The sequence below is a fragment of the uncultured Sphingomonas sp. genome (genome assembly GCF_934560975.1).
GTDB lineage: Bacteria > Pseudomonadota > Alphaproteobacteria > Sphingomonadales > Sphingomonadaceae > Sphingomonas_I.
On the sequence record NZ_CAKTFO010000003.1, the window covers coordinates 110,092 to 166,588 of the forward strand.

General features: G+C 67.5%; 54 protein-coding genes (2 of these 54 running past the window's edge). 28 read left to right on the forward strand and 26 right to left on the reverse strand.

The window, feature by feature from the left end; all coding sequences use genetic code 11:
• The 3 genes in view from Q0D93_RS03635 to Q0D93_RS03645 are tightly spaced (each overlapping or abutting the next) and all read right to left on the reverse strand, a layout consistent with a single transcriptional unit that may run on beyond the window.
• Window positions 1-1,006, reverse strand: partial view of an error-prone DNA polymerase gene (locus Q0D93_RS03635; RefSeq protein ID WP_294391527.1) — the start only. It extends 2,528 nt beyond the left edge of the window; the window shows 1,006 of its 3,534 coding nt (coding positions 1-1,006); it begins with the start codon at window positions 1,004-1,006; its stop codon lies off the left edge, out of view.
• Complete coding sequence (locus Q0D93_RS03640; protein WP_366510242.1) at window positions 1,003-2,517, reverse strand: DNA polymerase Y family protein; 1,515 nt, start codon at window positions 2,515-2,517, stop codon at window positions 1,003-1,005. The genes Q0D93_RS03635 and Q0D93_RS03640 overlap by 4 nt, the downstream gene beginning before the upstream one ends.
• Entirely contained in the window at window positions 2,441-3,184 is a 744-nt protein-coding gene (locus Q0D93_RS03645; RefSeq protein ID WP_294391529.1) for a hypothetical protein, read from the reverse strand. The genes Q0D93_RS03640 and Q0D93_RS03645 overlap by 77 nt, the downstream gene beginning before the upstream one ends.
• A 105-nt stretch (window positions 3,185-3,289) precedes the next feature.
• On the opposite strand from Q0D93_RS03645, the gene Q0D93_RS03650 reads away from it, so the two are divergent.
• Window positions 3,290-3,700, forward strand: a complete 411-nt coding sequence (locus tag Q0D93_RS03650; protein WP_294391532.1) for a TIGR01244 family sulfur transferase — start codon at window positions 3,290-3,292, stop codon at window positions 3,698-3,700.
• A 91-nt stretch (window positions 3,701-3,791) separates the two neighbouring features.
• Here the strand turns inward: Q0D93_RS03650 and Q0D93_RS03655 are convergent, their stop codons facing one another.
• From Q0D93_RS03655 to Q0D93_RS03675, 5 genes are all read right to left on the reverse strand, one after another.
• The gene (locus tag Q0D93_RS03655; RefSeq protein ID WP_294391534.1) at window positions 3,792-5,159 is read right to left on the reverse strand and encodes an ammonium transporter; all 1,368 of its coding nucleotides are present in this window, start codon (window positions 5,157-5,159) and stop codon (window positions 3,792-3,794) included.
• A gap of 29 nt (window positions 5,160-5,188) precedes the next feature.
• Entirely contained in the window at window positions 5,189-5,527 is a 339-nt protein-coding gene (locus tag Q0D93_RS03660; protein ID WP_294391536.1) for a P-II family nitrogen regulator, read from the reverse strand.
• A 111-nt stretch (window positions 5,528-5,638) separates the two neighbouring features.
• Complete coding sequence (locus Q0D93_RS03665) at window positions 5,639-6,454, reverse strand: patatin-like phospholipase family protein (RefSeq protein ID WP_294391537.1); 816 nt, start codon at window positions 6,452-6,454, stop codon at window positions 5,639-5,641.
• A 58-nt stretch (window positions 6,455-6,512) separates the two neighbouring features.
• Entirely contained in the window at window positions 6,513-7,937 is a 1,425-nt protein-coding gene (gene tldD / locus Q0D93_RS03670; RefSeq protein WP_294391540.1) for a metalloprotease TldD, read from the reverse strand.
• 165 nt (window positions 7,938-8,102) lie between these two features.
• Window positions 8,103-8,318, reverse strand: coding sequence for a hypothetical protein (locus Q0D93_RS03675; RefSeq protein WP_294391542.1), 216 nt, complete (start codon window positions 8,316-8,318; stop codon window positions 8,103-8,105).
• Window positions 8,319-8,490: 172 nt separating this feature from the next.
• Here Q0D93_RS03675 and Q0D93_RS03680 point away from each other — a divergent pair, with 172 nt between their 5' ends.
• Window positions 8,491-8,850 carry a glycine zipper 2TM domain-containing protein gene (locus tag Q0D93_RS03680; RefSeq protein ID WP_294391544.1) on the forward strand — a complete coding sequence of 120 codons (360 nt, stop codon included), beginning with the start codon at window positions 8,491-8,493 and terminating at the stop codon, window positions 8,848-8,850.
• A 100-nt stretch (window positions 8,851-8,950) separates the two neighbouring features.
• Here Q0D93_RS03680 and Q0D93_RS03685 read toward each other — a convergent pair whose 3' ends face one another.
• The gene (locus Q0D93_RS03685; protein WP_294391546.1) at window positions 8,951-9,151 is read right to left on the reverse strand and encodes a zinc-finger domain-containing protein; all 201 of its coding nucleotides are present in this window, start codon (window positions 9,149-9,151) and stop codon (window positions 8,951-8,953) included.
• Window positions 9,152-9,253: 102 nt separating this feature from the next.
• Between Q0D93_RS03685 and Q0D93_RS03690 the strand changes: the two genes are divergently transcribed.
• Together Q0D93_RS03690 and Q0D93_RS03695 are read left to right on the forward strand one after the other, a co-directional pair.
• Window positions 9,254-10,249 carry an adenosine kinase gene (locus Q0D93_RS03690; protein ID WP_294391548.1) on the forward strand — a complete coding sequence of 332 codons (996 nt, stop codon included), beginning with the start codon at window positions 9,254-9,256 and terminating at the stop codon, window positions 10,247-10,249.
• A 94-nt stretch (window positions 10,250-10,343) separates the two neighbouring features.
• Window positions 10,344-11,366: an SDR family oxidoreductase gene (locus Q0D93_RS03695; protein WP_294391550.1), complete on the forward strand. Its 1,023-nt coding sequence runs from the start codon at window positions 10,344-10,346 to the stop codon at window positions 11,364-11,366.
• 192 nt (window positions 11,367-11,558) lie between these two features.
• Here Q0D93_RS03695 and Q0D93_RS03700 read toward each other — a convergent pair whose 3' ends face one another.
• From Q0D93_RS03700 to Q0D93_RS03710, 3 genes are all read right to left on the reverse strand, one after another.
• Entirely contained in the window at window positions 11,559-13,163 is a 1,605-nt protein-coding gene (locus Q0D93_RS03700; RefSeq protein WP_294391551.1) for an amino acid permease, read from the reverse strand.
• Window positions 13,164-13,325: 162 nt separating this feature from the next.
• Entirely contained in the window at window positions 13,326-13,703 is a 378-nt protein-coding gene (locus Q0D93_RS03705) for an HIT domain-containing protein (protein ID WP_294391553.1), read from the reverse strand.
• 40 nt (window positions 13,704-13,743) lie between these two features.
• Window positions 13,744-14,061, reverse strand: coding sequence for a phosphoribosyl-ATP diphosphatase (locus Q0D93_RS03710; RefSeq protein WP_294391555.1), 318 nt, complete (start codon window positions 14,059-14,061; stop codon window positions 13,744-13,746).
• Window positions 14,062-14,209: 148 nt separating this feature from the next.
• On the opposite strand from Q0D93_RS03710, the gene zwf reads away from it, so the two are divergent.
• The 12 genes from zwf to Q0D93_RS03770 all read left to right on the forward strand — a co-directional run bounded on the left by zwf (window position 14,210) and on the right by Q0D93_RS03770 (window position 28,829).
• Window positions 14,210-15,661, forward strand: coding sequence for a glucose-6-phosphate dehydrogenase (gene zwf / locus Q0D93_RS03715; RefSeq protein WP_294391557.1), 1,452 nt, complete (start codon window positions 14,210-14,212; stop codon window positions 15,659-15,661).
• Window positions 15,654-16,355 carry a 6-phosphogluconolactonase gene (gene pgl / locus Q0D93_RS03720; protein ID WP_294391558.1) on the forward strand — a complete coding sequence of 234 codons (702 nt, stop codon included), beginning with the start codon at window positions 15,654-15,656 and terminating at the stop codon, window positions 16,353-16,355. Before zwf ends, pgl begins: the two co-directional genes overlap by 8 nt.
• A gap of 97 nt (window positions 16,356-16,452) precedes the next feature.
• Window positions 16,453-18,672, forward strand: coding sequence for a hypothetical protein (locus tag Q0D93_RS03725; protein WP_294391560.1), 2,220 nt, complete (start codon window positions 16,453-16,455; stop codon window positions 18,670-18,672).
• 66 nt (window positions 18,673-18,738) lie between these two features.
• Window positions 18,739-19,245, forward strand: coding sequence for a 2Fe-2S iron-sulfur cluster-binding protein (locus Q0D93_RS03730; protein WP_294391563.1), 507 nt, complete (start codon window positions 18,739-18,741; stop codon window positions 19,243-19,245).
• Complete coding sequence (locus Q0D93_RS03735; RefSeq protein WP_294391565.1) at window positions 19,242-20,228, forward strand: xanthine dehydrogenase family protein subunit M; 987 nt, start codon at window positions 19,242-19,244, stop codon at window positions 20,226-20,228. The genes Q0D93_RS03730 and Q0D93_RS03735 overlap by 4 nt, the downstream gene beginning before the upstream one ends.
• Window positions 20,225-22,555 carry a xanthine dehydrogenase family protein molybdopterin-binding subunit gene (locus Q0D93_RS03740; RefSeq protein ID WP_294391566.1) on the forward strand — a complete coding sequence of 777 codons (2,331 nt, stop codon included), beginning with the start codon at window positions 20,225-20,227 and terminating at the stop codon, window positions 22,553-22,555. Before Q0D93_RS03735 ends, Q0D93_RS03740 begins: the two co-directional genes overlap by 4 nt.
• A gap of 94 nt (window positions 22,556-22,649) precedes the next feature.
• A complete protein-coding gene (locus Q0D93_RS03745) occupies window positions 22,650-24,722 on the forward strand; it encodes an AsmA family protein (RefSeq protein WP_294391568.1) in 2,073 nt (690 codons plus the stop codon).
• Between the two features lie 88 nt (window positions 24,723-24,810).
• Window positions 24,811-24,999 carry a hypothetical protein gene (locus Q0D93_RS03750; protein WP_294391570.1) on the forward strand — a complete coding sequence of 63 codons (189 nt, stop codon included), beginning with the start codon at window positions 24,811-24,813 and terminating at the stop codon, window positions 24,997-24,999.
• A 72-nt stretch (window positions 25,000-25,071) separates the two neighbouring features.
• Window positions 25,072-26,037 (forward strand): class I SAM-dependent methyltransferase, encoded by a 966-nt coding sequence (locus Q0D93_RS03755; protein WP_294391572.1) that lies wholly within the window; start codon window positions 25,072-25,074, stop codon window positions 26,035-26,037.
• A 4-nt stretch (window positions 26,038-26,041) separates the two neighbouring features.
• On the forward strand, window positions 26,042-27,274 hold the full coding sequence (locus Q0D93_RS03760) for a cation:dicarboxylase symporter family transporter (RefSeq protein WP_294391573.1): 1,233 nt from the start codon (window positions 26,042-26,044) through the stop codon (window positions 27,272-27,274).
• Window positions 27,275-27,357: 83 nt separating this feature from the next.
• Entirely contained in the window at window positions 27,358-28,371 is a 1,014-nt protein-coding gene (locus Q0D93_RS03765; RefSeq protein ID WP_294391575.1) for an aldo/keto reductase, read from the forward strand.
• 89 nt (window positions 28,372-28,460) lie between these two features.
• Window positions 28,461-28,829: a hypothetical protein gene (locus tag Q0D93_RS03770; protein ID WP_294391576.1), complete on the forward strand. Its 369-nt coding sequence runs from the start codon at window positions 28,461-28,463 to the stop codon at window positions 28,827-28,829.
• Window positions 28,830-28,844: 15 nt separating this feature from the next.
• Here the strand turns inward: Q0D93_RS03770 and gmd are convergent, their stop codons facing one another.
• Both gmd and Q0D93_RS03780 read right to left on the reverse strand, forming a co-directional pair.
• On the reverse strand, window positions 28,845-29,996 hold the full coding sequence (gene gmd / locus Q0D93_RS03775) for a GDP-mannose 4,6-dehydratase (protein ID WP_294391578.1): 1,152 nt from the start codon (window positions 29,994-29,996) through the stop codon (window positions 28,845-28,847).
• 53 nt (window positions 29,997-30,049) lie between these two features.
• Window positions 30,050-31,330 (reverse strand): glycosyltransferase family 4 protein, encoded by a 1,281-nt coding sequence (locus Q0D93_RS03780; protein WP_294391580.1) that lies wholly within the window; start codon window positions 31,328-31,330, stop codon window positions 30,050-30,052.
• A gap of 451 nt (window positions 31,331-31,781) precedes the next feature.
• On the opposite strand from Q0D93_RS03780, the gene Q0D93_RS03785 reads away from it, so the two are divergent.
• Complete coding sequence (locus Q0D93_RS03785; protein ID WP_294391582.1) at window positions 31,782-32,918, forward strand: glycosyltransferase family 1 protein; 1,137 nt, start codon at window positions 31,782-31,784, stop codon at window positions 32,916-32,918.
• Between the two features lie 19 nt (window positions 32,919-32,937).
• On the opposite strand, the gene Q0D93_RS03790 is transcribed toward Q0D93_RS03785, so the two are convergent.
• Window positions 32,938-33,606 (reverse strand): HAD family hydrolase, encoded by a 669-nt coding sequence (locus Q0D93_RS03790; RefSeq protein ID WP_294391585.1) that lies wholly within the window; start codon window positions 33,604-33,606, stop codon window positions 32,938-32,940.
• Window positions 33,607-33,781: 175 nt separating this feature from the next.
• Between Q0D93_RS03790 and Q0D93_RS03795 the strand changes: the two genes are divergently transcribed.
• The 3 genes from Q0D93_RS03795 (at window position 33,782) to Q0D93_RS03805 (ending at window position 34,867) form a co-directional block, all read left to right on the forward strand.
• Window positions 33,782-34,132, forward strand: a complete 351-nt coding sequence (locus Q0D93_RS03795; RefSeq protein WP_294391586.1) for a response regulator — start codon at window positions 33,782-33,784, stop codon at window positions 34,130-34,132.
• 157 nt (window positions 34,133-34,289) lie between these two features.
• A complete protein-coding gene (locus tag Q0D93_RS03800) occupies window positions 34,290-34,472 on the forward strand; it encodes a CsbD family protein (RefSeq protein WP_294391588.1) in 183 nt (60 codons plus the stop codon).
• Between the two features lie 44 nt (window positions 34,473-34,516).
• Window positions 34,517-34,867, forward strand: a complete 351-nt coding sequence (locus Q0D93_RS03805) for a hypothetical protein (RefSeq protein WP_294391589.1) — start codon at window positions 34,517-34,519, stop codon at window positions 34,865-34,867.
• 337 nt (window positions 34,868-35,204) lie between these two features.
• Here the strand turns inward: Q0D93_RS03805 and Q0D93_RS03810 are convergent, their stop codons facing one another.
• Window positions 35,205-36,191 carry an aldo/keto reductase gene (locus Q0D93_RS03810; protein ID WP_294391590.1) on the reverse strand — a complete coding sequence of 329 codons (987 nt, stop codon included), beginning with the start codon at window positions 36,189-36,191 and terminating at the stop codon, window positions 35,205-35,207.
• A 35-nt stretch (window positions 36,192-36,226) separates the two neighbouring features.
• Window positions 36,227-37,231 carry an aldo/keto reductase gene (locus tag Q0D93_RS03815; protein WP_294391592.1) on the reverse strand — a complete coding sequence of 335 codons (1,005 nt, stop codon included), beginning with the start codon at window positions 37,229-37,231 and terminating at the stop codon, window positions 36,227-36,229.
• 364 nt (window positions 37,232-37,595) lie between these two features.
• On the opposite strand from Q0D93_RS03815, the gene Q0D93_RS03820 reads away from it, so the two are divergent.
• The 3 genes from Q0D93_RS03820 to Q0D93_RS03830 all read left to right on the forward strand — a co-directional run bounded on the left by Q0D93_RS03820 (window position 37,596) and on the right by Q0D93_RS03830 (window position 41,070).
• A complete protein-coding gene (locus tag Q0D93_RS03820) occupies window positions 37,596-37,988 on the forward strand; it encodes a DUF2231 domain-containing protein (RefSeq protein ID WP_294391593.1) in 393 nt (130 codons plus the stop codon).
• Window positions 37,985-39,355, forward strand: coding sequence for a sorbosone dehydrogenase family protein (locus Q0D93_RS03825; RefSeq protein ID WP_294391595.1), 1,371 nt, complete (start codon window positions 37,985-37,987; stop codon window positions 39,353-39,355). The genes Q0D93_RS03820 and Q0D93_RS03825 overlap by 4 nt, the downstream gene beginning before the upstream one ends.
• Window positions 39,356-39,441: 86 nt before the next feature.
• A complete protein-coding gene (locus tag Q0D93_RS03830) occupies window positions 39,442-41,070 on the forward strand; it encodes a porin (RefSeq protein ID WP_294391597.1) in 1,629 nt (542 codons plus the stop codon).
• A 73-nt stretch (window positions 41,071-41,143) separates the two neighbouring features.
• On the opposite strand, the gene Q0D93_RS03835 is transcribed toward Q0D93_RS03830, so the two are convergent.
• The 6 genes from Q0D93_RS03835 to Q0D93_RS03860 form a co-directional block, all read right to left on the reverse strand.
• A complete protein-coding gene (locus Q0D93_RS03835) occupies window positions 41,144-42,007 on the reverse strand; it encodes an outer membrane beta-barrel protein (protein WP_294391598.1) in 864 nt (287 codons plus the stop codon).
• 121 nt (window positions 42,008-42,128) lie between these two features.
• Window positions 42,129-42,644, reverse strand: a complete 516-nt coding sequence (locus Q0D93_RS03840) for a hypothetical protein (protein WP_366510243.1) — start codon at window positions 42,642-42,644, stop codon at window positions 42,129-42,131.
• 91 nt (window positions 42,645-42,735) lie between these two features.
• Window positions 42,736-43,110, reverse strand: coding sequence for a hypothetical protein (locus Q0D93_RS03845; RefSeq protein WP_294391601.1), 375 nt, complete (start codon window positions 43,108-43,110; stop codon window positions 42,736-42,738).
• Window positions 43,095-43,634 carry a pseudouridine synthase gene (locus tag Q0D93_RS03850; protein ID WP_294391604.1) on the reverse strand — a complete coding sequence of 180 codons (540 nt, stop codon included), beginning with the start codon at window positions 43,632-43,634 and terminating at the stop codon, window positions 43,095-43,097. The genes Q0D93_RS03845 and Q0D93_RS03850 overlap by 16 nt, the downstream gene beginning before the upstream one ends.
• Window positions 43,631-45,247, reverse strand: a complete 1,617-nt coding sequence (locus tag Q0D93_RS03855) for an NAD(P)/FAD-dependent oxidoreductase (RefSeq protein ID WP_294391606.1) — start codon at window positions 45,245-45,247, stop codon at window positions 43,631-43,633. The genes Q0D93_RS03850 and Q0D93_RS03855 overlap by 4 nt, the downstream gene beginning before the upstream one ends.
• Before the next feature lie 69 nt (window positions 45,248-45,316).
• Entirely contained in the window at window positions 45,317-46,429 is a 1,113-nt protein-coding gene (locus Q0D93_RS03860; RefSeq protein WP_294391607.1) for an ROK family protein, read from the reverse strand.
• A gap of 151 nt (window positions 46,430-46,580) precedes the next feature.
• Between Q0D93_RS03860 and Q0D93_RS03865 the strand changes: the two genes are divergently transcribed.
• From Q0D93_RS03865 to Q0D93_RS03875, 3 genes are read left to right on the forward strand one after another with little or no spacing between them, the layout of a single operon-like run.
• Window positions 46,581-49,103, forward strand: a complete 2,523-nt coding sequence (locus Q0D93_RS03865; protein WP_294391609.1) for a TonB-dependent receptor — start codon at window positions 46,581-46,583, stop codon at window positions 49,101-49,103.
• Entirely contained in the window at window positions 49,097-50,296 is a 1,200-nt protein-coding gene (locus Q0D93_RS03870; protein WP_294391611.1) for a YdcF family protein, read from the forward strand. The genes Q0D93_RS03865 and Q0D93_RS03870 overlap by 7 nt, the downstream gene beginning before the upstream one ends.
• 22 nt (window positions 50,297-50,318) lie before the next feature.
• Entirely contained in the window at window positions 50,319-51,311 is a 993-nt protein-coding gene (locus Q0D93_RS03875) for a nuclease (RefSeq protein ID WP_294391613.1), read from the forward strand.
• Here the strand turns inward: Q0D93_RS03875 and Q0D93_RS03880 are convergent, their stop codons facing one another.
• Complete coding sequence (locus tag Q0D93_RS03880) at window positions 51,312-52,709, reverse strand: MFS transporter (protein WP_294391615.1); 1,398 nt, start codon at window positions 52,707-52,709, stop codon at window positions 51,312-51,314.
• Between the two features lie 238 nt (window positions 52,710-52,947).
• Between Q0D93_RS03880 and Q0D93_RS03885 the strand changes: the two genes are divergently transcribed.
• On the forward strand, window positions 52,948-54,573 hold the full coding sequence (locus tag Q0D93_RS03885; protein ID WP_294391617.1) for an alpha-L-fucosidase: 1,626 nt from the start codon (window positions 52,948-52,950) through the stop codon (window positions 54,571-54,573).
• A gap of 19 nt (window positions 54,574-54,592) precedes the next feature.
• Here Q0D93_RS03885 and Q0D93_RS03890 read toward each other — a convergent pair whose 3' ends face one another.
• The gene (locus Q0D93_RS03890) at window positions 54,593-55,432 is read right to left on the reverse strand and encodes a GDSL-type esterase/lipase family protein (RefSeq protein WP_294391620.1); all 840 of its coding nucleotides are present in this window, start codon (window positions 55,430-55,432) and stop codon (window positions 54,593-54,595) included.
• 39 nt (window positions 55,433-55,471) lie between these two features.
• A complete protein-coding gene (locus tag Q0D93_RS03895; protein ID WP_294391622.1) occupies window positions 55,472-55,921 on the reverse strand; it encodes a hypothetical protein in 450 nt (149 codons plus the stop codon).
• 240 nt (window positions 55,922-56,161) lie between these two features.
• Here Q0D93_RS03895 and Q0D93_RS03900 point away from each other — a divergent pair, with 240 nt between their 5' ends.
• A protein-coding gene (locus tag Q0D93_RS03900; RefSeq protein ID WP_294391623.1) for a MarR family transcriptional regulator crosses the window boundary here: on the forward strand, window positions 56,162-56,497 show its 5' portion. The gene runs 117 nt beyond the window's last position; 336 of the gene's 453 nt are visible here — the first part of the coding sequence; the start codon lies at window positions 56,162-56,164; its stop codon lies beyond the right edge, outside the window.

A 56,497-nucleotide genomic window follows, 5' to 3' on the forward strand; every position in this document is an offset into this window, starting at 1 on the left:
CCTGCGGATGGCTGCGGAACAGGCGCGCCATTTCGGTCGGTGCCTTCAGGTGGCGCTCGGCATTGGCCTCCAGCGAGGTGCCCGCATCCTGGACGGTGAGGCCGAGGCGGATGCAGGTGAGAATATCCTGCAACGGGCGATCCTCGGCCGTGGCGTAGAGCACGTCGTTGATCGCCAGCAGCGGCACGCCGGCGCGAGCGGCATGGCGGGCGAGGCGCGCGAGGCGGCGCTGGTCCGCGCCCGAACGTCGCATCGCCGCGCCCAGCCAGACGCGATCGGGCGCGACCGCGCGCAGGGCGGCAAGCGTGGCGTCCAGGCCGGTCTCGCGCACGGGTGCCGCCGGGGAGTGGGGTGGTGTCGGGAAGGGGATGATGTCCGCATCCCCCATGGTTTCGTCCGCAGGGGCGGTAGCCGTGCGGGCGGGAATGGCGAGATGGAGCAACCGGCCCGATCCTGCGTCTGCATCCTCGTCGTCGGGGTCGGGCGGCAGCGGCGTCTGGTCTCCTGTCTCGCGGGCGACGCCCTCGCCATCGCGGCGGGTGGTTTCGGGCAGGACGATCAGCAGCAGATTTTGGTGAAAGGCGAGCAGGTCGTCCAGGTGGAGGACGCAATCGCCCTTGTCCGCGCGCAGATTGCCGGTGGAGAGCAGGCGGCACAATCGCCCCCAGCCATGGCGTGTTTCGGGATAGGCGATGATGTCGGGCGTGCCGTCGGCAAAGACCAGACGGGCGCCGGTCACCAGTTTGAAATCGCGCAGGGGTTCGCCTGTATCGTTCAGGCACTTGTGGCGCGCGTCCTTCAATGCCTGCCAGGCGCGAACCACCCCCGCCACCGTGTTGCGATCGGCAATGCCCAGCCCGACATGGCCGAGCGCCAGCGCGCAGGAGACCAGATCGCTGGCGTGGCTGGCCCCATGCAGGAAGGAGAAATTGGTGGCGCAGGCAAGCTCCGCATAAGGGGGCGGGGCATGATCGGGCGGCACAGGGTCAGGCGGGGGCGCGGTCATGCGAACAGGCCGTGGATGTACCAGCCGGTATCCGGCCCTTCGGGATCGTGCAGGCCATGGCGGAACAGCCAGAAGCGGTGGCCGCCATCATCCTCCACCCGGTAATAATCGCGCGGACGCCCGCCCCGGTCGCGACGGCGCCACCATTCGGGGGCAATCCGCTCCGGCCCCTCCCAACGGGTGATGCCGTGCACCCGCCCGCGCCAGGTGAAGCGCATCGGCGGGCCGTCCGGCACTTCGGACATGACGGCGCTGACCGGCTGCGGCGGATCGAGCAGGCGCAGGGGACGCAGCGGCGGCTCGCCGTCGTGCGGTACGTCCCAGCCTGGCAGGATCGAAGGGGCGCAGGCACTGACGGCGCATTCGGGGATATGGCGGTTTTCCGGGCTCAGCCGATGGATGCGGCGCGGCCCCAGTCGCGCGGAGAGGCGGTCGACCAGTTCGGCCAAGTCCTCTTCCTGGTGGGGCGAGGCGGTATAATCCTCCTGTCGGGCGGCCAGCGCCTCCACCTGGCCCACATCCAGCCGGATCAGGTCGAAGCCGAAGCCGGGATCGATCGGATCGGCCAGCGCCTCCACCCGCTCCCGGAACAGGCGGATCAGCAAAGCGGGGTCGCGGGTCGGCTGGCCGGTGGCGACATCCACCGCCGCCACCTTGCCGTCGCTGCGGAACAGGCGCGCGCGGAAGCGCCGCCCGCCCTGATGCCGCTGGAGCAGGGTGTCCGCGGCCTCGCCGGCCAGTTCCTCCAGGCAGGCGAGCGCATCGTCGACCCGGGCGATCGGCTCGGCAAAGCGGCGCACGGCGGAGATGGGGGGCAAAGCACGCTCCGGGCTGATCCGGCGGTCCTGCTCGCCCAGCAAACGGGCCAGGCGCAGCGGCAGGTCTCCGAAGCGGGCGGCGAGCATCCGGCGCGGGCGGGCGGCGAGCGCGCCGATCGTCTTGAGGCCCGCCCGGCGCAGCGCCAGCGTCACGGCCGGATCGGCCTCCAGCGCCTCCACCGACAGATCGTGGAGGCCGGGTCGCGCGGGACTGGCGAAACGGGCCAGGGCGCGCGCCTGTTCGGGCGTATCGCCACGCGCGAGGCGGGCGGTGACCCCGCCATCCTCCAGCCGGGCGGCAAGGTCGTCCGCCAGATCCTCTTCGGACCCATAACGGTGGATGCAGCCGGTAATGTCCAGGATCGCGCCGTCCGGCGGCTCGCCCTGCGCCATCGGCGTATAGCGTCCGGCCAGCATCACCACCCGCGCGACCATCTGCGCTTCGGCGGCATGATCCCGCGCCACCGCCACCAGTTCCGGCACGCGGGCGCGGGCGTCGGCCAAGGTCAGGCCGGGGGAAAGGCCCAACGCCAGCGCCGCGCGCGACAGGGCGGTCAGCCGCACGGCATTCGCCTGCCGTTCCGTGAAGGCGACTGGCGCCGCTGGCGGGTTGGGATCAGCCCAGCGCCAGCAATCCTCCGCCAGCATCGGCAGGTACAGCGCCAGGTAGCGCCGCGAACCGGCCTTGTTCACGATCCCATTCCAGCCGTGTGGCGGGCACCGGCGCGCCGCTGCGTTGGCGTGTCAGGGTGACGGTGAAGGCGGGATAACCGGGCGCGTTGGCGTCCAGGGCGGCGGAGGCGGCCGCCGCCACCTGCCAGCGCGTCGCCGCGGCGGAGGGCTGCAACGGGTCCGCCGGCAGCAGCAGGATCGCGGTGACGCCGGATCGCTCCGCGAACAGGGTCAGGCGCCGGCTGGCGGTGAGGCCGACCGTCGCGGCGGACGAAGGCGCGATCACAACCGTGCCCGCCGCCGGCGAGCGTACCACATCCCCCGCCGCGCGCAGCAGGGCCATGTCGTCGGGCGCGGTCACGAACAGCAAGCGGGCGGGGTCTGCCCCCAGTTCGGCCAGGCCGGGCCCATAAAGCCGCCCACGCCGTCGTTCGCCCGTCTCCTCCGCGATCCAGACGATATTGCCGGCGCCGCTGATCCGCAGCGCCACCATCAATGCAAAGCCCGTTGCGCTGAGACCGTCCTCCGCCGATGCGGGCCAGATGTCGTGCAGCCGCGCACGCGCCAGCCCACCGCCCAGCGCCGCGTCCAGCCGCTCCGCCCCCAACGGGCAGCGGAGCGGCGGAGCGGCCGTTTCCAGGCCGGCGAAGCGCGCCTTGAGCGCGGGAAGGGTGGGCGACTCGATCACGCATGTTCTCTATATGTTCTTTATGGCACATCCCCCCGAACCCGTGTCAAGGCATGGCTGTTCCCGTTCGTCATCTCGGCTAGAATTGCCCCAAAGGAGATATGCATGTTCCGCAGGCTTGATGATCGCGTGTTCGTCTTTGGCCAGGTTTCCGCCGAGGATATTGCCGAGGCGCGGCACCAGGGCTTCACCACCCTGGTCAACAACCGCCCGGACGGCGAGCAGCTGGGCCAGCCCTCCGGCGCGGAGATCGCGGCGGCGGCCAAGGCGCAGGGGCTGGATTATGTCGCCATTCCCGTCGACCATTCCGGTTTTTCGGAAGGCCAGGTGGCCGCCATGGCCGAAGTGCTGGACAAAGCCGAGGGACCGGTGCTGGCTTTCTGTCGATCCGGCACGCGCTCCACCTTCCTGTGGGCGCTTGCCCGTGCGCGGATGGGCGACGAACCCGCCACGCTGACGGCCAAGGCTGCGGCGGCCGGCTATGACATTTCCCCGATCGGTCCCATGCTCGGCTGACAAAAAAAGCCGGCGGATTTCTCCGCCGGCCAGTCGTTCGCAGGAGGAACCCCTGAAGGAGCGGGCCGATCGCCGGCCCGCCCCGATCCGATCAATAATTGTAGGCGCGCTCGCCATGCTCGCCGAGGTCGAGGCCTTCGAGTTCGACCTCTCGGCTGACGCGCAGTCCGGTCACAGCCTTGGCGACGAAGATGGCGATGGCGGTGCCGACACCGGCCCAGACGATGGTGGTCAGCACGGCTTCCACCTGGACGATCAGCTTGGCGCCCATGTCGTAATCGGCGGCACCCGGCCCACCCAGAGCGGGCGAATAGACGATGCCGGTGCCGACAGCGCCGATCATGCCGCCCAGGCCATGGATACCGAATGCGTCCAGCGCATCGTCATAGCCCAGCTTGGGCTTCAGCACGGACACCGCCAGGAAGCAGATAATGCTGGCGATCCCGCCCAGCACGATCGCGCCGAACGGACCGGAATTGCCGGCCGCCGGCGTCACCGCAACCAGGCCGGCGACGATGCCGGAACAGAAACCCAGCGCCGAACCCTTGTGGCCGGAGAAACGCTCCGCCAGCATCCAGAACAGGCCGGCCGATGCCGTCGCGACAAAGGTGTTCAGCATCGCCAGCGCGGCCGAACCGTTGGCTTCCAGCGCGGAGCCGGCGTTGAAGCCGAACCAACCCACCCACAGCAGGCCCGTGCCGATGCCGGTCATGGTCAGCGAGTGCGGCGCCATCCGCTCGGTCGGATAGCCGATGCGCTTGCCGAGGATGACCGAGGCGACCAAGGCCGACACGCCGGCATTGATGTGGACCACCGTGCCGCCCGCGAAATCCAGCGCGCCCGCCTTGAAGAACACGCCGCTGGACGCCCACACCATGTGTGCGATCGGGAAATAGACGATGGTCAGCCACACCACGGCGAACACCATCACGGCGGAGAACTTCATGCGTTCCACCACCGATCCCAGCACCAGCGCGACCGTGATCGCGGCAAAGGTCATCTGGAAGCAGATGAACACATATTCGGGGATCTCGACGCCCGCGGTGAAGGTGGCGGCCTGGGAGGCGGAGGTGACGCCGCGCAGGAACGCCTTGTCGAACGACGCGATGACGTTGCTGAGCGTGGCATTAGCCACGTCGGGCCCGAATGCCAGCGAATAGCCGTACATGACCCACAGCAGCATGGCCAAGCAGGCGACCGCGCCCACCTGCGTCATCACCGACAGCATGTTCTTGGTGCGGGACAGGCCGCCATAGAACAGGGCCAGACCCGGCAGGATCATCATCAGCACCAGGATGGTGGAGGTCATCATCCAGGCGGTGTCGCCCTTGTCCACCGTGGCGGTCGGCGCTGCGGCGGGCGCCTGCAGGGCCGCATCCTGCGCCCAGGCGGGCAAAGCGGCGAACAGGCCAAGGCCCGCCGCCGTCCCGAGACCCGCAATCTTGCTGAACAGCTTCATCTAGTCCCCCCTTGTTGTCAGAGCTGCGATCAGAGCGCGGTCTCGTCGGTTTCGCCGGTGCGGATGCGCACCACCTGGCCGACATCCAGTACGAAGATCTTGCCGTCGCCGATCGCACCGGTGTTGGCGGCCTGCTGCACCGCTTCCACCACCCGTGGCGCAAGGTCGGTGCTGCACGCGACCTCCACCTTGATCTTGGGCACCATGTTGGTGCTGTATTCGGCCCCCCGGTAGATTTCGGTCTGGCCCTTCTGGCGGCCGAACCCCTTGACCTCCGTTACCGTCATGCCCTGCACGCCGAGCGCGGACAGCGCCTCGCGCACGTCGTCGAGCTTGAACGGTTTGATGATCGCGATGACCAATTTCATCCTGCCTCCCCTGCGCTGGCGCTCGCTTCTACCTCGCAAGAAGCGTGCCAGAATGGTTCAGGAGGAGAGGCGAGGCCGCAAGACCCTCTGCCTAGCCGCAAACATGGGCAATCAGGGGCAGCTGCCTGCTTTTTGTGCAGCCACGATGTCGGGCAAAGCGGCAAGCGCCGCCTCCCGCCCGAGCCGGATCAGCTCTTCCGCGCGGGTGAAGGCGCCGGTGCCGAGGTGTAGCACCGGCACGGTGATCAGGACGCGCGGCGGGTGCAAAGCCACCGCCTGACGGGTCTGCTGCACCGTCATCATCAGAAAGCCGGCGCGGATCGTGCCCAGCGCCGATCGCCGTCCGGCCTCGCCGCTCGCCTGGATATAGCCGGCATAGTCGCCCATCACGTCCACCGCGACCACGGGCAGACCGGGGCGGAGCGCGCGCGCCGCGCCGATGGGCACGTTGGCGACCATGCCGCCATCGATCAGCAGCCGCCCGTCGCGCAGGACGGGGCGGAACACGCCGGGCAGGGCAATGGAGGCCTGCACGGCGGAGATGGCCGGTCCTGCGCGCAGCCGCACCTCTTCGGCGCTGTGGAGGTCGGTGGCGACCAGCGCGGTCGGGATCGGCAGGTCCTCCAGCCGCAACCGTCCGAAATGCTGGGTCAGTTCCCGCGCGATCCGCCGTCCGCCGAACCATGCGCCGGTGCCGAGCGCGGGGTCGAGATAGGCCAGCACCCGCCGATGGGTAGCGCCCAACGCGATGTCCTCCAGCACGTCGACGCGGCCGGCCGCGACGCACAAGGCGGCGATCGCGCCGATGGAGGTGCCGGCGACCGCCCCGATCTCGATCCCCTCCTGCTGGAGGACGCGGATCACGCCGATATGCGCCCAGCCGAGCGCCGCCCCGCCACCCAGCGCCAGCGCGACCGGCGTGGTCACCGGTGCCGGCTCTCCGCAAAGGGCGGCATGGGGTGCGTGCCGTCCGCCGCGGCCGCCGTCACGCGGCAGTGCCGCCGACCGTGATCCCTTTCACCAGCAAAGTCGGCTGACCGACGCCCGCCGGCACCGACTGGCCGCCTTTGCCGCAGATGCCGACGCCTTCGTCCAGCGCCATGTCGTTGCCGATCGCGGCCACCTTGGTCAGCACGGTCGGGCCGTCCCCGATCAGGGTCGCGCCCTTGATCGGGGCGCCCAGCCTGCCATTCTCGATCTTGTAGGCCTCGGTGCAGCTGAACACGAACTTGCCGCTGGTGATGTCCACCTGACCGCCGCCGAACGACTTGGCGTAGATGCCGTTCTTGACGCGGCTCAATATCTCGGCCGGATCGTCCTGGCCGCCATACATGAAGGTGTTGGTCATGCGCGGCATCGGTGCATGGGCGAAGCTCTCGCGCCGGCCGTTACCGGTGGGCGCCACGCCCATCAGCCGGGCGTTCAGCCGATCCTGGATATAGCCCTTGAGGATGCCGTCCTCGATCAGCACGTTGGTCTGGGTCGGCGTGCCCTCGTCGTCGATGGTGAGCGAGCCGCGACGTCCTTCGATCGATCCGTCGTCCACTACCGTCACGCCCGGCGCCGCCACCCGCTCGCCGATGCGGCCGGCAAAGGCGGACGTGCCCTTGCGGTTGAAGTCGCCTTCCAGCCCGTGGCCGACCGCCTCATGCAGCAGCACGCCGGGCCAGCCGGGGCCACACACCACCGTCATCTCGCCGGCGGGGGCGGGCACGCTTTCCAGGTTGATCAGCGCCTGCGCCAGCGCCTGGTCGATCGCGCGGTTCCACGTCTCCGGCCCGAACAGGCGATCGTAGAGATAGCGTCCGCCGATCCCGAAGAAGCCGGTCTCGCGCCTGCCATTCTGCTCCGCGACGATCGAGACGTTGAGGCGTACCAGCGGGCGGACGTCATGCGCCACGAAGCCGTCCGGGCGCACGATCTCCACCACGCTCCACGATCCCGACAGGCCGACCGTCACCTGCGCCACGCGCGGATCGCGGGCGCGCGCGGCGGCGTCGATCTTCTGGCACAACGCCACCTTGCGGGCGAAGGGGACGGCCGACAGCGGATCTTCGCCAGTATAAAGCTGCGCGTTGGTGCGGCGCGGCGCGGCGGCGCGGGTGCCCTTGGTCGGATCCAGCAGGGTCATCGTCTCGGCTGCGCGCCTGATCGCGGCTTCGCTGATCTCGTTGGCGTGGGCGAAGGCGGTGGTCTCGCCCGAAATGCCGCGCAGGCCAAAGCCCGCCTGCGTGTTGAAGTCCGCCGTCTTCAGCCGCCCGTCATCGAAGCCGAACGCCTCGCTCGCGATATATTGCAGGTAAAGCTCGCCATCGTCGCAACTGCGCAGCGCATCGCCGGTCAAGCGGGCGGCGGCGTCCGGGTCGAGATCGCGATACAGGAAGCGGCGGGGATCAGCGAGCAGGGTCATGGGACCGATATAGGGGCAGGCGGCGTCGCCGGTAAGCCTTGTCGTGGCGGGAACGACAGGCCTGCCTGGGGCCGTGCAGGGGAGGGGGCTCCAGGCCCTCCCTCCCCATCGGCCGAGGCGCCGGGCACGACGCCGGCAATCGCCGCCCGTGGAGCGAAGAAGCTGTTACGGCTGCCGCGAATCCTCCGGCACGGTCACCCACACGCTGACGGGCGAGATGAACTTGCCGGGGGCGGGCTTGCCCACTTCCACGCGCTGCGCGATCACCTGCTTGCCGGATTCGAGCACAAAGGCTGCGCCATAACGGGGCATGCGGCCGAACTTCATTTTCTGGATGGCGGCGCCGCTGGCGGTGTCGATGATGGTGGCGATGATTGTCATCGGCGCCTGATAGCGGGATCGCGGCGGCTGTCCATGTCACCCGTCGCCAGATGGCGGCGACACGCGGCGAAGGGTCGTTCCGCGCCTGAACCGACGCTGACAGTCCGGTTCAGTATGGCGACACCAGCCCGAGTCTATCCCCTGATCATCGGATCGAAGAGGGAGATGATGTATGTTCCGCAAGTTAGCCGCCGCCGCTTTGCTGACCGCGACCATCGCGACGAGCGTGGCCGCTCCCGTGGAGGCGCGCAGCCATCATTATCGCCACGGCTATGATCGCCACTACGACAATCGCGACTATCGCGGGGACTATCGCCGCAGCGATTACCGGCGCAGCGACTATCGCCGCGGTTATTCCAACCGCTGCCGTGACAAGGGCAATGGCGGCCTGGCGATCGGCGCCATCGCCGGCGGTCTGCTCGGCAACACGGTGGCCGGCAGCGGCGACAAGACGCTGGGCACGGTGCTGGGCGCGGCGGGCGGCGGCCTGCTCGGCCGCTCGGTCGACCGCAGCGACGGACGCCGCTGCTAAGCCAGGGCATATGGGGCAGGCTCTCTCCGGAAGTGGAAGGGGCCTGCCTGACAACGAGGAAGTGGAGCGGGCGGACACAGGTCCGCCCGTCAGCGATGGATCAATGCGCGGCCTGATCGTCCGCCGGGCCGCCGATCAGGAGGAAGCGGCGATCGCAATAGCCGCAATCGACATAGCCCTTCTCGTCAATCTCAAGGTACACGCGCGGATGGCCCAGCGCGGCGCCTCCAGGAATTTCAGTGGCACCATCGCAGGCGACGCGGTGGGTGGCGACTCGGGATGTTTCGGGCGGCGGCAACATGGGGTCGGGCGATAGCAAGCGTGCCCCCCCAAGATCAACGGCAGTTGCGCGGCCGCGCGCTCGCCCCTAGGCGCGATTCATCTTCAGGAGACATCAGCGCTTATGACCGAGCCCACCCTCGACGTTGTCGCGATCGGCAATGCCATCGTCGACGTGATCGCCCAAGCCGACGACGACTTCGTGACATCAGAAGGGGTTGCCAAGGGATCGATGCGGCTGATGGACGAGGCCACCAGCGATAGCCTTTATTCGCGCATGGGGCCCGGGCGGGAGATCAGCGGCGGATCGGCCGCGAACACGGTGGCGGGCATGGCGGCCCTGGGCGCCAAGTGCGGCTTCATCGGCCAGGTCGCGGACGACCAGCTGGGTGCGGTGTTCGCGCATGACATCCGCGCCAACCATGTCGTGTTCGACACTGCCGTCCGCGCGGGCCAGCCGTCCACCGCGCGCTGCCTGATCCTGGTAACGCCGGATGCGCAGCGGACCATGAACACCTTCCTCGGCGCGTCGCAGTTCCTGCCGGAGGCGGCGATCGACCATGAACTGATCGCGTCCGCCAGGATCCTCTACCTCGAAGGCTATCTGTGGGATCCGGAGGAGCCGCGCGCCGCGATGCGCGCCGCGATCGAGATTGCGCGCGCCGCCGGGCGCAAGGTCGCCTTCACGCTCAGCGACACCTTCTGCATATCGCGCCATCGCGCGGACTTCCTGAACCTGATCGACAGCGGCCTGCTCGACATCCTGTTCGCCAACGAAAGCGAATTGCTGTCGCTGGTGGAGGGGACGGATTTCGACGCGGCGCTGGAAGCGATTGCCGCCAAGGTGCCGACCCTGGTGGTCACGCGCGGAGTCGATGGCGCGGTGGCGGTGCATGACGGGGAGCGCGCGACGGTTCCGGCCGAGCCGGTGGAGCGCGTGGTCGACACCACCGGTGCGGGCGACCTGTTCGCCGCCGGCTTCCTGGCGGGCCAGGTGCAGGGGCGCGCCCTTGCCGACAGCCTGCGCATGGGCGCGATCGCGGCGGCGGAAGTCATCTCCCATTACGGCGCACGGCCGGAAGCCAAGCTCAGCCAGCTCGTTGCCGATAAACTGGGTTAAGATACAATCCTTTAGAGACTTTTTTGTGGGCCTGCGCTGAACTCCGCCCGTGCTGATCGGTTCAACTGCCGACTTCCCCTTGAGGAGATCGGTAATGAACGACCAGACGGGCGGGCCTTCGCGTCGCGACATGTTCGGTGCGGCGGCGGCCGTGGGCCTCGCCGCAGCCGCGACGGCTCCGGCACGGGCGCAACAGCAACAGCAGCAGGATCAGCCAGAGAAGCACGCGCCCGGCGAACCGACCACGCCGCTCGCTGCCAACTATCCCAAGCCGCCATTGCCCGAGCAGCGCCAGCCCTGGCCCGCTTTGCAGAGCAAGATGACGCCGCGTCCGGATTCCGGCGAAACCAGTTACAAGGGCTCGGGCCGCTTGGCGGGGCGCAAGGCGCTCGTCACAGGCGGCGATAGCGGGATCGGCCGCGCCGCCGCCATCGCCTTCGCGCGGGAAGGCGCCGACGTCGCGATCAACTATTACCCCAGCGAAGAGCCGGACGCACGCGAGGTCGTCGACCTGATCCGCAAGGACGGGCGCAAGGCTGTTGCCATTCCTGCCGACATTCGCACATCCGATGCATGTCGGAAGATCGTGGCGGATGCGGTGCGCGGCCTCGGCGGGCTCGACATCCTGGTCAACAATGCGGCCTATCAGCAGAGCAAGGCCGACATCATGGAGATCACGGACGAACAGTTCGAGCGCACGTACAAGACCAACATCTTCGCGCCCTTTTGGATCTGCAAGGCGGCGATCCCGCAGATGAAGGCCGGGGCGGCGATCATCAACACGGTGTCGGTCAACTCCTACGATCCCGGGGAGGAGATACTGGATTATGCCTCCACCAAGGGGGCGTTGATGATCTTTACCAAGGGTCTGGCGAAGCAATTGGCCAAGAAGGGCATCCGCGTGAACGGCGTGGCGCCGGGTCCGGTCTGGACGCCGTTGCAGGTCGCGGGCGGGCAATTGCCCGGCAAGCTGGGCGAATTCGGTGCGAACACGCCGCTCGGCCGGTTCGGCGAGCCGGCGGAATTGGCCGCGCTCTATGTCGTGCTGGCCAGCCATGAGGCCGGTTTCTCCACCGGCCAGATCTTCGGCGCCAGCGGCGGCAGCCGCGGTCCGTAAGCGGAACCAGCAGGACCGCAAAAAAAGGCCGCTGCCTCGTTTCGCGACGGGGCAGCGGCCTTTTTGTTGGTGAATGCCGATGTGCCGGCATCGAACCATTCCGTGCTCCCGCGAGGGGGAGCCCGGGAACCCCGAAACCATTGCCGGACGCGGGCTCCTGACCAGGCAGGAGCATCCGCGCCCGGCAGAGCCTCAGGAGCGCGTGCCCGGTACGGACGGTTCGGTGCCCTGATACGCGTCCGGTTCTGCCACCTCGATCGCACCACGCCCGACATGGCTGCGCGCCCGGCTGTAGAAGAAATAGACCACGAGGCCGATCGCGCCCCAGCCCGGCAGGACCAGGATCGCCGTCAGCGGCAGCGACATGTAGAGGACCAGACAGCCGCAGATCGACAAAGGCGCGACCAGCCACACCAGGGGCGTGCGGAACGGACGGTGACGGCTGGGGTCGATCTTGCGGAGCGCCAGCACCGAGACCGCCACCATCAGGAACGCGAACAAGGTGCCGCTGTTGGAGTAATCGGCCAGCTTGCCGACGGGCAGGAAGGCCGCCGCCGTCATCGCCGCCGCGCCCGTCACCAGGGTAACGACGTGCGGGGTGCGGTAGCGCGGGTGCACGGACGCCAGCCGCTCCGGCAGCAGGCCATCGCGCGCCATGGTGAAGAAGACGCGGGTCTGGCCGAACATCATGATCAGCACCACCGACGGCAGCGCCAGCACGGCGGCAAGGCCGACCAGACGGCCGATCCCATGCCAGTTCAGCGTATCCAGCACATGAACCAGTGCCTCACGCGAGCAGACCAGCGGCTCCAGTGCGCCCGATGCGACCACCGTGGCGCAACGGCCGGCCATTTCGGCCGACCCAGGCGCCAGCAGGGCGCCCGTCGCACTGGTCAGTGGCTGCGCGCCGATCGCACCGATCGCGCCACAGGCGACCGCGATGTAGAAGATGGTGCAGATCAGCAGGCTGGCGATCAGGCCGATCGGCACGTTGCGCTGCGGGTTCTTGGTTTCCTCCGCTGCGGTCGAAACCGCATCGAAGCCGACATAGGCGAAGAAGATGGAAGCGGCGGCGCCGAACATGCCGCTGGCGCCCGTGGGGGCGAACGGCGTGAAATGCTCGGCATTCATCACCGGCAGGGTCAAAGCGATGAAGGCGGTCAGTGCCACGATCTTGATCGCGACCAGGACGGCGTTGACCCGCGCGCTTTCGGTGGTGCCGACGATCAGCAGCCACGTCACCAATCCGACCACGACCACGGCGGGCAGGTTGACATAACCACCCACCCGCATGGCGGTCATCAGGTCGGGTGTCGCCTGCGCACCGAAGGCCAATTGCACCTTGGCCATCAACGCATCGGCATTGCTGAACGTTGGCGGCACGGTGATGCCAAGACCCTGCAGCAGCCCGACGGCATGGTTGGACCAGCCGACCGCGACGGCGGACGCGCCCACCGCATATTCCAGGATCAGCGCCCAGCCGACCATCCAAGCCAGCAACTCGCCCACAACAGCATAGGTATAGGTGTAGGCGGAGCCCGAGACCGGCACCATCGACGCCAGTTCGGAATAACACAGGGCCGCGACGGCGCAGACGAATCCCGCGATCAGGAACGACACGACCATGCCCGGGCCGGCCTTCTGCGCGGCCTCCGACGTCAGCACGAAAATGCCAGTGCCGATCACGCCGCCGATGCCCAGCATCGTCAGTTGAAAGGCGCCCAAGGTGCGATGAAGCGACTTGCGTTGTGCGGTAAGCAAGATGGCGTCGAGTGGCTTGACGCGATCAAAAAGCATGCGGGGTCCCCCAAGCGGGCGCGGAGGCCCAATGAGCCGGGAGCCTAACGCCTTGTCACGGCAGTGCAATAGGAGGTGATCCCGGCAGTGCAATAGGAGGTGATCCCGGCAGTGCGATAGGAGGTGATCGCGGCAGTGCAACAAGGGCGGGCGAAGGACTGCTCATTCCGCCAGCATCGGACCGAGCGGTCGGCCTCCGAACAGGTGGACGTGCAGGTGCGGCACTTCCTGACCCCCATCGGGTCCGATGTTGGCGAGCAGGCGATAGCCCGGCTCCACCAGCCGATGCACTCGCGCGACATGGCCTATCGCGCGAATGAAGCCCGCAATTTCCGCATCGCCGGCCCGCGCGGAGAAATCGTCCCAGGACACATAGGCTCCTTTGGGGATCACCAGGACGTGCACCGGCGCACGCGGCGCAATGTCGTGGAAGGCGAGGGCGAAATCATCCTCGTAGACCGCCTTGGCCGAAATCTCTCCGCGCAGGATCCGTGCAAAGATGTTGCTGTCGTCGTAAGCGGCGGTGGCATCGATCGGCATGGCGGCTCCTGTAGTGGCGGGCTGCGGAGGGGCGGGGGAGTCAGGCGGTGCGGCTTGCCTTTTCGTCATGGCCCGACACGCCTTCGCGTCGGTCCAGTTCCGCCAGCACATCGGCGAACGGCACGTCCGCATCGGCCAGCAGCACCATAAGGTGGAAGATCAGGTCCGCCGCCTCCCCGGTCAGCGCCGCCCGGTCCTCGGCAAGTGCGGCGACGACGGCCTCCACCGCTTCCTCGCCCAGCTTGCGCGCGATCCGCGGGCGGCCCTTGGCGAACAGGCTGGCCACATAGGATGAGGCGGGATCGGCCCCCTTGCGGCTGGCGATTGTGGCCTGGAGGCGGACGAGCGTGTCGGACATGGGATGCGGCATAGAGAGAAATTTTCAGCATATCCATCGCTCGGCCGGCCCCTCTCGGCGGCGGACTTGCCGTCAAAGGCTGGACAAGCGCGCGGCGGCGCGCGACAGGCGCGGGCTGATAGACCCTTTGCGGCGTTCGGAGATCTAGATGCCCGTACCTGCCCAGACGCTCCTGTTGTTCGGCGCCACCGGCGACCTGTCGCGGCGCATGTTGCTGCCATCCCTGTTCGGCCTCCATGCCGATGGCTTGTTGCCGGACGGACTGTGCATCTTTGCCACCGCCCGGACCGAGACGGACGATGCCGGCTTTCGCGACACGGCCGCCACCGCGCTGGAACCGATCATCAAGGATCGGGGACTCGCGCGCGACGTGCTGGAGAGCTTCCTGGCCCGAGTCCATTATGTCGCGGCGGATGCGTCCAAGCCGGAAACGCTGGGAAAGCTGGGCGAGGCGGTGGGCGATCGCGTCCGCGACGGCGTCGCGATATTCCTGTCCACGGCCCCTTCCTTGTTCGAGCCGACCATCGCCGGTCTGGAAATGGCGGGCCTCGCCGGGCCCAAAACGCGCCTCGCTCTGGAAAAGCCGCTGGGCCAGGATCTCGCCTCATCGATGGAGATCAACGACGCGGTTGCGCGCGTCTTCCCGGAAAGCCAGACCTTCCGCATCGACCATTATCTGGGCAAGGAGACGGTGCAGAACCTGCTCGCCCTCCGCTTCGGCAATCTGCTGTTCGAGCCGTTGTGGAACGCCTCCGCGATCGAACATGTCCAGATCACGGTCAGCGAAACCGTCGGGCTGGAGGGCCGAACCTCCTATTTCGACGACATGGGCTCGCTGCGTGACATGGTGCAGAACCATATGCTGCAGCTGCTCGCGCTGGTGGCGATGGAGGCCCCGGCCCAGTTCACCGCCACGGCCGTCCGCGACGAGAAGGTCAAGGTGCTGCGCTCGCTCCGCAAGCTGGACGCGGCACGGGAAAGCGTGATCGGCCAATATGTCGCCGGCGCGGTCGGCGGGCAGCCGGTGCCCGGCTATCTCGACGAACTCGGCAAGCCATCCGATACCGAGACGTTCGTGGCGCTCAAGGCGCATGTCGACAATTGGCGCTGGCAGGGCGTGCCCTTTTACCTGCGCACCGGCAAGCGGATGCCCGTGCGCAAGTCGGAAATCGTGATCCAGTTCAAGCCGGTGCCGCATTCCATGTTCGCCGGGCGCGGCGCGGTGCTGCAGCCCAATTCGCTGGTGATCGCAATCCAGCCCGAAGAGAATGTCACCCTGACCATGATGTCCAAGGTGCCGGGGCTGGACCGCGACGGCATGCGCCTGCGCCAGGTGCCGTTGCAGATCGGCATGGCCAACGCCTTTGCCGACGTGCGCCGCCGGATTGCCTATGAACGCCTGCTGCTCGACCTGATCGAGGGCGAGCCGACCCTGTTCGTCCGCCGTGACGAGGTGGAGGCGCAGTGGGACTTCATCGACGCGATTCGCGAAGGGTGGAGCCTGAATTCCATGACGCCGAAGACCTACCCCGCGGGAACCTGGGGCCCGGCTGCGGCGATTGCATTGACCGAACGAGACGGAGTGAGCTGGCATGATTGAGGCCGAATGGTGGGAGCATGACGACGCCGAGGCGTTCGCCGAAGCGGTCGCGGGCGATCTGGGCTTCATCGTCGAAAGTGCGCTGGACGCCCGCAATGCGGCTTTGCTGGCGCTGTCCGGCGGGAATACGCCGGTCAAGGCGTATGAAAAGCTGGCGCAGATGAAATATGACTGGAAGCGGGTGACCATCTTTCCGGTCGACGATCGGCTGGTGAAGATCGACGATCCGCTGTCCAACGTGGCGATGCTGGCCCGCATCTTCATGCCCAAGGGCGCGCGGGTGATCCCGCTTGCGCCCGACAATCTGGACTATGCCTCCGCCGGCAATGCCGCCGACGCGCGGATGCAGGACATGAAGTGGCCGCCGGACGTGGTGCTGCTGGGCGTGGGCGGCGACGGGCATACCGCCTCCATCTTCCCCGGTCCGGATCTTCAGGCGGCGCTGACGGCGCCCAAGACGCGTCGCGCCATCGGCGTGATGCCCGATCCGCTGCCGCCCGAGGCTCCGGTCGCGCGCGTGACCATGACCCGGGCTGCCATCCTGTCCGCCCGCGCGCTGATGCTGTGCCTGACCGGCGACACAAAGCGCGCCCTGGTCGAGCAGGCGATCGAGGACGGCGCGGGTTCCAAGCTGCCGATCGGGCAGGTGCTGGCGGAGGCCGAACAGCCGATCGACATTCACTGGACCGCCTGACCCCGCCTGCGTGAGTTCCCGCCGGTCGCACGGGCCGCCGGCGGGGAACGTGGCGCGGCTGCCATGGTTATCCCACGCATGTTCCAACGGCGATGTGGTGGCGCAGGTGCGAGGCTTGCCGGGTGAGGATCACAAGCTTTCGCCGCTGACCCTGGCGCTGCGCAGTGAACTGGCGGGCGGGATGCGCCGCCTGGGTGGCTTCCAACTCGCCCATCTGGCCTTGGAAATCTGCAACGGGCGCGACAGCCTGTGGCTGATCGTGCGGGTCAAGGGCGCCGGCGGTTATGCGATCCGCACGGCGCACGTACCCGGCGGCGGCCATCGCGTGCGCAAGCTTCGGCCACGTTCCGGGGAGCGGTGCCGGTTCGAGGTGCAGGGCCCTGCCGGCCGCTACGAGGTGCGCATCCGTGGCGAGGTGGAAGAGCGGCCGATGCTCCGCGCGACCGTTGAACTGACGCCCACCGCAGACCTGCTGGTGCCCTATCTGCCGCGTGACCTGTATCCGATCGGGGCGGACGACGATCCGGTCAGCGCGCAGGGCCATGTCGAGGCGGCGCAGCGCGGGCTGAACTCGGGCCTGCTATTCCTCCGCCGGGAGGAGCCGGACCTGGGTGAACTGCTGTATTTCCAGAACCTCACCGCGCTGAACGACTACCACAATGCAACCGGCACCAAACCGGACGGAGCGGTCGGCGGCGAATGGCCGGAACTCGGCTATCTGCCGCCGAGCCCGCCACAGAGCGGCACGCCGCCGATCAATCCGCTGCCCGCCGGCCGCACCGTGACGTTGTCCGACGCGCTGCTCGTGTTCGGCACCCGCGCGTGGACCGACGAATGCGACAGCGCCCAGAGCTTCCTGCAGATGCAGGTCCAGCTTTACGGCCGGATCGACAAGCCCGAACCGCAATGGCGCGACTGGCCGGCCCGTGCCGAACGGACGGTGCGCGACCTCCAGCATTCGCGCAAGGCGACGATCCGCCATTACCGCCACACCTACATCCATCCCTACACCGCCAGCGAGTATCCCGACTCGATGGTGCAACTGTCGGTGCTCGCCGCGCTGCGGGCGTGGGAACGGTGGACGGGGGAGCCGCTCCCGTTTGCGGACGAACTCGCCAAGGGCGTGCCGAAGTTCTTCGACGAGTCACTGGGGACGCTGCGCCGCTACCTGCCCAATGCCAAGGGCGACAAGGATATGGATGCGGTCGACAGCTGGTACCTCTACCATCCGCTGCTGAACCTCGGCCGGCTGGCGGAGTTCGGGGACGCGGCTGCCCGCGACCTGTTCTTCCGCGCGCTCGGGCATACGATCGATGCGGCGCACCATTTTCGTTATGTGTGGCCGATCAAATATGATTTGCGCAGCTTTGCGGTGATTACGCCGGCCCGCGACGACGGGGGGCTGGGCCAGACGGATGTGGGCGGCATCTACGCCTACGTGATGCTCCAGGCATTCGAACTGAGTTCGGAGCGGCGCTACCTGGACGAGGCGCGGGCGGCGCTGGACGCGACCCGGGGCATGCGGTTCAACCTCAACTATCAGGCGAACCTGACCGCCTGGGGCGCCGCCGCGTGCATGCGGCTATGGCGGCTGACCAACGACGCCACCTATTTGCGGCAAAGCTACGTCTTCGTCGCCAGCTTCTTCCACAACGCCGCCATGTGGGAGTCGAACCTGAAGGCAGCCGCGCATTACCCCAACTTCCTGGGCGTTACGGCGCTGCACGACGGGCCCTATATGGCGATCTACGAATGTTTCGACAGCTTCTCCGCGTTCGAGCGTTACCTGAGGGATGCCGGCGCGGAGCTGGACCAGTCGGTGCGGCTGCTGCTGTGCGAATATTGCCGCTACGCACTCGATCGTGCCTGGTTCTATTATCCCGATGCCTTGCCGGAGCATGCCATCGCGGAGGAGGTGCGCAACGGCCATGTCGACCACACGCTGTCCTTCCCTTTGGAGGATCTCTACCGCGATGGCCAGCCGGCCGGACAGGTCGGGCAGGAAATCTACGGCTGCGGCGCCGCGCCGACCTTTGCGGTGCACAGCTCGCACCGCCTGGAGGGCGCGCCGTTTCTGCTGTTCTGCGACCATTTCGTCGCCACGCTGGACCGGACCGGGCCTACATCGATCGCCCTCCAGCTGATCGGGCCGGGCGGCGGCACGGCGTGCCTCAGTGCGGTCTGGCCGGGCAAGCGGAACGAACGTGCGGTGCATGGGCGTGTGGCCGGGCGGGAGGTTGCGCCGCATGCCGACACGCCCGAGCGGACCGACTTCATCGTTCCAGCCGATGGGCGGGTCCAGCTGGCGTGGGAGTGAGGTGGCCGCGTTGCCGCCTCCGCGGGATTGATTTACATTGGCCGCCCCAATCCGAAGGGATGTCTCATGCCCATCACCGTGAACGGATCGTCGGTGTCGTTGCCGCACGATCCGCGCGTTTCGCTTCTGGACCTTCTGCGCGAGCAATTGCATCTTTCCGGAACCAAGAAGGGGTGCAACCAGGGGGCGTGCGGTGCCTGCACCGTTCTGGCGGACGGAGAGCGGATCCTGTCCTGCCTGGCGCTGGCGGTGCAATATGACGGGCGCGAGATCATAACGGTCGAAGGGCTGGGCGATGATGCGGCGCTGCATCCGTTGCAGGCGGCCTTTGTGGAGCATGACGGCTTTCAGTGCGGCTATTGCACGCCGGGTCAGATCTGCTCGGCGATCGGCATGGCGGCCGAACTGCGCCGGGGCACGCCGAGCCATGTCACGCACGACCTGTCGGTGGACACGATCGCGCTCGACCGGGAGGAGTTGCGTGAGCGGATGAGCGGCAACCTTTGCCGCTGCGGCGCGCATAACGGCATCGTCGATGCCATCCTCGATGTCTATGGGGAGGCTGCGGAATGACCCCCTTCACCTTTGCCCGCGCCGACGATGCCGATCATGCGCTGCGGCTCGGCGGCGCGTCCGGCACCCGCTTCCTGGGCGGCGGCACCAATCTGGTCGACCTGATGCGCGAGACGATCGAGCGGCCTCAGGGGCTGGTCGACGTGACCGGCCTGTCCGCCGCAATCGAGGAGACGCCGTCGGGCGGCCTGCTGATCGGGGCGGCGGCGCGCAACAGCAGCCTGGCCGAACATCGCGCGGTGCGGACCCGTTACCCGATGCTCGCCCGCGCGATCCTGGCGGGCGCGAGTGCGCAGATCCGTAACATGGCGACGGTCGGCGGCAACCTGCTCCAGCGGACGCGCTGCACCTATTTCTACGACAATGCCGGGTCGCGCTGCAACAAGCGCCAGCCGAGCGAGGGGTGCGACGCGATCGACGGCTTCAACCGCATCCATGCCATCCTGGGCGCGTCGCAAGCCTGTGTCGCCACGCACCCATCGGACATGTGCGTCGCGCTGGCGGCACTTGATGCGACGGTGCACCTGTCGTCGACCGGCGGCACGCGGACGCTACCGCTGACCGATCTGCATCGCCTGCCTGGCGATGAGCCCCATGTCGAGACGGTGCTGGCACCCGGCGAGCTGATCACGGCGATCGAACTTCCCGCGCTCCCCCTTGCCGCACATTCGACCTACCGCAAGGTTCGCGATCGGGCGAGCTATGCCTTCGCCCTGGTCTCCGTGGCGGCGGCGCTGGAGGTGCGGGACGGCCGCGTGGCGGACGTCCGGCTCGCGCTGGGCGGGGTGGCGCACCGGCCATGGCGTGCCTGGGCGGCGGAGGAGGCGCTGAAGGGCGGACCGGCGACGGAGACTGCCTTCCGTGCCGCTGCCGAGGCGGAGCTGGCCGCAGCCAGGCCGCTGCGCGACAATGGCTTCAAGGTCGAACTCGCCGCGCGGACGATCACGGCCGTGCTGGCCGAACTTGCGGGAGCGGACGCATGAGCATCGTGGGGGACGCCAAGCAGGCGGCGCAGGGCGCGGCGCAGGCAGTGATGCAGAAAGCGGTGCAGCTTGCGCCTGACAGCTGGATGCCGGGCGGGCGCCCTGATCCGCTGATCCGCGCGCAGCATGGTTATCTCGGGCGGCCGGTCTCTCGCCTGGACGGGCCGCTCAAGGTGCAGGGAGCGGCGCCCTATGCGGCGGAGTTCCCGCTCGACGGCATGCTCTATGCCGCGCTGATGTTCAGCACCATCGCCAAGGGCCGCATCGCGACCCTGGACACGACGGCGGCGGAGGGCGCGCCCGGCGTCAGGCTGGTGATGACCTACCGCAACGCCCCGCGCATGGCGCCGATGCCGCTGTTCATGACGGCCGAGAAAGCGTGCGGCGGCAACGACCTGCCGGTGATGCAGGACGCCAGGGTCTACTGGAATGGCGAGCCGGTCGCTCTGGTGCTGGCGGACACGCAGGAGCAGGCGGACCACGCCAAGTCGCTGATCCGCATCACCTATCAGGCCGACCCCGCGGTCACCGGCTTTGCCGAGGCCAAGGCGAAGGGCACCGAGCCCGGCCAGTTCATGGGCCAACCGCTCAAGCTGGAGATCGGCGACGCGGATACGGCGTTCGCGGCCGCGCCGCACAGGGTCGACAACGTCTACACGACCCCGCGCCACAGCCACAATGCGATCGAGCTGCACGCCGTCACCGTGGCGTGGGAGGGCGACACCCTGCGCGTGCACGACGCGACGCAGATGGTGGCGCACACCGCCTGGTCGCTGGGCAAGGTGTTCGGCATCGATAAAAGCCAGGTGCACGTCACGTCGCCCTTTGTCGGCGGCGGGTTCGGCGGCAAGGGCCTGTGGCAGCATCAGGTGCTGGCCGCCGCCGCGTCCAAGCTGGCGGGCACGCCGGTCCGCCTGATGCTGTCGCGCGAGGGCGTGTATCGGGTGGTCGGCGGCCGCACCACCACCGAACAGCGCGTCGCCCTGGGCGCGCAGGCGGACGGCCGCTTCGACGCGCTGATCCACACCGGCACGGTGGTGATGAGCCACCACAATGTCCTGCCCGAACCGTTCATCCTGCCGGCCCGCAGCGCCTATGCCGCCGGCAGCTTCAAGCTGGACGTCGAGGTCGCCTATCTCGACATGGTCGCCAACACGTTCATGCGCGCGCCTGGCGAAGCCGTGGGCACCTTTGCCCTGGAAAGCGCCATCGACGAACTGGCGATCGAGCTGGGCATGGACCCGATCGAACTGCGCCTGCGCAATGAACCGGACAAGGACCCGACCACCGGCGCGCCATTCTCCTTACGAGAGGTGGAGAAGGCCTATCGCGACGGCGCCGAACGGTTCGGCTGGGCTGGACGCGGCGCACCCGGCAGCCGTCGCGAGGGCGAGTGGCTGGTGGGCACCGGCGTCGCTACCGCGACCTATCCGTATTACCGGATGCCGGGCGGCGCGGCGCGGATCACGCTTGCCCGCGACGGACACGCCACCGTGGATATCGCCGCACACGACATGGGCATGGGCACCGCCACCGCGCAGACCCAGGTCGCCGCCGACCGCCTCGGCCTGTCCATGGATCAGGTCGCGTTCCGCTATGGCGACAGTACGCTGCCCGGCCTGGTCATGGCGGGTGGGTCGCAGCAGACGGCGGCCATCGGCGCGTCCGTGATCGCCGCACATCGGGCTCTGGTCACCGAATTGCTGAAGCTGGCCGGCAACGACTCTCCGCTCGCCGGGCTGGATGCGGATGAGGTCGGCGGCGTGGATGGTGGCCTCGCCAAGCTGGACGATCCCGCGCGGCACGAAAGCTATGCCTCCATCCTGGCGCGCGCCCGGCGCGACGAGGTGGTGGTGGAGGCGAGCCCGCCGCCACCCCTGGAGACGATGCACTGGTCGATGCACTCGCACGGTGCGATGTTTTGCGAGGTGCGGGTCAATGCCGTCACGGGCGAAATCCGCGTCAGTCGCTTCCTCGGGTCGTTCGACTGCGGCCGGATCCTCAATCCCAAGACCGCCACCAGCCAGTTCCGCGGCGGCATCATCATGGGGCTGGGATTGGCGATGATGGAGGAAACGCAGTTCGACGAGCGCACCGGGCGCATCATGAACCCCAGCCTAGCCGAATATCACGTCCCCGTGCACATGGACGTGCCGGAGATCGAGGTGATGTGGACCGACATTCCCGATCCCCATGCGCCAATGGGTGCGCGCGGCATCGGGGAAATCGGGATCACCGGCGTCGCGGCCGCCGTCGCCAACGCCGTCTTCAACGCCACCGGCAAGCGGGTGCGCGACCTGCCGATCACGCTGGACAAGCTGCTATAGGCCAGCGCGCACGGCCGATGGCACGGAATGGCGCAACGGCGGTTGTGCCTGATGCCATGTCCCTCCGGCGCATGGGACCAACCAGAGGGGCCTAGTGGCGACCAGTTCCACCCCCGGCCATGCGGGCGAGACAAGACACAGGCGGCGGCGCTGGCTGCTCCGGATCGTGGCGGGCCTGTTCCTGCTGCTGGTCGCAGCCTGGGCGGTGCTTTACGTCACCAAGGGCCGCTTCCTGCGCGCGCCGTTCGAGCGGTTGGTGGGTGCGCAGCTGCACCGCCAGGTTCGCGTGGCCGGCGACTTCCAGCTGTTCTTCGATCCGTTCGAGATCCAGTTCCGGGCCGAAGGGCTGACGATCTCCAACCCGGATTATGCCAGCCGTCCCCATCTGTTCCTTGGCCGCCGGGTGGAAGCGCGGATGTCGCCCTTGTCGCTGCTGCGGGACAAGTGGCGGATACGGCGGGTCGAGCTGGCCGATGCGGCGATCGACCTGGAATGGGACCGGGCGCACCGCCACAATAGCTGGACTTTCAGCGAGAAGAAGAGCGGCAAGCCGCTCACCTTTCCCGTGATCGACCGGGCGACGCTGACCGGCACCACCCTGCGCTATCGCGACCCGCGCCTCCGCCTGATGACGGACCTGCGCTACCAGACGATCCGGTCGGAGAACGCGCATATCGGCTCTGCCATCCGCTTCGCCGGACGCGGGCAGGTGCGGGACACGCCCTTCGTCGTCACGGGCGCGCTGCTCTCGCCCAACGCCACGGTGCAGCGCGGCCACAACCGGTTGACCGTGCGCGCCGTCGCGGCCGGCAACGTGATCCGGATGCGGGGCACCCTGCCGAGCCTGGCCGCGCTGGAGGACGTTCCGCTGCGCGTTGCGGCGAAGGGGCGCAACCTTGCCCATCTGCTCGACATTATCGGCGTCGCGGTGCCCGATACGCGGCGTTATCACTTGACCGCGCAGCTGGTGCTGCACGAGGCGGAATACCGCTTCACCAAGATGCGCGGGCGTTTCGGTGACAGTGATCTTGCCGGCGCCTTTACCGTCCACAACGGCGAGTCGCGCGTCAGGGTCAATGCCGCGCTCACCACCCACCGGCTGGACATCGTCGATGTGGCGCCGTTCATCGGCTACAATCCGGATGCGGTCGCCAGCCGCGGGGCCGCTGCCGCCATCACCCGCGTCAAGGGCGCGCCGCGACTGCTGCCCGACGCGCCGCTGCGGATCGAGGCGCTGCGGGCTTTCGACGCCGGGCTGCGCTGGCATGTGGATACGGTCCGATCGCGCAGCGTGCCGCTGTCGGACATCGACCTGCGCCTTTCGCTCGACAACAGCCTGCTGAAGCTGAGGCCGCTCACTTTCACCATGGCGCGGGGGCGGGTGACATCCGACGTGACGATCGACGCGCGGGTCCGCCCCGCCCGCACCGTGTACGACATCCGGCTGCTGTCCACCCGGCTCAGCCGGCTGCTGGCGGGGTTCGGCGCGATCGAGGCGGGAACGACCGGGACCGTAACGGGGCGGATTCAGCTGGTCGGCGACGGCGACAGCGTCCACGACAGCCTGTCCACGTCGCGCGGGCGGATCGCCTTCGTGCTGCCGAGCGGCACCTTCTGGATGCGCAACGTCCAGCTGGTGGAACTCGACCTCGGCGTGTTCGCGCAACGGATGCTGCAGGGCAAGCTGAAGGATCCGGTGCAGATCAATTGCGGGCTGGTCGCCTTTACCGTGCGCAACGGCACCGCCACGGCCGACCCGATCCTGATCGACACGACCAAGAACGTGATTGCCGGCCGGGGCGGCTTTTCGTTCAAGGACGAGCGGGTGGACATCGCCATTCGCGCGGATGCCAAGAAATTCAGCCTTTTTTCCGGCCAGTCGCCGATCGGGCTGGGCGGCTATTTCGCCGCGCCGGTGATCCAGCCGTTGAGCCCGCAATTGTTCGCCCGCGTGGGCGTCGGGTTGGGGATGGCGGCGTTGCTGCCGCCCGCCGCTTTGCTCGCCTTTGTCGATCCCGGCGACGCCAAGGCGGCGGCGTGCGGCCCGGTGCTGGCCGGTGCCAATGCCGCCGCCCAGCGCACCAAGGGCGGCAGGCCGCGTGGGGATGTCGGGGCAAGCCCGCCCGCGAAGAGCCCCAAGCGCAAGAAGTTTCTGGGCTTGTTCTAGCTTCAGGGCGCGCCCTGGTTGAGGACCAGGCCTTTGCGGCTACCGGCGAAAGGTCCATATGCCACCGCGGCAGATCGGAGGATGGCGGATGCAGGCCTATGAGGATGAGGAGGCGTTCCTGAAGCGACGCACCGAGGAGGAGCGGCGGAAGATGACCGAAACCTCCTGCATGGTGCGTTCCGTCCACCAGGATCTGGTAGAGTTGTACGAGGAGCGGAGTGAGGTCGCACGGGCCGATACCGCGGCGCTTGAGGCACTGGCGGACAAGATCGCCTGAGACACCGTTTTACGTTGCGGAGCCGATCCCGCTACCCGGCGTTGGGGGAACGACCGAGCGCCGGAGATCCCCTTGCCAGCTTTTGACACGACACCGCCTCCCGGCCTGGACGAGCAAAGCCGCGCCGTCCTGCAGGATCTGATCGGTTGGCTGAAGCAGGCCGGTTACGCGTTCGTCACGCCGACCCCCGCCACCCACGCGCGCGTCGTCGCGCGCAACGATGGGGCGGGCGGGCTGGCCGACGCATTCGGCTGGAACCGCACGTTCGATGGCGGGGCTGTCGATGCGGCGCTGCTCCAACGGCTGGTCGCCTGCGGGTTGGTCTGGGAAGAGGGCGATCGTTTCCGCAGCCGGATCCGCGTTTCGGCCCTGCATGGAGGCCTGTTCGCCCACTCGGCCTACCCGACGCAGGACAAGGACGCCGTCTTCCTCGGCCCGGACAGCTACCGCTTCGCCGACCTGATCCAGCGCGAGTTGGCGCGCTGCCCCCGGGGGGAGGGCGCTCACTTGGTCGATATCGGCGCGGGCGCGGGCGTGGGGGCGATCGTCGCCAGCCGCTGCTGCCCTGACCTGGCCATCACCATGACCGACATCAACCCGAAGGCAATCGCGTTCGCGCGGATCAATGCCCGGGCGGCGGGGGTCGCGGCCGATTTCGTGCTGGCGGATACGCTGGCGCCAGTGGAGGGCGCGCTCGACATCGTGCTGGCCAATCCACCCTACATCATCGACGAGGACAAGCGCGATTATCGCGACGGCGGCGGGATGCACGGCGCGGCGGTCGCGTTCGGCATGGCGCAGGACGCCACCGCCCGGCTGGCGCCGCAGGGCCGCTTCATCCTCTATACGGGCAGCGCCATCCTCGACGGGGCGGACCCGTTGCGGGGGCGCCTGGCGGAACTCGCCACCGAACGCGGCTGCACCCTCCACTATCGCGAGATCGATCCGGACGTGTTCGGGGAGGAGTTGGACAACGCCGCTTATGCGGACGTGGACCGGATCGCCTTGGTCTCGGCCGTGATGGAACGACGGGCGTGAGCCGGTGAGCGCCGCATCCGGCGAAGGGCGGGCCAAAGGCGGTCCGCGACCGTTCCTGCTGCTGCTCGGACTAGCCATCGGGCTGGTCGGCGGCGCGGTGAGCAGCGGTGCGGTCCGCGACGTCGTGCTGGCGGTGGCGCGGCCGGTCGGCGCGCTGTGGTTGGACGCGCTGACCATGACGGTGGTGCCGCTGGTGTTCGGCCTGCTGGTGACCGGCACCGCTGGCGCTTCGCGCAGCGCGGCCGCGGGCCCGGTCACGATCCGGGCCTTGGCGTGGTTTGCCATCATCCTGACCGTCGCCTGCCTGGTCGCCGCTTTCCTGGCGGAGGGGTTGCTGAGTGCCTGGCCGGTGGTCGCGGGCACGCTGGACGCCGGCGCGGCGGGGCCGCTGCCCGCCGCCGCGCCATCCGGCGAATGGTATCATTCCATCATCCCGGCCAACCCGATCAAGGCCGCCGCCGACACCGCAATGGTGCCGCTGGTCGTGTTCGCCTTGCTGTTCGGCTTCGCCATATCTCGGCTCGAAACCGCCTCCGCCGATGCCCTGCTGCGGCCGACCGGCGCGTTGGTGGAGGCGATGCTGGTGCTGGTCCGCTGGGTGCTGCGGGTCGGGCCGATCGGGGTGGCGGCCCTGGCCTTTGCCTCCGCCGCCAGCCTGGGCGCGGGGATCTTCGGAACCCTGGGCCAATATGTGGTAGTGGTATCGGTCGTCTGTCTGTCGGCAACGCTGGCGGCCTATATCTGGGTCGCGCTCGCCGGACGGGAGTCGCCGATCGCGTTCGCCCGGGCGGCGGCACCGGTGCAGGCGGTCGCGCTAGGCACCCAATCGTCGCTGGCGAGCCTGCCGGTGATGGTGGAGGCGGCGGCCCGGTTGCAGATACGCGAGGACACGGCGGGGATAGTGCTGCCTCTGGCCGTGTCTTTGTTCCGCGCCGCCAGCGCCGCCGCCAACGTGGCGGTGACGATCTACCTTGCCCACATGAACGGGATCGCGCCCGACATCGGCCTCTTGGTGCTGGCGGCCTTGGTGGCGGTGCCGGTCAGCTTGGGCGCGGTCGGGCTGCCGGCGCAAGTGTCCTTCTTTGCGACAATCGCTCCCGTCTGCCTGGCGATCGGGGTGCCGGTAACGGCGTTGCCGCTGCTTCTGGCGATCGAGGCCCTGCCCGATCTGTTCCGTACTCTGGGCAACGTCACCAACGATCTGGCGGTCGCGCGCATCGTGTCGCGGGGTGACTGACGGGTGGCGAACGACCAGAACAGGCTGGACACACTCTTCCCAAGCGCGACCCGATCATGGTCGCCCGGCGAAAGGACAAGATCATGGCATTGAAGGATATCCTGCTGGGCAAGCTCGGCTTCGGGGCGGCCCCGTTGGGCAACATGTTCCGCGACATTCCGCAGGAGGAGGCGCTGGCGACGGTGGACGCCGCGTGGAGTAACGGCATCCGCTATTACGACAATGCCCCATTCTACGGCGCAGGGCTGGCGGAGCTGCGCATGGGCGAGGCCTTGGTCGGCAAGCCGCGCGACCAGTACGTCATCAGCACCAAGGTCGGCCGGCTTATCCTGGACGAGATGGAAGATGTCAGCGCGCGCGAGCAGGGCGAAAAGGCCGGGGTGTTCGCTTACGGCCGCGCCAACACGGTGGTCAACGATTATGGCTATGACGCGACGTTGCGGTCGATCGAGGGCAGTCTGGAGCGGCTGCGCACCGACCGTATCGACATCGCCTTTGTCCACGATCTCGCCCGCGATTTCTGGGGCGATCAGTGGATCGCCCGGTTCGAGGAAGCACGCACGGGTGCGTTCCGCGCGCTCGACCGGTTGCGTGACGAGGGCGTGATCAAGGCCTGGGGCCTTGGCGTCAACCTGTGCGAGCCGATCGAGACGTTGCTCGACCTGAAGGAGCCGCGGCCCGACTGCTTCCTGCTTGCCGGACGCTATACCTTGCTCGACCATGCCCGCGCGCTCCAGCGGGTAATGCCGGCGGTGGCGGAACGCGGGCTCGGCATCGTCGTCGGCGGGCCCTACAGTTCCGGTGCGCTCGTTGGCGGGCCGAACTTCGAATATGCCCCGGCCAGCCCCGCCATCCTCGACACGGTCGCGCGGATCAAGGCGATCGCCGACCGGCATGGGGTCAGCATGAAGGCGGCCGGGCTGCAATTCTCGCTTGCCAATCCGGCGGTGGCGGCGGTGATTCCGGGCGCGAGCCGACCGGGCCGGATCGCGGAGGATCGCGCGGCGCTGGAGGAGACAATCCCCGCCGGCTTCTGGCAGGACCTGCGCGCTGCTGGCTTGGTCGACACCGCCGCCCCTTTGCCGGTCCCGCTTTAACTGCTGGGGCCGGGGCGGCGGCGCCGCCGCGCGGCAATGGCCCGGCAAAGGCGCTTGATCCCCATGCCGGCCTGATGGCAGGAGGCTTCATGCATCCCCATACGCGCGCCATCGTCGCGGCCTCCGCGCACGCAATCGTCACCGGCCAGAAGGTCGCCGGCCTCTACGACCACGCAGCCGGTCAGCATCTGCGGATCGCGGCCGAATGTCGCGGCGATCGCGTCCAGGCGCTGGACGGTGGCCGCCAGGCGACGTTCGGCGGCACCCTGCCTGAATTGCATGACGCGGGCGACAAGTCCTTCATCTCGTTCGAGGTCGATGGTTCCACCGTCCGGGGCTATGATCGCGGGTCGGCCGGCTTCTACGTGGCCGAGGTGCGCGACGGCGTGGTGCAGCTGTTCGATCAGAGCGAAAGCACCTGGTTTGCCTTCACCATGCAGGTGACCGACCAACGCTGATCCGTCCTGGCCCGCTCACGCGGCGGGCCGCGCCGCCGCCGCGATGGTGGCCGGGTCGAAAGTCCGCCCGATCAGCGCGGCATCGGGCAAATCCATGTCCGCCCGCTGCGGCATGGTGGCGAAGCTGGCGGCCAGGCTGTCGCGGCGCTGCCGTTCCCGTTTCAGGTCCGCCTGCACCATGATGGCGCAGAGTTCCTTGACCGAAGTCTTGGGACGCCAGCCCAGCACGCGCTCGGCCTTGCCGGGATCGCCCAGCAGGTAATCGACCTCCGCCGGACGTTGAAAAGCGGGATCGACATGGACGAGTTCCCGGCCGGTGGCAGCGCAATGACCGCGCTCGGCGGCACCCTCGCCACGCCACTCCAGCGGCAGGCCGACCGCCTCGAACGCCGTGTCGGCAAAGGCGCGGACCGTGCTGGAGGTGTTGGTGGCGAGCACGAACGTGTCCGGCTTGTCGGCCTGGAGGATGGCCCAGATCCCCTCCACGAAGTCGCCGGCAAAGCCCCAGTCGCGCCGTGCGTCGAGGTTGCCGAGCGCCAGTTTCTCGCTGCTGCCGAGCTTGATCGCGGCGGCGGCGGCGGTGATCTTGCGGGTCACGAACTCCTCGCCGCGCAAGGGGGATTCGTGGTTAAACAGAATGCCGATGCCCGCGAACATGTCGTAGGATTCCCGGAAGTTGATCGTCATCCAGTGGGCGAACACCTTTGCCACGCCATAAGGGCTGCGTGGATAAAGCGGCGTGGCCTCCGTCTGCGGGACGGTCTGCACCTTGCCGAACATCTCCGCCGATGATGCCTGGTAGAAGCGGATGCGCGGGTTCACCGTGCGGATCGCCTCCAGCATGTTCAACACACCCAGTCCGGTGATCAGCGACGTCTGCGTGGGCTGGTCGAACGAGCTGCCGACAAAGGTCTGCGCGCCGAGATTGTAGACCTCGTCGGGCTCGCACCGTTCCATCAGGCGGAACGCGCCGCCCGAGTCCGTGATGTCATGGTTGATCAGGTGCAGATGTTCGTGCCCGAACATGCCGAGATAGCGCAGCCGCCAGAAGTCGGTCGAACTGGACCGGCGATAGGTCCCATAGACCCTATAGCCCTTTTGCAGCAGCAGCCGGGCCATATAGGCTCCGTCCTGCCCGGTGATGCCCGTGATCAGCGCCGTTTTCACATCATGCTCCTTCCGGAGGGGAGGGGGGAGGGGGCGACAGGCGGTGCCGCCGCTCACGCGACCGACTGCATCGCTGGCTCGCCAAGCGGGTGGGCGAAGGCGGGTGCCGCGGCGGCGGGCGCATGGGGGAAGAGCCGGTCGACGCCATCGAACACGCCGTCGTCCGGCGTGGCCACCGGTGCGGCCGGGAACAGGGCCTGGGTCTTCTGCGCGGACAGGCGCTGCTGGTGCGCCGTCCAGGCCGCGCGGACGAACTGGCCGAAATCGTGGCGGAAGCGTCGGGTGGAGAAGCGTTCGGCATGGGCGCGGATCCGTTGCGGATCGAACGTGTCCGCCGGTAAAGCCTCGAACGTGTCCACTACCGCGCAGATCGCGTCGGCCGTCTGCTCCTTGAAGTGCAATCCGGTGACGCCGTCGATCACGGTCTCGCTCGCACCGCCGCGCTCGAACGCCAGCACCGGCGTACCGCAAGCCGCCGCCTCCAGCGGAGCGATGCCGAAATCCTCCTCCGATGCGAAGATGAAGGCCTTGGCCTGTTGCAGATGCCGTTTCAGCACGGCGAACTCTTGGAAGCCCAGGACCGAGACATTGTCGGTCGCCAGCGCCTTGATCCGCTTGAACTGCGGCCCGGTGCCGATCACCACCAACTTGCGGTCGGGCATCCGCGCGAAGGCTTCCACGATCAGGTGCAGTTTCTTGTACGGCACCATGCGCGAGGCGGTGAGGTAATAATCCTGCCGCTCTCCCCCGATCACGAAGGCATCCACGTCGACATTGGGGTAGATGACGGTCGACGCGCGCCGGTAGACCTTGTGGATGCGCCGGGCGATGTAGCTGGAACAGGCGATGAAGTGATCGACGCTGAACGCCGTGCGCGTGTCCCACAGGCGCATGCGGTGAAAGATCCAGCGCGCCATTCCGCCGGTCAGCCCGCGCGAAAGATTCGATTCCTCCAGATATTGGTTCTGCAGATCCCACGCATAGCGCATCGGGCTGTAGCAGTAGCAGATGTGCAGCTGGTCGGGCCCGACGATCACGCCTTTTGCGACCGAATGGCAGTTGGAGATGATCACGTCGTAGCCCGATAGATCGTGTTGCTCCACCGCCATCGGCATCAGCGGCAGCAGATGTTTGTACAGGCTGCGGATGAACGGGAAGCGTTGCAGCGTGGTCGTCTTGGGATGCCGCCCGCCAAGCTTGTCGCGGTCTTGATCCGGCAAGAAGTCGATCAAGCAGAACAGGTCGGCTTGTGGAAATTCGGCCAATATCTCGGCCAGCACCTTTTCGGAACCGGCATAGGTCGTCAGCCATTCATGCACGACAGCGATTTTCATGTCCCACCCATGCGCTCTACTGGACCCTCGCTCGGCCTGGCCGCCCGAATGTCCGTGCCCCCGCGCCTTCAGCGCCCCCAAGGCATGCTCGCTACCGCGTCCGCATCGCCGAATGTGGTGCAGCCTATGATGCAATAGGTGGCGGTTCCATATGTAACGGAAGCCATAGCCCGTAATCGCCGTCCCCGGCCGTGCGCATGTCGCGCCGAATAAGTCCGAAGTTGCGGAACCCTCTATTCAGGGGCAATCCTTTAGTGCGATTTGGCACCCGATGGGCGTGGTTCCGCAACGGCATGCCCGACCAAGGGGGAGGGGGCGGGCTACTCCGCATTCTCCATTGAGATCCGGTCCGCCTAGGCTGGACATGTGCCGCCATGACAAGCGCATCCATGATGGTCAGTGCAGGCGCGGAACGATCAGTGACTCGGGTGCATCGGCGGCAGGTGGCGCAATGACGCGGCACTGGGCGCTAAACGGTCGGTTCCTCGGCCAATCGCGCACTGGCGTGCAGCGTTATGCATGGGAAATCCTGCACGAACTCGATCGCCATCTGGCGGAAAGGCATGGGCTGGCGGACCAACTTGCCATTGACCTTGTGGTGCCGCCGGACGTCGAGGCGTTGCCGCGCCTGCACGCCATCCGAACCTGCCGCACCAGCGCCGGTCGCGGCCACCTGTGGGAGCAGGCGGTGCTGCCGCTCCACGCCCGCAATGGCCTGATCAGCCTGACCAACACCGGGCCGCTGCTTGTCCGCAAGCACATCCTTTGCATCCACGACCTCAACACGCGCAGCTTTCCTCAAAGCTATTCGCGGTCGTTTCGCTGGCTCTATCGCCTGCTGATGCCGGCGCTTGGCCGCTCGGCGAGGACAGTGACGACGGTGTCGCATTACTCCGCCGGCCAATTGGCTGCACATGGCGTCTGCCGCCGGGACAAGATCATCGTCGTGCCCAACGGGCATGAGCATGTCCGGCAATGGACGCCACAGCATACGGAAGCATCCGCGAAGCTGGCGGGCCGCGACACGATCGTCCTGATCGGCAGCCCGGCGCCGCACAAGAATGTGGGCATCGTCCTGAGCCTGGCCGGGCGGCTGGAGGCGGCCGGGTTGCGCGTCGCCTTGGTCGGCCATGCCGATCCGGGCGTATTCCGGGGGGCGGGCGCGAGCCACGCCGCCAACGTGCATCATCTGGGCCGGCTGCCCGATCCGGCGCTGGCCGCCTTGCTCCGCGACGGGCTGTGCCTGGCGTTTCCCTCCTTCGTGGAAGGGTTCGGCCTGCCGCCGCTGGAAGCGATGGCGGTCGGCTGCCCGGTGGTCACATCGGATCGCACGAGTTTGCCGGAAGTGTGCGAAAGTGCAGCCTTATATGCCTCGCCTGACGATCCGGAAGCGTGGTTCAACAGCCTCCTGCAACTCCGCCACGATCCTGCCTTGCGTGATGCTCTCGTCGCGCGCGGGCGGGCACAGGCGATGCGTTTTACCTGGAGCCGTTCGGCGCTGCTCTACCTCCATACCATGGCGGTAGCGGACGGATGGGCCGGCGAGCGGGTGGCCGATGCCTCACCACTGCGCTGCGGCGTAGGCTAGGGCGGGGACAAGACGGCCTTCAGCGGTCGGCCAGGGGGGAGCCGTCATAATCGCGCAGGAGGGCGGCGACATCGTCATACAGCGCCACCGCGCCGGCCCCTTGCAGCGCATCGTCCGAAAACTTGCCTGAGCGGAGACCGATCGCCGCAATCCCGCATTTCCGTGCGGCTTCGATATCATAGGGCGTGTCGCCCACCGCCATCACCTGCTCCGGCGACAGCGGCGCGATCTTGGTGAGCGCGGTTGCAAAGATGTCGGGCGCAGGCTTGGTATTCTCCACATCGTCGGCGCTGGTCGTCGCGGCGACCAGCTTTCGAACGTCGAGCAGGTCGAGATAATGGTCGAGCTCCGCTTTGGACGCCGACGACGCCAGCACCACTTGCTGGCCGGCCGCATGGACCCGCTGCAGCAGGTCGGACGCGCCGGGAAATGGCTGTATGTCGTTAAGAAATTTGGACTTGAACACCGCACCATGGGCTTCGCCCAGCTGCTCCTGTTCCTGTTCGGGCATGCCGGGCAGCAGGGTGGGAACCAGCATGTCGGTGCCCTTGCCGATCTGATCATGGATCACCTGCCGATCAAACCGCGCGCCGATCCCGGCGAACGCCTCTTCCCAGGCGATTACATGTTGGTCGTTGCTGTCGACCAGGGTGCCGTCGATGTCGAACAGAACAGCCTTGATGGGCATGATGGCCTTTCGGGAATGTCGGGGTTTGATCACGCCGACAGCGATTGCCCGAGCGGAGAGTTCCCGTTGCGTGAAACGCTACCAACGGTAGCGCCGCCGACCTTTGCCAAAACTTGCAGGGAGATGAACCCATGACCGGCCTTGTTGGTTAACCTGCATCAAGGAGGTAAGCGCAATGTGCCATGTGCTTGTGATCGAAGACGAATGGGTGATCGCCGAGCAGGTCGCAGAGATCGCGCGCGCGTCCGGCGCGACCTCGATCGATACGGCGGACAATCAGGAGGAGGCGGTGGATGCGGCGCGAGCGCACGTGCCCGACATCATCCTGTCGGACGTCAGACTGGTCCATGGAACCGGGCCGATGGCCGTTCAAGCGATCCAGGCGCATCATGGGCCGATCCCGGTGATCTTCATCACGGGATCGCCGGATGAGTGCCAGCCGTGCAACCCGCCCGGCATCATCCTGAGCAAGCCCATCGACGAACGCGCGGTGACCGAAGCGTTCCGGCGGATGGCTCCGCTGTAACGATCGAATTTGGGCGCGGAAGCCTGCCGATGTTTTCAATGGTTTGTGTGCCGCCTTGCGCATCCTGTCGCACGCAGGCCGAGCGGCATAGGAACGACCAGGCCGGCTGATGGTTGTTAGCTGCGTTGGATCAAACACTTACCGTAAGGAGCGTGACATGGGTGAGTTTACGGACAAAGTCAGCGCTGCCGGCAACAAGCTTGCGGGCAAGATCAAGGAAGGTATCGGCCAGGCAAGCGGCGACGAGCAGCTGGAGGCCGAAGGCGATGCCCAGCAGCTCAAGGGTACCGGCCAGGACGTGAAGGGCAGCGTCAAGGGCGCGCTGGGCGATAAGATCTGATGAAGAGAGGGGCGGCATTGCCGCCCTTTTCTCGTGGAGGCGCAATGCGGACTTTCTCCACCATATTTGCCGCGAGCCTTTGCCTGTGCGCATGCGCTGGGCCAAAGGAGCAGGCCGGTGCGGCGCAGGACGAGGCGGCTGCCAATGCTGCCGGCATTGCCTATAACGGCGAAGGGCCGGCGGAGCGCATCGGGCGGGCGGAAGATCGCGCCGACCGTGCCGCCGCCGACGCACGCGACGCACAGGCCGACGCGCTGAAGGATCAGCGTCGCGTCATCCGATCCCGTGCCGATGCCGAGGCGGACAAGCTTGAGGATCAGGCCAGGGCGATCCGTGCCGCAGCCCGGGACAAGTCCGATCAGCTTGACCAGCAGGTCAAGGCGTTGCGGCAATAGTTCGGTTTTTCAGCACGTTGCCCTAAGGTCTTGGGCCGGCTTGGCAGCCCCAGCTGTCGCTAGACACCAAGGCTGGCCAGACCGCACGGGTCGTTCCCGAACAGGCTTGGCGGCGGCTTGTTCAGTTGTTTTGGCTGGTGCGAGCTGTCCTGCTGATGTGGGATCCCATCCATCGGTCGGTACTGGACAGTCCAAAGCCTGGGGGATCACCCTTGCGCCTCCCGGGCTCCCGCCGCCGCGGGAGCATTATTCTCCATTCTAGCAAAGGGTCGCTGACTGGCGCGACCGCCTGTTGCTGTAAGCGGCCGAGCGCCGGCTTGCAGATAGCGGTCCGGACTTACCGGTCGATGCTGGCCATGGAGGCTTGCGGGTAGCGCAGGCCCTCGGCTGCGTCTGGCGGCAATATGGCGTCGATCTGCCGCAGGTCGGCCTCGCTCAGCGTGACGTCGAGCGCGCCGAGATTGTCTTCCAGATAGGTGCGCCGCTTGGTGCCGGGGATCGGCACGATGTCCTCGCCCTGCCGCAGCACCCAGGCGAGCGCCAATTGCGCCGGTGTGCAGCCCTTGTTCGCGGCCATCGTCCCGATGGCGGCGACCAGGTCCAGGTTGCGGGCAAAGGCATTGCCCTGGAACCGGGGATGGTTGCGGCGGCTGTCGTCCTCCGCCAGGTCCTCGGGCGATGTGAATTGGCCGGTCAGGAAGCCGCGGCCGAGCGGGCTGTAGGGAACGAAACCGATGCCGAGTTCGCGGCAGGTGGGCAGGATTTCCGCCTCCACATCGCGGCTCCACAGCGAATATTCGGTCTGGAGCGCGCTGATCGGGTGGACGGCATGCGCGCGGCGGATCGTGGCGGGCGCGGCTTCCGACAGGCCGAGATACTTGACCTTGCCCGCCGTTACCAACTCCGCCATTGCGCCGACCGTGTCCTCGATCGGCACTTCGGGATCGACACGGTGCTGGTAATATAGGTCGATCACCGCCAGGCCGGTGCGGCGCAGGCTGGCGTCGCAGGCCTGACGGACATAATCGGGGCGGCCGTTCACGCCCTGGAAACTGCCGTCCGTACCGCGTACATTGCCGAACTTGGTCGCGACCACGACCCATTCCGGCCGTTCCCGAACGACCCGGCCCACCAATTCCTCGTTGCTGCCCATGCCGTACATGTCGGCTGTGTCGAGAAAGGTGACGCCGAGATCGAGCGCGCGGTTGATGGTGGCGACCGCCTCGCCCTCGTCACGGCTGCCGTAGAAATCGGACATGCCCATGCAGCCGAGGCCGAGCATGGACACTTCCAGGCCTTGTTGGCCGAGCTTGCGGGTCTGCATGGCACGTCTCCTTTAATGTGGCACGGTGTTCGGGGTCAGCGGGGCAGGGCGGCATCCGGGTGGAGGATGCTCTCCGCCCGCAGATCCTCCCAGAAGGCGGCGGGGATCTTCGCCCGCAGCGCCGCATGGTCGGCCAGCATGTGGCTGGCGCTGGCGGTGCCGACGATCAGCGCGGAGGCGACGTCGGGCGCCAGGCTGAACTGCAATGCGGCGGCGACCACATCGACGCCGTGCCGCCCGGCGATGGCGCGCAACGTCTCCAATCGCACCCTTTTGTCGTCTGGGATCAGCGTATTGCCTTCGCCATAATTGTAGCGCGGCGCACCGCCCAGAAAGCCGGCGTTGAGCGCCGACCCGACCACGAAACTGACCCCCTTTTCGCGTGCCTTTGGAAATACTTGCTCCACCGCGTTGGCATGATCCACAAGGGAATATTGGCTGGCAAGGAGGTGCACGTCGCTGTCCGCGACTTCCAGGCAGCGCAGGATCGGTTGCGGGCAGTTCACCCCCATGCCCCAGCCGTCGATCACCCCCTGCTCGCGCAGGCGGGTCAGCGCCGGAAAGGCACCCTGTTCGGCGATGGGCCACAGCGCCTCCCAATCGTCGGGCAGGTAGGCATTATCGGGCGACAGATCATGGACGAACACGATGTCCAGCCGATCCAGGCCGAGGCGCTGCAAGCTGTCCTCGATCGAGCGCAGCACCCCGTCGGCACTGTAGTCGAAATGCGGCGTGTTGGGGGATGTGGTGAACGGGAAATATCTGGCGGCCTGATTGTCGCGGCTGGCGCGCAGCAGCTTGCCGACCTTGGACGAGATCACGAACTCGTGCCGGGGCTTGCGTGCCAGGAACCGGCCGAAGCGCCGTTCCGCCAGGCCCAGGCCGTACCAGGGCGACACGTCGAAATAGCGCACGCCCGCATCCCAGGCGGCGGACAAGGTCGCGTCAGCCTGCTCGTCGGTGGCGAACTGGAACTCGTTGCCGATCGCCACCCCGCCGAGGCCGAAATCGTGTGGAGGACGGTAACGTTGCGCAGCCATGGGTGAAGTCCTTCGTGATCGCGATGGTTAACAACCCGGAACCCCCGCCCAAGTATCCGCCAGCCGAACCGTTCTCGCGCAATGTCCGCTGCGGCGAAATGCAGTCCTCACCCATGTTGTGGCGCACGATGCGGCTTCCACTACCTGCGCCACAGGACAAGGCCTGCACAGGGGGCGCCGGATGGTGGATCGGGACCGAACGACACGCGGAGGCGAGGACTCCTATCATGGGGATGCAGGATCGCCCTCCCGCCGCGCCGAAGGGCGGTTTGCGGGAAGGGCCGCTGGTGACGGATCAGGTGCCGGCCGCGATCGGGATCATCCGCGCTCGACCGCCAAGATCTTTTCCCACCCGATCCATCCGATGCTGGTGCCGTTTCCGATCGCGTTCCTGACCGGCGCGTTCGTGACGGACATCATCTACGCCCGCAGCGAAAACCTGCTGTGGCAATATTTCTCCATCTGGCTGATCACGGCCGGGCTGATCGCGGGCGCGCTTGCGGCGGTGGCGGGGTTCATCGACTATTTCGGGGACCGGCGCGTGCGCAAGGCGCGTCCGGCGACGCCGCACATGCTGCTCAACGTCCTGGCCATGGTGCTGTCGCTGATAAACGCCTTCGTCCACAGCCGTGACGGCTGGACCGCGGTGATGCCGCAGGGCCTGATCCTGTCGGGTGTCGTGAGCGTCATTCTGGTGGTCAGCGCCTGGCTGGGCGGATCGCTCACCTACCGTCACGGCGTGGGTGTCGCGCGATGATCCGCGTCGCCATCAAAGCCGGCCCGGCGCTGGCCATGCTCGCCCTCGGCCTGTCCGCATGCAGCGATCCGCCGTTTGACGAAACCAAGCAGGTCGGCGCAAACCCGCTGCTGCCCGAGCCGAAGCAGTATCTGTTGCCGCCCATCAAGGTCTCCCCGGGTGAAGGTTGGAAGCCGGGGCAGACGCCGACCGTCGCCGCGGGCCTTCAGATCAAGGCGCTCGCCACCGGGCTGCAGCACCCACGCATGGTCTATGTCCTGCCCAACGGCGACGTGTTGGCGGTGCAGGCCAAGTCGCCCCCGCCCGAGCCGGTGAAGCGGCCCAAGGACCCGATCGTCGCCCTGGTGAAGAACAAGGCCACCGCTTTCCCCGGCGGACCCAAGGCGGCGAGCCGGATCACACTGATCCGCGATGCCGACGGCGACGGCACGCCCGAAGTGCAGGTGACCTTGCTCGATCATCTGAACTCGCCGTTCGGCGTCGTGTGGATCGACAACAATCTGTACGTCGCCAACACGGACGCGGTGGTGCGCTATTCCTTTGTGCCCGGCCAGACCCGCATCACCGCGCCGGGGCAGGTGCTGACGCCATTGCCCGGCGGCCCGATCGACCATCACTGGACCAAGAGCCTGACGGTCAGCCCCGACGGCCAGCGGCTCTACGCTACCGTCGGCTCGAACAGCAACATCACGGAAAACGGGATGGAGGCGGAAAGAGGCCGCGCCGGCGTGTGGGAGATTGACCGCGCGACCGGCCGCGCGCGCGAGTTCGCCACCGGCTTGCGCAATCCCAACAGTCCGCATTTCTATCCCGGAACCAACACTTTGTGGGTGGTTGTGAACGAACGGGATGAATTGGGCCCGCACCTGGTTCCCGACTATCTCACGTCGGTCCGGGATGGCGGCTTCTATGGCTGGCCGTACAGCTATTATGGCCAGCACGTCGATCCGCGCGTGCGCCCGCAACGCCCCGACATGGTCGCGCGCGCCATCAAGCCGGATTATGCGCTGGGCAGCCATGTCGCGGCGCTCGGCTTGACCTTCTACGACGCGGATGCGCTGCCGGCTCACTACCGGGGTGGCGCCTTTATCGGCGAGCATGGCAGCTGGGACCGCTACAGTCCGTCCGGCTACAAGGTCGCCTTTGTTCCGTTCCGCGACGGCCGTCCGGCCGGGATGGTGGAGGATGTGGTCACGGGCTTCCTGGATCGAAAGCGGGGACGGACGTTCGGCCGCCCGGTCGGACTGGCGGTGGACCGCACGGGCGCGCTGCTGATCGCGGACGATGTCGGCAATACGGTGTGGCGGGTCACGGCGACGGGCGCGCCGGTCAGGCCGCCGGCGGGGGCAGGGGCGGCCGCTCGCTGACCCGCCCCGACAGGATGATGGTGATGCGATCTTCTTCTGCGGCTGCGTCGGTACTCACCTGTAGCGCGATTTGGACCCTTGCCTTTGTGACGAGCGGTGTGGCCGCCCAGTCTGCTCCCGATCCACGCGATGCGCGGATCGATGCGCTGGAGGCGCAGGTGAGGGCCCTCACACGAACGGTGGAGGCGCTGAGCCGAGCAGCCCAGCCGGGTGCGGCCGCCGCCAGCCCGCAGACGCGCGGAACGGAGGTTGCCACGGCCGCAGTCCCGACGTCTGCCCCCGCTGCAAGTCGCGCGTCGGGCGACCGGCCGGCCCGGATCACGCCGTCGCGGAGCCCGGACCAGCCGCGACCGGTCGTTTCGTCGGAACCCGGCCCCAATCAGGGCTTCGCGACGTTTGAGGGCGCACACCCATCCATCCACAGCATGGATGGGCGCTTCGCCGCCATCCTGCACGGCGTGCTCCATTTCGACGGCGGCGGCTATTTCCAGAAACGGGCCGGGCCGCTGACCACCGACCTGCGGCGGGGCGGCGGCGCCAACGATGCCGGCCATGCCCGCGACCTCAGCAACGGCACCGTGCTGCGGCGGGCGCGTATCGGCATCGATGGCCATCTGTTCGACGATTTCGAATATAACGTGCTGCTCGACTTCGGCGGCTCGGGTGTCGAGGATGCGGGCCATGTGTTCGAACTCTGGGCGCAATATAGCGGGATCGAGCCGTTTCACCTGCGGGTCGGCGCCTTTGCGCCTTCGATCGGGTTGGAGGACCAGAACTCCGTTCAGGGCATGCCCTTGATGGAGCGGCCGGCGATCAGCGATATCAGCCGCGGCATCGCCGGCGGGGATTTCCGCGAGGCGATCCAGCTGACCGCCGCGCGCCGACGCTGGTTCGCGGCGCTTGCGCTGACCACGCGGACGGTGGGCACGATCAACACCGGCGGGTCAGGCACGGCGCAATCCTTTGACCAGAATTTCGGCGGCGTGGCCCGTCTGGCGGCGATCCCGTTTCAAGGGAAGGACTGGCTGGTCCATGTCGGCGCGCATGGCAGCCGCGTGTTCAGCGTCAGCGATGCAGGCGGGCCGGACGGCGCGGACGGCGACCTCCGCCATCCCGTGGAGCTGCGCGAACGGCCGGAGCTGCGCACGGACGGCACGCGGCTGATCGACACCGGCACGATCGACGCGCGCCATGTCAACGAGGTCGGCCTGGAACTCGCCGTGCAGAGCCGGAACGTCTATGTGCAGGGCGAGTATGAGTTCATCGGCATCGAGCGCCGCGACCGCAGCCTGGAGAACCCGCACTTCGGCGGCTGGTATGTTGAAGGTGGCTGGGTGCTGACCGGCGAGCGCCGCAAGTATAATACGGGCACCTTCGCCTTTGACGCGCCGCCGGTATCGCGCGTGCTGGATCCCGCCAAGGGTGGCTTCGGCGCGGTGGAGCTGGTCGGGCGTTACTCCTATGTCGACCTGAACTACAAGGCAGGCGCGCGCGGCACCGCGATCTCGCTCGACGGCGTGCGCGGCGGGGAGCAGCGGATCGTGGCCGCTGGGATCAACTGGTACCTGAACCCGGTGCTGCGCCTGATGCTGGATTACCAGCATGTCCGCGTCCGCCGGCTGTCGCCCGATCCGACCGCCTATGCAACGCCGCTGGGTGCCGAGATCGGGCAGTCCTACGACACGGTCGCGGTCCGCTCGCAACTGGCCTTCTGAGCGCGGGCGAAGGCGACGGGAGAGCCACGCCCGCAGGCATGGCCCTCCCCAATGACGAACCCCGCGCGTCCGATCAGAAGCGGTAGGCGGCGGTCACCGTCACGTCATGCCGCACGAACCGGCTGTGGCTGCGGCGCAGGTCCGTGCCGGTGCTGTTGGCGAGCAGGAACGGGTTGGTGGCCGGCGCGGTGCCGCGCTCGACGCCCAGGCGATACTTGCCGTCGGCCAGGCTGGTGAAGCCGTAGAGCGCACCGATCGAGAAATGCTCGCCGATCCGCTGCTCCACGCCGCCGCCGACCGTGTAGCCCCAGCGATCGTCCTTGTAGCTGTTCTGCCGCGCGTCGTCGCCGTTGGCATCGACAAAGGCATTCGCGTTGTTGGTGGTCCCGAAGCGGGTGCGGACGCGCCCATAAGCGAGACCACCGGTGCCGTAGACCAGCGTGTCGTTGAAGCCGTAGCCGGCACGCGCGCGAACCGCGCCCGTGCCGCGCAGGCTGCGTGTCAGCACGTAATTGGCCGGCGTGGTGCTGAAGCCCGTCACGCTGTCGTTGACGTGCGAATTGCCATATTCCGCGACCACGCCGACGACGATGCCGCCGCCCGCGATGTTGGGCAGTTGATAGTCGAAGCCGACCATGCCGGTATAGGTGACGGCATCCTTGTCGTCGGCGCAACCGCCCGCCGGGAGCGAGGTTGTTCCCTCCGCGCCGCAGAAGCCGGGCGAGAAGGCGTCCGCGCCGGCGGCGGTGCGAACGGTGTCGCCGAAGCGACCATCGCGATTGGTGTCGAAGTCGAGCCGCTCGCTGCCGTCCTTCGGCTGCCAGCTATAGCCAAGCCGGCCGCCGGCATAGGCGCTGGTCCAGGACGAAGCCTCCTGAGCCAGTGCTGGCGTTATCGCGGTGAAGGTGGCCGCGGTCAGCAGCAGGCTCTTGATCATTCGGTATCTCCCGGGAGGATGCGCTGAGGTGCGCACGGGGCTAACCCAGGTTGATGAAGCCCGTTCCGGGTTCCGCGCCCGCGACACTATTTGTCACGGGCGGGCCAAACATTGTGCGGGTTCAGCCGCTGAGCGGCAGGTTCAGCGTGCCGCCTCGCTCTTCAGGAAAGCAACGACGTCGGCGCGATCCAGCGGGTCGGGGATGCCCGAAAACATCATGCGCGTGCCAGGTGCGAAGCGTTGCGGATCCTTCAGCCATTCGGACAGGGTTGCCGCATCCCAGCGGCCGCGTTTCGCCTTCAGCGCATCGGTATAGCCGAAGCGCGCTGGCGCCGGCGATGGGCTTGCCGACGATGCCGAACAGATTGGGCCCGTTGCGATCGGGTGCGCCCTGGCCGATCGTGTGGCAGCCGGCGCATTGGCCGAACAACCGCCCGCCGCGCTCCGCATCCGCGACCCGCATCAGGGCAGCGGGGGAGGGGTTCTGCCCCGCCGCCTTGCGCCGTGCATCCACCTTCGGGTCGGAACAGCCCTGCAGCATGACGCAGGCCAGACCGGCATGGAACGCCGCCTTCGCCATGCGATGGCGCCCGCGCGCGATCGCGGCGGTCCAGGGTGCGGCCGACGATGTACCCACGTATTTCTCCTTGCCCTTTGGATCGGTCTTGCCGCCGCCCGGCGACGACCGGTCCGGGCTTTCCGTCTCGCTACTCCGCCGGGCCAAAGCGTCACCGGTCGTGCAATGCGGCAAGGGCGATCCCGGCCAGATTCTGGGCCCGTTTGACGTAGCGGATGCGCACGCCTCCCCCGGGCCTTGGCAGCGCGCGGAACACCGCCAGGTGGTGCAGGCACGAGGGTGGGCAGCGTACCGCATTGTTGGCCTGCGCGATCACCGCCGCCGCATCGCCCAGCAGCACCGGATCGGTCAGGTCGATGGCATGCGCGATCCGCATCGCTTCGATCAGCGCCAGCCATTCGGCGTCCATGCTGCCGCCCGCGCCGAGATCGCGCCTGATCGTGCTGCGGCCGCCGACCACCACCGCCAGTTCCATGCCGGACGGACGGCTGCCCCCGTCGAAGAACAGCTTCACGCCATCAGCCATGCGCCGGGCGCAATGCCCTCCAGCGACCAGTCGCCGATGCGCCACCGCACCAGCCGCAACGTGGGATGACCGATCGCCGCCGTCATCCGCCGCACCTGCCGATTGCGTCCTTCGCGGATCGTCAGCATGAGCCAGCAATCGGCGATGCTCTGGCGGACGCGGATCGGCGGGTCGCGCGGCCACAAAGCGGGATCGTCGATCCGCGCGGCCTCGGCCGGGCGGGTCGGCCCGTCGTTCAGCATCGGCCCGGCCCGCAGGCGATCCAGCGCCGCTTCGTCGGGCGATCCCTCCACCTGGACCAGATAGGTCTTGGGCAGCTTGAACTTCGGGTCCGCTATCCGCGCCTGCAAACGGCCGTCGTCGGTCAGCAGCAGCAGCCCCTCGCTGTCGCGGTCCAACCGGCCGGCAGGGTAGACCCCGGGCTGGTCGATGAAGTCCGACAATGTCGCACGCGCCGTTTCAGTACCGCGATCGGTGAACTGGCTCAGCACGCCGTAAGGCTTGTTGAACAGGATCAGGGTCATGCCGCCACAAGGCTGAGCGCCACCGCCTCCGCCACCTTGATGCCATCAACGGCGGCGGAGAGGATGCCGCCGGCATAGCCCGCCCCCTCGCCGGCGGGGAACAGGCCGGCGGTGTTGAGGCTCTGCAGATCGTCCCCGCGCGTGAAGCGGACGGGGGAGGAGGTGCGCGTCTCGACCCCCGTCATCACCACGTCGGGATGGTCGTAGCCCCGGATCTGCTTGCCGAACACGGGCAGCGCCTCGCGCATCGCCGCCACCGCAAAGTCGGGCAGGCATTGGGCGAGGTCAGTCGGCTGCACGCCCGGGCGATAAGAGGGCACGACGCTGCCGAGCGAGGTGGACGGGCGGCCCGCCAGGAAATCGCCCAGCCGCTGCGCCGGCGCCTTGTAGTTGGACCCCCCCGCGACAAAGGCGCGCTCCTCCCAATGCCGCTGGAGCGCGATGCCGGCGAGCGGGTCGCCGGGAAAGTCGCGCGCCGGGTCGATCGCCACGACGAAGCCGGAATTGGCGTTGCGTTCGTTGCGCGAATATTGGCTCATGCCGTTGGTGGCGACGCGGCCCTCTTCGGACGTGGCGGCCACCACCGTCCCGCCGGGACACATGCAGAAGCTGTAGACCGTGCGTCCGTTCGAGCAGTGATGCGAGATGTGGTATTCCGCCGCGCCGAGGATGCGGTTGCCGGCATCCTGGCCGAACCGGGCCTGGTCGATCCACGACTGGGGATGCTCGATCCGGACGCCGATGGAGAAGGGCTTGGCCTCGGCATGGACGCCGGCGGCGTGGAGCATCTCGAACGTGTCCCGCGCGCTATGCCCGACCGCCAGTACGACATGCCCGGCCTCCAGATATTCGCCCGTGTGCAGGTGGAGCCCGCGCAGCCGCCGCTGCCCCGTGCCGTCCGTCGCGACGTCCAGCCCGTCGACGCGGGTGGAGAAGCGATATTCGCCGCCCAGTGCCTCGATCGTCTCGCGCATGTTTTCCACCATGGTGACCAGCCGGAACGTGCCGATATGCGGGTGCGCCTCCGTCAGGATCTCCGGCGGGGCACCGGCCTTGACGAACTCGGTCAGCACCTTGCGGTTGAGGTGGCGCGGATCCTTGATGCGGCTGTAGAGCTTGCCGTCGGAAAAGGTGCCGGCCCCGCCCTCGCCATATTGGACGTTGGATTCGGGGTTGAGGACGCTGCGCCGCCACAGTCCCCACGTATCCTTGGTCCGCTCCCGCACCACCTTGCCGCGTTCCAGCACGATCGGGCGGAATCCCATCTGCGCCAGGATCAGGGCCGCGAACAGGCCGCATGGGCCGGCGCCGATCACCACCGGGCGCGCAGCGTCAGGGCAAGCGGTGGCGACCGGGTGGTAGCGTGTGTCCGGCGTCGGCTGAATGTCGCGATCCCGGCGGAAGCGCGTCAGCACCGCCGCCTCGTTCTTCAGGGTGACATCGACCGAATAGACCAGCGATATGGCGGCGCGGTCACGCGCGTCATGACCGCGCCGCACGACCGAGTAGCGGATCAGGTCGCGCGGGGTGATGCGCAGCCTTTTGTAGAGGGCTGTCGGGATCGCTTCGTCGGCATGGTGGAGCGGCAGTTTCAACTCGGATACGCGGATCATGGCCAGCGCCTTACATCGGGATCGCCGCGCTTGCTAACCTTTGCCGGGCCGGCCGCAGGTGGGACAAGGTCAGATCTGGCCCGAAAAGCTGTGCATCGGCAGCAAGGCCGCGCCGAGCGTGATGGGCGAGCCGGTCAGGCCCGACACCTCCACCGGCGGCCTGCGATCGCAGATGGTGGAAACAAGGTCGGCGCGCTTCAGGCGTTGTCCCAGCCCGTCCAGTATCTCGGCCGGAAGCGGGCCGGCCAGCACGATCGCGCCGGGATCGAACCAGGCGAAGGCGGTGTTGCAGACAAGCTCCAACTGGCCGGCGGCCCGGTCCATCCACCGCTCGATCGTGGCGCGCTGCGCCGGCGCCGCGGGGTCGATCTCCGCGACGGAAGAAATCGGGCAGCCTTCGTTGCGCAGGGTGGAGAGAAGGTCGAGCGGGCTGGGCCGTGGCTGGTCGATCGGGAACAGGCATCCGACCTCGCCCGCGACGCCATGCTGGCCACGGATCAAGCGCCCGTCGACGATGATCCCGGCACCGATCCCGTAGCCCAGCAGCAGCACGGCGATGGTCGAGAATTTGCCCATGAGACCGGCCAGGTAGAATTCGGCCAGGGCGGCGGCGTTGGCGTCATTCTCGATCCACAGCGGCCAGCCGAACGTGTCCGCCATGATCGCGCGCAACGGGGCGCCGCGCCACTCCGGCAATGCGTCCACCACGCTCCAGCGATCGCCCGCCGGGGATAGAGCCGGGCCGGGCACGGCGATGCCGATACCCAACATGCGCCGGCCGAGCAGGCGGTGCCGGTCCACCAGCATGTGGGTGAGGGTGCGGACGCGCTCCGCAAAGTCGCGCGGGTTGATCGGGGGAATATGCTCGCTGTGGGCCGCGATGGTGCCGCCGGCAAAGTCGATCAGCGCAACGTCGAGCACGCCTTGGTGCGCCGTCGCGCCGACCGCATAGCCGCCGGCAGGCGCGATCCGTAGCGGAACCGACGGCCGACCACGCCGGCTGGGCCCGCCGCCGTTCACTTCCTCCACCACCTCCAGCGTAAGCAACTCACGCGACAATTTGGTGAGCGCCGTGCCGCTCATCTCCAGCCGGGCGGCGAGCGCGGAGCGGGAGGACGGTCCACAGGCGCGAAGCTCCCGCAGCACGCGCCGGTGATCCTTGCCCAGAACAGGGATACGCACGCTCATCTCCCGGTAAGATCGGCCGCAGCCGCACCGCTGATCCGTCGCCTTATATTAATTGCTTTCCAGAAAATAAATAAAAGCGTCATGGAAGCCGACCAATGGCCCCTGCGACAGCCTCGATCGAGGCCAGCGACCATGCAGGGGATTTATGCTCAAGACGATTTTCGCAGGCACCGCGCTGGGCGCGATCTGCTTCAGTCTCGCCACGCCGGTTCAGGCACAGGCGGACACGCCGCCGCAGTCGCGGGCTGACGCAGCCACGCCGGCGGGCGGCGCGAGCGCGCAGGACGCGCCGGGCGACGCGCCTAGCGACATCATCGTCACCGGCTCCACCCGCGCCCAGCGCCGCTTCGACGTGTCCTATGCGATCAACACCATCTCGCAGCGCGACGTGGAGAAGATCGCGCCGGTCAACTTCGCCGACCTGATCGGGCAGCTGCCCGGATTCCAGACGGAAATCACCGGCGGCGAGGTGCAGAATATCTACCGTATTCGCGGCCTGCCGAACGATGGCGGCTTCGTCAGCTTCCAGCAGGACGGGCTGCCGCTGTTCCACGAAAATGACGGCGTGTTCTTCCGCGGCGACGCCATCCTGAAGCAGGACCTGATGACCGATCGCGTCGAAGTGGTGCGCGGCGGCCCGGCTCCTGTCTACGCCAGCTATTCGGGCGCGATCATCAACGCCATCACCGTCACCGGCAGCGACGTGGCGCGTGGCAAGGCGCAGGTCACGCTGGGCGACACCGGCCTCTACCGTCTGGACGCCTATCAGGCCGGGCCGGTCAGCGACAATACCTATTACGCCATCGGCGGCTTCATCCGCTATCATGACGGCTATCGTGACAACGGCTTCCCCAACGACAAGGGCGGCCAGATCCGCGCGAACCTGAAGCATGACTTCGACAATGGTTCGGTCAAGCTGAGCCTGAACTACGTCAACGATCACAACGTCTTCTATCTGCCGATCCCCACCAACGACCCCCGCAATCCCAGCGTGTCGCTGAATCGCTACATCGATTATTTCGACGGCACGATGAATTCGCCGGCACTGCGCAACGTCAACCTGCTGTACCGGGACGGCGTCGGCCAGATCCAGAGCCGCAACAGCGACCTGTCCGATGGCCGCCACATGCGGATGGTGAATTTCGGCGCGCAATATGACGGCGATTTCGACGGATGGCTGGTGCAGGCCAAGGCCGGCTACACGCAGGGCAAGCTCGACTTCACGGCCTTCTATTCCACCACCAACCCGGCTGATGGCAACGGCTTCGCCAACGGCTACCTGGCGCGTGCCCGGACCGCGTTCGGCAATGTCAGCTCGCTCGGCTATGTGCTGGCCGGAACCACTACGGCTTATGATCCCTATGCGGCGTCCGGCCTGGTCATGCAGGGCCAGTATCGCGACATCCATTCGGATTTCTATTCGGCGCAGGGCACCGTCTCCGTCGCCAAGAAGCTGGACACCGGCATCGGCAGCCATGACGTGAAGCTGGGCCTGTATGCCAGCGTCTATGGCGAAGACAGCAGGACGCTGTACCAGAATTACCTGATCGAGGTGGCGGGCAAGCCGCGCACGCTCGACCTGGTGGCCTATTCGGCGGGTGGCGCGGAACTCGGCCGGGTGACCGACAATGGCGTGCTGAACTACGCCGCCACGCTGAACCAGGGCGATTCCGACGCCAAGATGTTTGCCATCTTCGCCAACGACACCTGGGAAATCGCGCCGGGTCTGCACATCGATGGCGGCATCCGCCACGAACGCTACAGCTACAAGGGCTGGGCGGCGCTGACCGGGCAGGCCAATCTGGGCGATGCGACGACGCTGGCGGACGACACCACCCGCGCCTTCACCGGCGTGATCCTGAACCAGAAGGGGAAGCCGCACGCCACCAATTGGACGGTCGGCGCCAATTACGACTTCAACAACCATGTGGGCGTCTACGGTCGCGCCTCGCACCTCGAAACGCCGCCCAGCGTCCAGACGGTGATGAGCATCAATCCGACGATCCTGACCACCAAGGCGGATCAGTTCGAAGCGGGTCTGAAGCTCGCCGCCGGTCGCTCCTACCTGTACGTCACCGGCTTTTACACCAACTTCGATCCGCTCAACGCCTCGTTCCTCGCCTTCGACCCGACCACGGGTCGCAACGACGTGAACGTGCCGTTCATCGGCGAGGCGCAGGTCAAGGGCGTCGAATTCGATGGCGCCTGGTCGGTCACGCCATGGTTCACGCTGAACGGCGCGCTGACCGTCAGCGATCCCAAGTACAAGAATTTCCAAAGCGCGACCGGCGCCGATCCGGAACAGGCGGAAGGCAATCAGATCGTGCGCCAGCCCAAGATCTACGGCAACGTCCGGCCGAGCTTCGATTTCCAGACCGGCGGCACCGACGTGTCGATCTATGGCCGCTACACCTACATGGGCAAACGCTACGTCGATCTCTACAACAACACGGCGCTGCCGGCTTATGGCACGATCGGCGCGGGCGTGACGCTGCGGCGGGATCGCTGGCAGGTGCAGGTGGTGGGCGACAATCTGTTCAACGCGCATGGCCTGACCGAGGGCAATACCCGCACGGACTCGCTCAGCGGGCAGGGCAATGCCAAGGCCATCTATGGCCGGCCGATCTTTGGCCGCAATGTCCGGCTGGTCGTAGGCAAGTCGTGGTAACAGGGCGATCGTGGCCCAGGCTGGCCCTGGTGGCGGCCTGCGCCTGGTCGCCGCTCGCCGTCGCGCAGGCGGCGGATGGCGCGGCGGCGCAAGCCCCGGTGGCGCGGGATCGCGTCGCGGACGCCTTGTCGCGGCGGCTCTTTCCGCTCCTTGCCGGCGTCGCGGAAAGCCGGCGGCTGGACACGCGGCCGGGCCTCACGCGCCTGTTGGCTGCCCGGGCCGCGCGGCGCGACGCCTGCGGCACGGACACGCTGTGCGAGGCGCGGGCGCTGCTGTGGAGCGATGCCGAGGTCGAACCGCTGATCGCCGCGCTAGTGCCGCTCGCGCGCGCTTCCGCCGTCGTTCCTCCGGATGACGGGATCGAGGCGGGATTGCGGCGGGAGGTGCAGGGCGTGAATGCCGTGATCCAGGTCTATGCGCTAGGTGCCGCGCCCGCTTACCCCCTGATCGACGGGCCCGGCATTCCGGTCGACGGGGCGGAGGCGCAGACCCGGCGGCAAGCCGCCCTGGCACTGGCCCGCACCCCGCGCGCCGGATCGCTCCAGGCGCTGGATCCGGCGATGGAATTTGCCGTCTCCGTGCTCGACACCAACGACCGGACCGATGCGATCGCCTTCGATCCGTTGTCGGGCGGCGACAATGCGGCGGCGATGACGCGGGCGCGGTGGATCGACTGGAAACGGCTTCGCTACAGCGCGATGATCGTCACCGGGGTCGGTCCCGAGGTGACGGACATGCCGTTGAGCCCGCTCGGCAAGCTGCACCTGCGGCTGGCGGCGGATCGGTTCGCGCAAGGCGACGTGCCGTTCATCATCGTCAGTGGCGGACGTGCGCACCCGCGCGCGACCCGCTTCGTGGAGGCGGAGGAAATGCGCCACGCCCTGATCGATCGCTACGGTGTGCCCGCCGACGCAATCCTAGTCGAGCCTTATGCCCGCCACACCACCACCAACCTGCGCAACGCCACCCGCCTGCTGATGGCGATGGACGCTCCGCTGGACCGCGATACGCTGATCGTCTGCAACCCGATGCAGAGCGCCTATATCGAAAGCCCTCCGTTCGCGGCCCGCAACCTGAAGGAGCTGGGCTATGAACCCGGTGCGGTCGGCCGGCGTCTCTCCCCGACCACGCTGGAGTTCCGCCCGTCCGCCAAATCGGCGCGCGTCGATCCGCGCGACCCGCTCGATCCCTGATCCCTCCATGCGGAGATCCCCCATGCATCGTTTCACCAGATTTGCTTGCGCCGTCCTGCCGGCGCTCGCGCTCCATGCCACGGCGGCGCAGGCATGGAGCGACCGGGCCCATGCGGTGATCGACCGCGCCGCGATCGACGCCATTCCGGATGACGGCCCCGTCTTCCTCCGGCGACATGTCGACTATATCGCCGCGTCGTCCACGCTGCCGGACAGCTGGCGCGGCAATGCCGAGAATTTCTCCAAGATCGAGGAAGATCCGAACCATGGCTGGTTCAGGGAGCAGTTCGCCTTCCTGAAGCCGATCCCGCGATCGCGCTACGAATTCGTGATCGCGCTCTACAAGCAATATGAGCGCATCAAGGATACGGATCCGGAAACCGCCCGGCGCACCAACGTTCGCTGGACGGGCACACTGCCTTATGCGGCGATGGAGGCGTATCAGCGCCTGATCGTCTGCATGCGCGGCCTCCGCGCAGCCCAGGCGGCCGGCCAGGACACCCGCTTTGCCGAGCAGAATTGCGCGTTTCAGGTGATCCGGCTCGGCCATTATGTCGGTGACGGCGCGCAGCCGCTGCATGACTCCGTCAACAGCGACGGATGGCGTGGCGACAATCCCAAGGGCTATACGCGCGACCGTTCGATCCATGGGCGGTTCGAGGGGCAGTTCGTCGACGCGATCGGCCTGACCACCGGCGACATTGCCGGTCGGATCGGTGCGCCGGGCCATCGCGGCGGCGACATGTTCGACGCTCTCCTCGCCTTCCTGGACGATGCCGCCGGCAAGATGGAAACCGTCTACAGGCTGGAACAGCGCGACGGTTTCGCCAATCCGGCCGACAAGGACGTGCGCGAACTCGTCTATCGCCAGACGGCGGCGGGTGCGACAATGCTGCGCGACATGATCTGCCGTGCCTGGGCGGAGAGCGCGCGACCGCCCGAACGGGTCCAGCCGTCGCCGATCGATCCGGCCAATCCGCGCTACAATCCGGAAACCGGCTCCGCCCCCGGCTGATCAGGCGGGGCGGGGCCGACGGCGCTCCAGCGCACGGATCACGCCGGCATGGCGGGCATGGCCGATGTCGAACCGCGGCAGCAGCAGCACGGCGGCGAGACAGCCGGCGATCGGCACGCCCAGGCCAAGCGCCAGCATGCCGGCCCGTACCGCCGCGGACTGAACCTCTCCCGGCATGTAGCCCAGCCACCCCAGGCACCAGCCGATCAGCGCGGTTGAGCCTGCGCCGCTGGCCTTCACCACCACCAGATAGGCGGCGAACAAACCCGTCTCGAACCGCCGGCCATGGCGCCAGGCGACGAAGTCCACCACATCGGCCAGCAGGCCCCAGGGCAGCATGTAGATGCTGGCCAGGCCTACCCCGATCAGCATGCAGCATGACGCCAGCAACGGCGGGGAATGCGGGCAGGCCGCAAACAGGATCAGCCCGAACGCCGCCACGGCATGTCCGGCGGCCAGCAGCACGCTCTTGTCATAACGGCTGGTCAACGCTGTCCACAGCAGCACGCCCAGGAACTGCCCCGCCGTCACCGCCAGCAGCAGCGATCCGGCCAGGGTGGGCCGGCCAATCACGTAAGTGGTGAGGTGAAGCAGCATCCGCACGAATGCGGGCGCGGCAAAGCCGGTAATGATGGCGAGCAGCGCCATGGCCAGCACCAGCGGGTCGCGCACCGGTATGGCCAGGCCATCGGACACGGTCACGGCGCTGCCGGCGGGGTCGGTGGGAGACGCCAGCGCGGATGCGATCAGCGTCGCGGCGAACAGCGCGCCCGCAACCAGCCCGATCGCCGCCAATGTTCCGAAGGTCCGCTGATGCGCCGCCAGCTGCACCGCCGGCGTCAGCACGGAGGCCACTATCAGCGACGACACAGTGCTGAAAAACAGCCGATAGCCGGAAATGCGGCCGCGCGCGCGGCTGTCGCTGCTGATCTGCGACATCACCGCATTGTGCGGTACGTCGATCACGGCATAGGCACCGCGGAAGGCGAGCAACGTGCCAGCCAATATCCCGGTTTGCTGCACACCCAGAGCCGGGATGGCGTAGAGCAAGGCGAATGCCGCACCGCCCGGAACGGCGCCGGCCCCGATCAGCCAGCAATATCCCCGGCCCGACCGCCGCAAGCGGATGACCAGGGCGGCGGCGAGCAGGTCAAAGATCAGGTCGCCGGCCAGCGCGATCAGCATCAGGCTGCCTGCGACCGATCCCGGCAGACCGAACAGGTCGGTCAGCAGGAACAGGATCGTCGCATCCGCTCCGGCAAAGACGAGATTCTTGCCGAAATTTCCCGCCGAGTAAGCGACCAGTCGCGCTTCCCGCCAGCGTGCCGGACCGGTTGCGCCGACGGCGACGGCTGTGCCCGTACGGGACAGGGACGATGGAGAAAGCGGGCTGCGCATGGGTGACCAGAAGCGTCGGGATGTCAGCAAAGTCCGGGCGTTATGGGCGGATCATGTCAGTTGTGCGACAGCCTCCCGCCCGTCGCGCCCATGTTGCCAGATCGCTTCGCCATGCTGTACCCGCAGCCGTCCGGCATCGTCGATCGTGCGAGCGTCAGCTTCCGTACGGGCACGCGTGGGTCAAGGTCCGGGAGAGAGGGACAATGGGCGGAAATCCTGACGGTGTGGCGGCGCATCGATGACCATCGGACGCAGGGAATTTCTGGCGGGCAGCGCCGCTTTGCTCGGCACCCGGGCGGCAATCGCCAACAGTCCGATGGGAACAGCGCGCGGCCCGGTGCAGGCGAGTTGGGCCTCGTTGGCGGAGCATTATCGCTACCCGGACTGGTTCCGCGACGCGAAGCTCGGCCTGTGGTCGCATTGGGGGCCGCAGGCAGTGCCGGCGCAGGGCGATTGGTATGGCCGTTTCATGTACATGCAGGGCCATCCCATGTACGAGCATCATGTCCGTACCTACGGCCATCCGTCCGTGTTCGGGATGAAGGACGTCCAGCATCTGTGGCGTGCCGAGCGGTGGCAACCGGAGGCGCTGGTCGAACGCTACAAGCGGGTTGGCGCGAAATATTTCATGGCGCTGGCGTGCCATCACGACAATCTCGACTGCTATGACAGCCGGTACCATGCGTGGAATTCGCTCCGGGTCGGGCCGAAGCGCGACATTGTCGGCGTGTGGGAACGGGCCGCGCGAAAGGCGGGGCTGAAGTTCGGCGTGTCCAACCATGCCGCGCATAGCTGGCACTGGTATCAGCCGGCCTATGGCTACGATCCGGTCGGGCCCATGAAAGGCGAGCGCTACGATGCCTTTCACCTGACCAATGCTGCCGGTCGCGGCCGATGGTGGCAGGGGCTGGACCCGCAGCGCCTGTATACCGGCCGGCATCAGGTGGTGCCGGACGGCATCGACACGATCGAGGCGATGAATGCGTGGCACGAGGCCCATGACGGTCAGTGGATCGAGAGCGGCCCTCCGAACGATCCCGCTTACGTTGCCAACTGGCTGCTCCGCCAGACCAACCTGATCGCGAAGTACAAGCCCGACCTCTGCTATATGGACGATACTGCCCTGCCGTTCGGGTCGGTTGGGCTGGAAGCGGCAGCGGACTATTACAACCGCTCGATCCAGTGGCATGGCGAGATCGACGTGGTGCTGACCGGCAAGAAGCTGGAGCCGCACCAGATCGGCGGCATCGTTGAAGATGTGGAGCGCGGCTTCAGCGATCGCCTGCGCGCCGAGCCGTGGCAGACCGACACCTGCATCGGCGACTGGTTCTACAACGTCGCGCGGTTGAACGATCGCAGCTACAAGACGGCCGAGGACGTGATCCAGCGCCTGGCCGACGTCGTGTCCAAGAATGGCAATCTGCTCCTGTCCATCCCGCAGCCGGGCGACGGCTCGATCGATGCGGAGGAGGACAAGATCCTGGACGGCATGGAAGCATGGATCAGGACCAATGGCGAGGCGATCTTCGGGTCGCGGCCGTGGCGGCGTTACGGCGAGGGGCCGACCAGGCTGGTCGCGGGCATGCAGAACGAGGGCAGCGCCAGCCCGTTCACCGCGCAGGACATACGCTTCACGACCAACAAGGGGGCGCTCTACGCCCTGCTCATGAAAATGCCCGCCGGTGAGGCGCGCATCGCCTCCCTCCCGCGCGGCTCGGCCGGTGTCGTGGAGCGCGTAACCCTGCTCGGGCGCGGCCCCATCGCGCATCGTCAGGACGAAGGTGGGCTGCACCTCACACTGGAAGCGGCGGCACCGGCCGGCTTCGTGCCGGCGTTGCGGATCGAGGGGCGCGGGTTGGCCTGATCCGCCGCGCAAGGCATGGCTATCGCCTGGCCAATGCCTTCACGATTGCAGCCTGCGCAATCGGTGCCATGCGGTCGTAGCCGGCAGTGAGGGGGTGGATGCCGTCCGTTGTCAGATTGCGCGAAAGCAGGCCGCGATCGTCCACCATCGCCGCGTAATAATCGGCATAGATATAGCCGCGCGCCTTGCAGAGACCCTTTAACCACGCATTCAATTGACGCAACGTCGCGGGATCGCGCTCCTTCACCACGTCGCGTGCCGGTTCGGTGTAATTGTTGATCGGCAGCAGCGATCCGAAGATGACGCGAATGCCGTGGCGATCCGCCAGGTCGGCCATGCTCTCCCAATTCGCCTCGATCTGCTCGGGCGTTTCCTGTTGCAGGAATCCCTGCACGTCATTGACACCCGCCAGGATCACCACCGCCGCCGGCTTCAGCGCCACCACATCCTGGTGGAAGCGCAGGATCATCTGGGCGGTGACCTGGCTGCCGATGCCGCGGTTCACATAAGGCTTGCCGGGGAAGGAGCGCGCCAGGTTCCAGCGATCGGTGATGGAATCGCCCAGAAACACCACTCGCTGCTCACCGGGGCGCGGATCGGCCAGCGCGGCATTGGCGGCGGCGTAGAGGTAGCGTTCGCCGAAATCCTGCATCAGGCTCGGCACCAGCTTTGCACGGAACGGGCCGAGCCATGGCCCCCATTGCCGATCCTGCACCACCCGACGCTCGGAGGAGCTTTGGTAGACGGGCTCAGCCTGCTGGGCTGCGGGCACATCCTGCGGTGGAGCGGCGGACAGCGACGCTGCGAGCGAGAGGGCAAGGGCGGTGACTAGCCATGGCGGTGCAACATTGGTCTTCAAACCCGATTCCCCGCGCAGACGGTCATGGTCGCCGCAGACTTATCCCAGATCCCGATCATAAGCCCGCTCCGCCTCATCGAGCACGTCATAGGCATCGCCGTCCGCCCCGACATTGCCGAAATGCGCCCGCACGTCGTCGGCGCTGCCGGCGCGCGGGAAGTGGCGGTCCAGCTTCACCGCCTTGGCCAGTTCGCCGATCGCGCCCTTGCGGCTGACCTGTGCCAGCAGCCATGCGGCGAACGGTGGAGCCGTCCCCGCCGCCGGCGGCGGCGGCAGGGTCGCGGCCCGAAAGAAAGTCCGCACCTCCGGGGCAGGCGGGGAGGGCGCGACCATCCGCAACTCCATCTGGGCGCACGGCAGGGGGGCGGGCGGATCGTCCGTGTGATCGCGCGGGGTGGCGCGGCTTCGGCGCGGCCTCGGCTGAAGCGGGCGTGCGACGTCGAGCCAGAGCTGTTCGGGCCGGTCAGGACGCTCCAGCGCGGCCATCATGCCGACCCGCCTGCACGGCGGGGATCGACGATCGCCCGTGTCCCGGCACGACGCCGCGCAGGTGCTTGCATGGTTACGCTCCATCACAGTCGAGTCGGCCGCCAGCCGATCAGGCGTCTTAGAACATTAGTGGAACGCTTTCGGCAAGCCCGTTCCAAGCTGCTGAAGGAACGAAGAAAAGCCCGACCATATGCGTCCTTTCACATTGCAGTTAGATAGGTACCTAACTATATAAAGATCGTGACGAAGGTCGATCCCGATCTCCAGCGCCGTCTCGGCGCCCGGCTGGTGCCGCTCGCGCGGTCCTACCGCCGCGCCCTCGATCGTGGGATGGCGGACCTGTCGCTGTCCCACTCCATGGCGCTCGCGGTGATGTTGCTGGGGCGGCTGGGCGACGGCGTGCGGCAGGGTGCGCTAGCGGAGCAGATGGGGATGGAGGCGGCGTCGGTGGTGCCGCTGGTCGATCAGATGGAGCGCGCCGGCTTGGTCGCACGCCAGGTCGATGCCAGCGACAAGCGCGCCCGCACACTGCACTTGACGGAGGCGGGCAGCGATCTGGCCGCGCGGGCCGAGACG

Excerpts from the sequence above, each read along its gene's own strand:
- Q0D93_RS03650 (WP_294391532.1), top strand. The coding sequence starts at position 3,290 with ATGTTCCGCAGGCTTGATGATCGCGTGTTCGTCTTTGGCCAGGTTTCC.
- Q0D93_RS03655 (WP_294391534.1), bottom strand. The coding sequence starts at position 5,159 with ATGAAGCTGTTCAGCAAGATTGCGGGTCTCGGGACGGCGGCGGGCCTT.
- Q0D93_RS03660 (WP_294391536.1), bottom strand. The coding sequence starts at position 5,527 with ATGAAATTGGTCATCGCGATCATCAAACCGTTCAAGCTCGACGACGTG.
- tldD (WP_294391540.1), bottom strand. The coding sequence starts at position 7,937 with ATGACCCTGCTCGCTGATCCCCGCCGCTTCCTGTATCGCGATCTCGAC.
- Q0D93_RS03675 (WP_294391542.1), bottom strand. The coding sequence starts at position 8,318 with ATGACAATCATCGCCACCATCATCGACACCGCCAGCGGCGCCGCCATC.
- Q0D93_RS03680 (WP_294391544.1), top strand. The coding sequence starts at position 8,491 with ATGTTCCGCAAGTTAGCCGCCGCCGCTTTGCTGACCGCGACCATCGCG.
- Q0D93_RS03685 (WP_294391546.1), bottom strand. The coding sequence starts at position 9,151 with ATGTTGCCGCCGCCCGAAACATCCCGAGTCGCCACCCACCGCGTCGCC.
- Q0D93_RS03690 (WP_294391548.1), top strand. The coding sequence starts at position 9,254 with ATGACCGAGCCCACCCTCGACGTTGTCGCGATCGGCAATGCCATCGTC.
- Q0D93_RS03695 (WP_294391550.1), top strand. The coding sequence starts at position 10,344 with ATGAACGACCAGACGGGCGGGCCTTCGCGTCGCGACATGTTCGGTGCG.
- Q0D93_RS03700 (WP_294391551.1), bottom strand. The coding sequence starts at position 13,163 with ATGCTTTTTGATCGCGTCAAGCCACTCGACGCCATCTTGCTTACCGCA.
- Q0D93_RS03705 (WP_294391553.1), bottom strand. The coding sequence starts at position 13,703 with ATGCCGATCGATGCCACCGCCGCTTACGACGACAGCAACATCTTTGCA.
- Q0D93_RS03710 (WP_294391555.1), bottom strand. The coding sequence starts at position 14,061 with ATGTCCGACACGCTCGTCCGCCTCCAGGCCACAATCGCCAGCCGCAAG.
- zwf (WP_294391557.1), top strand. The coding sequence starts at position 14,210 with ATGCCCGTACCTGCCCAGACGCTCCTGTTGTTCGGCGCCACCGGCGAC.
- pgl (WP_294391558.1), top strand. The coding sequence starts at position 15,654 with ATGATTGAGGCCGAATGGTGGGAGCATGACGACGCCGAGGCGTTCGCC.
- Q0D93_RS03730 (WP_294391563.1), top strand. The coding sequence starts at position 18,739 with ATGCCCATCACCGTGAACGGATCGTCGGTGTCGTTGCCGCACGATCCG.
- Q0D93_RS03735 (WP_294391565.1), top strand. The coding sequence starts at position 19,242 with ATGACCCCCTTCACCTTTGCCCGCGCCGACGATGCCGATCATGCGCTG.
- Q0D93_RS03740 (WP_294391566.1), top strand. The coding sequence starts at position 20,225 with ATGAGCATCGTGGGGGACGCCAAGCAGGCGGCGCAGGGCGCGGCGCAG.
- Q0D93_RS03750 (WP_294391570.1), top strand. The coding sequence starts at position 24,811 with ATGCAGGCCTATGAGGATGAGGAGGCGTTCCTGAAGCGACGCACCGAG.
- Q0D93_RS03765 (WP_294391575.1), top strand. The coding sequence starts at position 27,358 with ATGGCATTGAAGGATATCCTGCTGGGCAAGCTCGGCTTCGGGGCGGCC.
- Q0D93_RS03770 (WP_294391576.1), top strand. The coding sequence starts at position 28,461 with ATGCATCCCCATACGCGCGCCATCGTCGCGGCCTCCGCGCACGCAATC.
- Q0D93_RS03780 (WP_294391580.1), bottom strand. The coding sequence starts at position 31,330 with ATGAAAATCGCTGTCGTGCATGAATGGCTGACGACCTATGCCGGTTCC.
- Q0D93_RS03785 (WP_294391582.1), top strand. The coding sequence starts at position 31,782 with ATGACGCGGCACTGGGCGCTAAACGGTCGGTTCCTCGGCCAATCGCGC.
- Q0D93_RS03790 (WP_294391585.1), bottom strand. The coding sequence starts at position 33,606 with ATGCCCATCAAGGCTGTTCTGTTCGACATCGACGGCACCCTGGTCGAC.
- Q0D93_RS03795 (WP_294391586.1), top strand. The coding sequence starts at position 33,782 with ATGTGCCATGTGCTTGTGATCGAAGACGAATGGGTGATCGCCGAGCAG.
- Q0D93_RS03800 (WP_294391588.1), top strand. The coding sequence starts at position 34,290 with ATGGGTGAGTTTACGGACAAAGTCAGCGCTGCCGGCAACAAGCTTGCG.
- Q0D93_RS03805 (WP_294391589.1), top strand. The coding sequence starts at position 34,517 with ATGCGGACTTTCTCCACCATATTTGCCGCGAGCCTTTGCCTGTGCGCA.
- Q0D93_RS03810 (WP_294391590.1), bottom strand. The coding sequence starts at position 36,191 with ATGCAGACCCGCAAGCTCGGCCAACAAGGCCTGGAAGTGTCCATGCTC.
- Q0D93_RS03815 (WP_294391592.1), bottom strand. The coding sequence starts at position 37,231 with ATGGCTGCGCAACGTTACCGTCCTCCACACGATTTCGGCCTCGGCGGG.
- Q0D93_RS03820 (WP_294391593.1), top strand. The coding sequence starts at position 37,596 with ATGCTGGTGCCGTTTCCGATCGCGTTCCTGACCGGCGCGTTCGTGACG.
- Q0D93_RS03825 (WP_294391595.1), top strand. The coding sequence starts at position 37,985 with ATGATCCGCGTCGCCATCAAAGCCGGCCCGGCGCTGGCCATGCTCGCC.
- Q0D93_RS03835 (WP_294391598.1), bottom strand. The coding sequence starts at position 42,007 with ATGATCAAGAGCCTGCTGCTGACCGCGGCCACCTTCACCGCGATAACG.
- Q0D93_RS03845 (WP_294391601.1), bottom strand. The coding sequence starts at position 43,110 with ATGGCTGATGGCGTGAAGCTGTTCTTCGACGGGGGCAGCCGTCCGTCC.
- Q0D93_RS03850 (WP_294391604.1), bottom strand. The coding sequence starts at position 43,634 with ATGACCCTGATCCTGTTCAACAAGCCTTACGGCGTGCTGAGCCAGTTC.
- Q0D93_RS03855 (WP_294391606.1), bottom strand. The coding sequence starts at position 45,247 with ATGATCCGCGTATCCGAGTTGAAACTGCCGCTCCACCATGCCGACGAA.
- Q0D93_RS03865 (WP_294391609.1), top strand. The coding sequence starts at position 46,581 with ATGCTCAAGACGATTTTCGCAGGCACCGCGCTGGGCGCGATCTGCTTC.
- Q0D93_RS03875 (WP_294391613.1), top strand. The coding sequence starts at position 50,319 with ATGCATCGTTTCACCAGATTTGCTTGCGCCGTCCTGCCGGCGCTCGCG.
- Q0D93_RS03880 (WP_294391615.1), bottom strand. The coding sequence starts at position 52,709 with ATGCGCAGCCCGCTTTCTCCATCGTCCCTGTCCCGTACGGGCACAGCC.
- Q0D93_RS03885 (WP_294391617.1), top strand. The coding sequence starts at position 52,948 with ATGACCATCGGACGCAGGGAATTTCTGGCGGGCAGCGCCGCTTTGCTC.
- Q0D93_RS03895 (WP_294391622.1), bottom strand. The coding sequence starts at position 55,921 with ATGATGGCCGCGCTGGAGCGTCCTGACCGGCCCGAACAGCTCTGGCTC.